General features: G+C 73.8%; 47 protein-coding genes, 1 tRNA gene and 1 CRISPR repeat array (1 of these 49 running past the window's edge). Of the genes, 26 read left to right on the plus strand and 22 right to left on the minus strand.

Going from position 1 to position 56,828, the window contains the following annotated elements:
• The first annotated feature begins 488 nt into the window (after positions 1-488).
• From ACK8OX_RS18250 to ACK8OX_RS18300, 11 genes are read left to right on the plus strand one after another with little or no spacing between them, the layout of a single operon-like run.
• Positions 489-1,160 carry a GntR family transcriptional regulator gene (locus ACK8OX_RS18250; RefSeq protein WP_430665662.1) on the plus strand — a complete coding sequence of 224 codons (672 nt, stop codon included), beginning with the start codon at positions 489-491 and terminating at the stop codon, positions 1,158-1,160.
• Positions 1,157-2,308, plus strand: coding sequence for a mandelate racemase/muconate lactonizing enzyme family protein (locus tag ACK8OX_RS18255; protein WP_430665663.1), 1,152 nt, complete (start codon positions 1,157-1,159; stop codon positions 2,306-2,308). The genes ACK8OX_RS18250 and ACK8OX_RS18255 overlap by 4 nt, the downstream gene beginning before the upstream one ends.
• The gene (locus tag ACK8OX_RS18260) at positions 2,305-3,300 is read left to right on the plus strand and encodes an ABC transporter ATP-binding protein (RefSeq protein WP_430665664.1); all 996 of its coding nucleotides are present in this window, start codon (positions 2,305-2,307) and stop codon (positions 3,298-3,300) included. The genes ACK8OX_RS18255 and ACK8OX_RS18260 overlap by 4 nt, the downstream gene beginning before the upstream one ends.
• The gene (locus tag ACK8OX_RS18265) at positions 3,297-4,271 is read left to right on the plus strand and encodes an ABC transporter ATP-binding protein (protein WP_430665665.1); all 975 of its coding nucleotides are present in this window, start codon (positions 3,297-3,299) and stop codon (positions 4,269-4,271) included. Before ACK8OX_RS18260 ends, ACK8OX_RS18265 begins: the two co-directional genes overlap by 4 nt.
• Positions 4,268-5,188 carry an NAD-dependent epimerase/dehydratase family protein gene (locus ACK8OX_RS18270; protein WP_430665666.1) on the plus strand — a complete coding sequence of 307 codons (921 nt, stop codon included), beginning with the start codon at positions 4,268-4,270 and terminating at the stop codon, positions 5,186-5,188. Before ACK8OX_RS18265 ends, ACK8OX_RS18270 begins: the two co-directional genes overlap by 4 nt.
• Positions 5,185-5,652 (plus strand): RidA family protein, encoded by a 468-nt coding sequence (locus ACK8OX_RS18275; RefSeq protein WP_430665667.1) that lies wholly within the window; start codon positions 5,185-5,187, stop codon positions 5,650-5,652. The genes ACK8OX_RS18270 and ACK8OX_RS18275 overlap by 4 nt, the downstream gene beginning before the upstream one ends.
• Positions 5,653-5,654: 2 nt before the next feature.
• Complete coding sequence (locus ACK8OX_RS18280; protein ID WP_430665668.1) at positions 5,655-6,404, plus strand: creatininase family protein; 750 nt, start codon at positions 5,655-5,657, stop codon at positions 6,402-6,404.
• Between the two features lie 25 nt (positions 6,405-6,429).
• Positions 6,430-8,019, plus strand: a complete 1,590-nt coding sequence (locus ACK8OX_RS18285; protein WP_430665669.1) for an ABC transporter substrate-binding protein — start codon at positions 6,430-6,432, stop codon at positions 8,017-8,019.
• Positions 8,016-8,963 carry an ABC transporter permease gene (locus ACK8OX_RS18290; protein ID WP_430665670.1) on the plus strand — a complete coding sequence of 316 codons (948 nt, stop codon included), beginning with the start codon at positions 8,016-8,018 and terminating at the stop codon, positions 8,961-8,963. Before ACK8OX_RS18285 ends, ACK8OX_RS18290 begins: the two co-directional genes overlap by 4 nt.
• Complete coding sequence (locus ACK8OX_RS18295; protein WP_430665671.1) at positions 8,960-9,754, plus strand: ABC transporter permease; 795 nt, start codon at positions 8,960-8,962, stop codon at positions 9,752-9,754. The genes ACK8OX_RS18290 and ACK8OX_RS18295 overlap by 4 nt, the downstream gene beginning before the upstream one ends.
• Before the next feature lie 24 nt (positions 9,755-9,778).
• On the plus strand, positions 9,779-10,600 hold the full coding sequence (locus ACK8OX_RS18300) for an alpha/beta fold hydrolase (RefSeq protein ID WP_430665672.1): 822 nt from the start codon (positions 9,779-9,781) through the stop codon (positions 10,598-10,600).
• A gap of 170 nt (positions 10,601-10,770) precedes the next feature.
• On the opposite strand, the gene ACK8OX_RS18305 is transcribed toward ACK8OX_RS18300, so the two are convergent.
• Positions 10,771-12,741, minus strand: coding sequence for a PhoX family protein (locus ACK8OX_RS18305; RefSeq protein WP_430665673.1), 1,971 nt, complete (start codon positions 12,739-12,741; stop codon positions 10,771-10,773).
• A 187-nt stretch (positions 12,742-12,928) separates the two neighbouring features.
• Here ACK8OX_RS18305 and ACK8OX_RS18310 point away from each other — a divergent pair, with 187 nt between their 5' ends.
• Together ACK8OX_RS18310 and ACK8OX_RS18315 are read left to right on the plus strand one after the other, a co-directional pair.
• Positions 12,929-14,098: a M20 aminoacylase family protein gene (locus tag ACK8OX_RS18310; protein ID WP_430665674.1), complete on the plus strand. Its 1,170-nt coding sequence runs from the start codon at positions 12,929-12,931 to the stop codon at positions 14,096-14,098.
• A complete protein-coding gene (locus tag ACK8OX_RS18315; RefSeq protein ID WP_430665675.1) occupies positions 14,095-15,333 on the plus strand; it encodes a Zn-dependent hydrolase in 1,239 nt (412 codons plus the stop codon). Before ACK8OX_RS18310 ends, ACK8OX_RS18315 begins: the two co-directional genes overlap by 4 nt.
• 89 nt (positions 15,334-15,422) lie before the next feature.
• Positions 15,423-21,126: direct repeats of the CRISPR family, unit length 29 nt; unit sequence CGGCTCATCCCCGCGCATGCGGGGAACAC.
• Positions 21,127-21,197: 71 nt separating this feature from the next.
• Here the strand turns inward: ACK8OX_RS18315 and cas2e are convergent.
• The 8 genes from cas2e to cas3 all read right to left on the minus strand — a co-directional run bounded on the left by cas2e (position 21,198) and on the right by cas3 (position 30,057).
• Complete coding sequence (gene cas2e, locus ACK8OX_RS18320) at positions 21,198-21,542, minus strand: type I-E CRISPR-associated endoribonuclease Cas2e (RefSeq protein WP_430665676.1); 345 nt, start codon at positions 21,540-21,542, stop codon at positions 21,198-21,200.
• Positions 21,523-22,485: a type I-E CRISPR-associated endonuclease Cas1e gene (cas1e, locus tag ACK8OX_RS18325; RefSeq protein ID WP_430665677.1), complete on the minus strand. Its 963-nt coding sequence runs from the start codon at positions 22,483-22,485 to the stop codon at positions 21,523-21,525. The genes cas2e and cas1e overlap by 20 nt, the downstream gene beginning before the upstream one ends.
• A 114-nt stretch (positions 22,486-22,599) precedes the next feature.
• Positions 22,600-23,307, minus strand: a complete 708-nt coding sequence (cas6e, locus tag ACK8OX_RS18330) for a type I-E CRISPR-associated protein Cas6/Cse3/CasE (RefSeq protein WP_430665678.1) — start codon at positions 23,305-23,307, stop codon at positions 22,600-22,602.
• Entirely contained in the window at positions 23,304-24,071 is a 768-nt protein-coding gene (cas5e, locus tag ACK8OX_RS18335) for a type I-E CRISPR-associated protein Cas5/CasD (RefSeq protein WP_430665679.1), read from the minus strand. Before cas5e ends, cas6e begins: the two co-directional genes overlap by 4 nt.
• Positions 24,056-25,123: a type I-E CRISPR-associated protein Cas7/Cse4/CasC gene (gene cas7e, locus ACK8OX_RS18340; RefSeq protein ID WP_430665680.1), complete on the minus strand. Its 1,068-nt coding sequence runs from the start codon at positions 25,121-25,123 to the stop codon at positions 24,056-24,058. Before cas7e ends, cas5e begins: the two co-directional genes overlap by 16 nt.
• A complete protein-coding gene (gene casB, locus ACK8OX_RS18345) occupies positions 25,120-25,680 on the minus strand; it encodes a type I-E CRISPR-associated protein Cse2/CasB (RefSeq protein ID WP_430665681.1) in 561 nt (186 codons plus the stop codon). The genes cas7e and casB overlap by 4 nt, the downstream gene beginning before the upstream one ends.
• Entirely contained in the window at positions 25,677-27,284 is a 1,608-nt protein-coding gene (casA, locus tag ACK8OX_RS18350) for a type I-E CRISPR-associated protein Cse1/CasA (protein WP_430665682.1), read from the minus strand. The genes casB and casA overlap by 4 nt, the downstream gene beginning before the upstream one ends.
• A gap of 82 nt (positions 27,285-27,366) precedes the next feature.
• Entirely contained in the window at positions 27,367-30,057 is a 2,691-nt protein-coding gene (gene cas3 / locus ACK8OX_RS18355) for a CRISPR-associated helicase Cas3' (RefSeq protein ID WP_430665683.1), read from the minus strand.
• 130 nt (positions 30,058-30,187) lie between these two features.
• Between cas3 and ACK8OX_RS18360 the strand changes: the two genes are divergently transcribed.
• Genes ACK8OX_RS18360 through ACK8OX_RS18385 form a run of 6 tightly spaced genes read left to right on the plus strand, consistent with a single transcriptional unit; the run spans position 30,188 to position 36,572 of the window.
• Positions 30,188-30,421, plus strand: coding sequence for a hypothetical protein (locus ACK8OX_RS18360; RefSeq protein WP_430665684.1), 234 nt, complete (start codon positions 30,188-30,190; stop codon positions 30,419-30,421).
• On the plus strand, positions 30,418-33,609 hold the full coding sequence (gene fdnG / locus ACK8OX_RS18365; RefSeq protein WP_430665685.1) for a formate dehydrogenase-N subunit alpha: 3,192 nt from the start codon (positions 30,418-30,420) through the stop codon (positions 33,607-33,609). Before ACK8OX_RS18360 ends, fdnG begins: the two co-directional genes overlap by 4 nt.
• The gene (locus tag ACK8OX_RS18370) at positions 33,609-34,457 is read left to right on the plus strand and encodes a 4Fe-4S dicluster domain-containing protein (protein WP_430665686.1); all 849 of its coding nucleotides are present in this window, start codon (positions 33,609-33,611) and stop codon (positions 34,455-34,457) included. The genes fdnG and ACK8OX_RS18370 overlap by 1 nt, the downstream gene beginning before the upstream one ends.
• Positions 34,454-35,428 carry an NrfD/PsrC family molybdoenzyme membrane anchor subunit gene (nrfD, locus tag ACK8OX_RS18375; RefSeq protein WP_430665687.1) on the plus strand — a complete coding sequence of 325 codons (975 nt, stop codon included), beginning with the start codon at positions 34,454-34,456 and terminating at the stop codon, positions 35,426-35,428. The genes ACK8OX_RS18370 and nrfD (ACK8OX_RS18375) overlap by 4 nt, the downstream gene beginning before the upstream one ends.
• Entirely contained in the window at positions 35,425-35,721 is a 297-nt protein-coding gene (locus ACK8OX_RS18380; protein WP_430665688.1) for a hypothetical protein, read from the plus strand. Before nrfD (ACK8OX_RS18375) ends, ACK8OX_RS18380 begins: the two co-directional genes overlap by 4 nt.
• Positions 35,718-36,572, plus strand: a complete 855-nt coding sequence (locus ACK8OX_RS18385; protein ID WP_430665689.1) for a formate/nitrite transporter family protein — start codon at positions 35,718-35,720, stop codon at positions 36,570-36,572. The genes ACK8OX_RS18380 and ACK8OX_RS18385 overlap by 4 nt, the downstream gene beginning before the upstream one ends.
• A gap of 150 nt (positions 36,573-36,722) precedes the next feature.
• On the opposite strand, the gene ACK8OX_RS18390 is transcribed toward ACK8OX_RS18385, so the two are convergent.
• Together ACK8OX_RS18390 and selB are read right to left on the minus strand one after the other, a co-directional pair.
• Positions 36,723-36,813: transfer RNA gene (locus ACK8OX_RS18390), tRNA-Sec, on the minus strand.
• A gap of 6 nt (positions 36,814-36,819) precedes the next feature.
• Positions 36,820-38,700, minus strand: a complete 1,881-nt coding sequence (gene selB / locus ACK8OX_RS18395; protein ID WP_430665690.1) for a selenocysteine-specific translation elongation factor — start codon at positions 38,698-38,700, stop codon at positions 36,820-36,822.
• A 164-nt stretch (positions 38,701-38,864) separates the two neighbouring features.
• Between selB and ACK8OX_RS18400 the strand changes: the two genes are divergently transcribed.
• Entirely contained in the window at positions 38,865-39,260 is a 396-nt protein-coding gene (locus ACK8OX_RS18400) for a DUF1622 domain-containing protein (RefSeq protein ID WP_430665691.1), read from the plus strand.
• On the opposite strand, the gene ACK8OX_RS18405 is transcribed toward ACK8OX_RS18400, so the two are convergent.
• The 5 genes from ACK8OX_RS18405 to ACK8OX_RS18425 are packed head-to-tail and all read right to left on the minus strand — an operon-like array spanning position 39,190 to position 45,431.
• Positions 39,190-40,257 (minus strand): hypothetical protein, encoded by a 1,068-nt coding sequence (locus tag ACK8OX_RS18405; protein ID WP_430665692.1) that lies wholly within the window; start codon positions 40,255-40,257, stop codon positions 39,190-39,192. The genes ACK8OX_RS18400 and ACK8OX_RS18405 overlap by 71 nt on opposite strands.
• Positions 40,254-40,667, minus strand: a complete 414-nt coding sequence (locus tag ACK8OX_RS18410) for a c-type cytochrome (protein WP_430665693.1) — start codon at positions 40,665-40,667, stop codon at positions 40,254-40,256. The genes ACK8OX_RS18405 and ACK8OX_RS18410 overlap by 4 nt, the downstream gene beginning before the upstream one ends.
• A complete protein-coding gene (locus tag ACK8OX_RS18415) occupies positions 40,664-41,191 on the minus strand; it encodes a DUF3341 domain-containing protein (protein ID WP_430665694.1) in 528 nt (175 codons plus the stop codon). Before ACK8OX_RS18415 ends, ACK8OX_RS18410 begins: the two co-directional genes overlap by 4 nt.
• Before the next feature lie 8 nt (positions 41,192-41,199).
• On the minus strand, positions 41,200-42,636 hold the full coding sequence (gene nrfD / locus ACK8OX_RS18420) for an NrfD/PsrC family molybdoenzyme membrane anchor subunit (RefSeq protein ID WP_430665695.1): 1,437 nt from the start codon (positions 42,634-42,636) through the stop codon (positions 41,200-41,202).
• Entirely contained in the window at positions 42,633-45,431 is a 2,799-nt protein-coding gene (locus ACK8OX_RS18425; protein ID WP_430665696.1) for a 4Fe-4S dicluster domain-containing protein, read from the minus strand. The genes nrfD (ACK8OX_RS18420) and ACK8OX_RS18425 overlap by 4 nt, the downstream gene beginning before the upstream one ends.
• A 68-nt stretch (positions 45,432-45,499) precedes the next feature.
• Here ACK8OX_RS18425 and ACK8OX_RS18430 point away from each other — a divergent pair, with 68 nt between their 5' ends.
• Positions 45,500-45,970 (plus strand): c-type cytochrome, encoded by a 471-nt coding sequence (locus ACK8OX_RS18430; RefSeq protein WP_430665697.1) that lies wholly within the window; start codon positions 45,500-45,502, stop codon positions 45,968-45,970.
• 38 nt (positions 45,971-46,008) lie between these two features.
• Here ACK8OX_RS18430 and ACK8OX_RS18435 read toward each other — a convergent pair whose 3' ends face one another.
• From ACK8OX_RS18435 to ACK8OX_RS18460, 6 genes are all read right to left on the minus strand, one after another.
• Complete coding sequence (locus ACK8OX_RS18435) at positions 46,009-46,386, minus strand: hypothetical protein (protein WP_430665698.1); 378 nt, start codon at positions 46,384-46,386, stop codon at positions 46,009-46,011.
• Entirely contained in the window at positions 46,383-48,935 is a 2,553-nt protein-coding gene (locus ACK8OX_RS18440) for a cbb3-type cytochrome c oxidase subunit I (protein WP_430665699.1), read from the minus strand. Before ACK8OX_RS18440 ends, ACK8OX_RS18435 begins: the two co-directional genes overlap by 4 nt.
• Positions 48,935-49,921 (minus strand): cytochrome c oxidase subunit II, encoded by a 987-nt coding sequence (gene coxB / locus ACK8OX_RS18445; protein WP_430665700.1) that lies wholly within the window; start codon positions 49,919-49,921, stop codon positions 48,935-48,937. The genes ACK8OX_RS18440 and coxB overlap by 1 nt, the downstream gene beginning before the upstream one ends.
• A complete protein-coding gene (locus ACK8OX_RS18450; RefSeq protein ID WP_430665701.1) occupies positions 49,918-50,661 on the minus strand; it encodes a cytochrome c oxidase assembly protein in 744 nt (247 codons plus the stop codon). Before ACK8OX_RS18450 ends, coxB begins: the two co-directional genes overlap by 4 nt.
• Before the next feature lie 57 nt (positions 50,662-50,718).
• Positions 50,719-51,342 carry a cytochrome c3 family protein gene (locus ACK8OX_RS18455; RefSeq protein WP_430665702.1) on the minus strand — a complete coding sequence of 208 codons (624 nt, stop codon included), beginning with the start codon at positions 51,340-51,342 and terminating at the stop codon, positions 50,719-50,721.
• Positions 51,343-51,775: 433 nt separating this feature from the next.
• The gene (locus ACK8OX_RS18460) at positions 51,776-52,801 is read right to left on the minus strand and encodes a LacI family DNA-binding transcriptional regulator (protein ID WP_430665703.1); all 1,026 of its coding nucleotides are present in this window, start codon (positions 52,799-52,801) and stop codon (positions 51,776-51,778) included.
• A 142-nt stretch (positions 52,802-52,943) separates the two neighbouring features.
• Between ACK8OX_RS18460 and ACK8OX_RS18465 the strand changes: the two genes are divergently transcribed.
• The 5 genes from ACK8OX_RS18465 to hisD form a co-directional block, all read left to right on the plus strand.
• Positions 52,944-53,744 carry an ABC transporter permease gene (locus ACK8OX_RS18465; RefSeq protein WP_430665704.1) on the plus strand — a complete coding sequence of 267 codons (801 nt, stop codon included), beginning with the start codon at positions 52,944-52,946 and terminating at the stop codon, positions 53,742-53,744.
• Between the two features lie 13 nt (positions 53,745-53,757).
• Positions 53,758-54,576, plus strand: coding sequence for an ABC transporter permease (locus ACK8OX_RS18470; RefSeq protein ID WP_430665705.1), 819 nt, complete (start codon positions 53,758-53,760; stop codon positions 54,574-54,576).
• Positions 54,573-55,406 (plus strand): ABC transporter ATP-binding protein, encoded by an 834-nt coding sequence (locus ACK8OX_RS18475; RefSeq protein WP_430665706.1) that lies wholly within the window; start codon positions 54,573-54,575, stop codon positions 55,404-55,406. Before ACK8OX_RS18470 ends, ACK8OX_RS18475 begins: the two co-directional genes overlap by 4 nt.
• Positions 55,407-55,429: 23 nt before the next feature.
• Positions 55,430-56,479: an ABC transporter substrate-binding protein gene (locus ACK8OX_RS18480; RefSeq protein WP_430665707.1), complete on the plus strand. Its 1,050-nt coding sequence runs from the start codon at positions 55,430-55,432 to the stop codon at positions 56,477-56,479.
• 231 nt (positions 56,480-56,710) lie between these two features.
• Positions 56,711-56,828, plus strand: the start of a protein-coding gene (gene hisD / locus ACK8OX_RS18485; RefSeq protein WP_430665708.1) for a histidinol dehydrogenase. It continues 1,196 nt past the right edge of the window; 118 of the gene's 1,314 nt are visible here — the first part of the coding sequence; its start codon is at positions 56,711-56,713; its stop codon lies beyond the right edge, outside the window.

A 56,828-nucleotide genomic window follows, 5' to 3' on the forward strand; every position in this document is an offset into this window, starting at 1 on the left:
GACCCGGAGCCCCGAGCCGGATTACCGACAACGGGCACCACCTCGGAAGGTGATCGGATCGACCCGCCGTTTCTGCGGGACGCGGCAGATAGTGGCTTTCACCACCCAGCGCAACCCCGCCTTCCGGCAGAACCAGACTGACCAACCGGCCCGTCGTGGTGGGCGCTTTCTATGCCCCTCGGCGGCGGCCGTCAACACGCCGATGACATGCGCATGACATGGCTGCATCCCGCCCATCGCCCTTGACGCACCGGAATGCCAGGAAGGCCGGAATCCGTCGGCCGTCCCCATCTCCGCCCATCCCTTCCGCTTATGACGCAGGCAAGGCGGCCGGAACGAGGGGCCTCCGAGGGCAGCATCGCGACCCGGCGGGAAGGTTCCCTCAGTCACGCCGTGACCCACTCCGCAAAGATGCTCGCCTCGGTTCCACGCAGCGTGCCCCACGTCCACCTTGCCGCACCGTCTACCACTCGGTAGAATCGCGCACGATGCAGGATGCACGACCCGCCTCGCGCCCTGGCCTCGCCAGGATCGGACTGGCCGAACAGGTTCGCGCCCGCCTCCTGGAGCGGATCATGGACCGGGACCTCGCGCCCGGGGCCCGGCTCAACATCGATGCCCTGGCGCGCCAGCTGGGCGTCAGCTCCTCACCTCTGCGGGAGGCGCTGGCTGCTCTCGCGGCACGCGGCCTGGTGCGGAACGAGGCGTTCCTCGGCTTCTCGGTCGCCCCCCTGCCCGATGCCGGCTTCCTGCGGGATCTCTTCGCCACGCGCCTGCGGGTCGAGCCCTGGCTGGCCGCGCAGGCGGCGACGCGCATCGGGGCGGACCACCTCGACCGTCTGCGACAGGCAATGGCGGCGATGGCGCCGGAGGTGCGGAGCGGTCCCTGGCAGCGCCACCACGCCCACGCGGCCGCGGATGAGAGCTTCCACGACACCATCGCCGAGGCCGCCGGCAATGCGCCCGCGCGCCAGGCCCTCGCGGCGCTGAACGCGCAGATCCACGTCTCGCGCCTCTACCTCGCCGTGCAGACCGGCGCCGAGGCGACAGCCGCCGAGCATGAGCGCCTGCTGCGGGCGCTGGAAGCCGGCGACCCCGCCGCCGCCGAAGCCGCCATGACCGCCCATCTCGAAGGATCGCGGGAGCGCCTGCTGCCATGACCATGCAGACCGACACCACCGCGCGCATCGCCCGCATCCGCCTGCATCCGGTGGTCCACACGATGCCGGACAGCCACGCCTACGGCATGGCGCGCGGGCTGACGGCCGCGCGCGGCGCCACCATCGTCGAGATCGAGACCACCACCGGCATCACCGGCTGGGGCGAGGCCTGGGGCCCACCCGCCTTCCCCGCCGCCTATCTCGAGATGGTGGAGACGCGCTGGCGCGGCGCGCGGCTGACCGACCATGCGGCGCTGTTCCACGGGCTGATCGCGCAGAACTACCATTTCGGCGTCCAGAACGGCCTGATGGCGCTGCTCTCGGGCATCGACATCGCGGTCCATGATGCGCTCGGCAAGGAACTCGGCCTGCCGGTCCATGCCCTGCTCGGCGGCCGCGCGCGGGAGGAGGTGGCATGCTACGCCTCGGGCGGCTACTTCACGGCCGATCCCGCGCGCGGGCTCGAAAGCCAGCTGCCGCGCTTCGCGGACTTCCCCGCATGCAAGATCAAGATCGGCCGCGGCGCCGCGGACGATGCGGCGCGCGTGCGGATGGTGCGGGACGCGCATGGCCCCGGGATGCGCATCTTCGTCGACGCCAACGGCAACTACACGCTCGACCAGGTCCTGGCCTCGATGCGCGCGATCGAGGCGCTGGAGGTCGGCTGGTTCGAGGAACCCCTCGCCCCGGCCGAGGAGGAGGGCTACCGCCTGCTGCATGCCCGGGCGACGATCCCCGTCGCGACCGGGGAGGCGCTCTACACCGCCTTCGCCTTCGACCGGCTGCTCGCGCCGCGGGCGATGGATGTGGCGCAGCCGGACCTCGCCCTGGTGGGCGGGCTGAGCCAGGGGCGGCTGATCTCGCAGCTCTGCACGCTGCGCCATGCGCGCCTGTCGCCGCATGTCTGGGGCAGCGGGCTCGGGTTGGCGGCGGCCGTGCACCTGGTGGCCGCGCATCCCCCCTACCCCGCCACGGTGAACGAGGCCGACCCGCCCTGGGTCGAGTACGACGTCGCCGACAACCCGCTGCGCGAGGACATCCTGGTCGCGCCGCTCCGCCCGGTTCGGGGCGTCATCCCGGTGCCGACCACGCCCGGCCTCGGCGTGGAGCCCGACCGCGCGGCGCTTGCGCGCTTCCGACCGCGGTGAGCGGCACCGCGCCCCTGCTGCGGGCCGAGGGCCTGTCGGTCGCCTTCCCCGGCGGGAAGGACTGGCTGCGGGCCGCGGAGGACGTGTCCTTCGCCCTCGCCCCCGGCGAGACCCTGGCCCTGGTCGGGGAGAGCGGCAGCGGCAAGTCCGCCACCGCCATGGCCGTGGCACGGCTGCACGGGCCCGAGGTGCGCGTGACCGGGCGGCTTGCCTGGACGACGCGGGAGGGGGCCGAGGTGGACCTGGCAACCCTGCGGGGAGAGCCGCTGCGCCGGCTGCGCGGGCGCGACATCGCGGTGGTGTTCCAGGACCCGGGCAGCGCGCTCGACCCGGTCTTCCCGGTGGGCGACCAGATCGCCGAGACGCTGCGCCACCTGAACGGCGCCACGCGCCGCGCCGCCGCGGAGGGCGCTGTCGCGCTGCTGGAGCGCGTCGGCATCCCCGATCCGGCGCGCCGCGCCGGCGAATACCCGCACCAGCTCTCGGGCGGGATGCGCCAGCGCGCGGTGATCGCCCTGGCGCTGGCCGGCCAGCCGCGCCTGCTGATCGCCGACGAGCCGACGACGGCGCTCGACGTCACCATCCAGGCGCAGATCGTGGAGCTGCTGCAGGACCTGCAGGCGCGGGACGGCATGGCGATGATCTTCGTCAGCCACGACCTTGGCCTGGTGGCGGGCCTCGCCCACCGCATCGCCGTGCTCTATGCGGGCCAGGTGGTGGAACAGGGGCCGGCTGCCGCGGTGCTGTCCGCCCCACGGCATCCCTACACCCGCGCCCTGCTCGACTGCGTGCCGGAGCTGGAGAATGAGGGCGCCCCGCCGCCCCGCGGCATCCCCGGCCGGATGCCGAGCCCGCTTCGGCCCGTCCCGCATTGCCGCTTCGCCGATCGCTGCGCGCTGGCCGCGCCGGCCTGCCGGGAAGCGCCGGTGCCGATGCTGGAGGTCGCGCCGGACCGCGCCAGCCGCTGCCTGCGCTGGGCGGAGGTCGCATGACCGCGCTGGTCGAGGCGCAGGACCTGCGCATGGAATTCGGCGGGCCCACCCTGTTCGCCCCGCGCCGCGCCGCCGTGCGCGCGGTGGCGGGGGTGGATCTCGCCATCGCGCGGGGCGAGGCGCTGGGCCTGGTGGGGGAGAGCGGGAGCGGCAAGTCCACCGTCGGGCGGATGCTGCTGCGCCTGCTGCGGCCGACCGCCGGACGCGTCGCCTTCGACGGGCGCGACATCACCGCGCTCGACCGCGCGGCGCTGCGGCCGCTGCGGCGGCGGATGCAGATGGTGTTCCAGGACCCCTTCGGCAGCCTGAACCCGCGGCTCGCGATCGGCGCCGCGGTGGCGGAGGGCATCGTCCTGCACGGCATCGCACCGCGCGCCGAGGCGCGGGAGCGTGCGGCGGCGCTGCTGGCGCGCGTCGGGCTTCCGCCGGAAGCCATGGCGCGCCCGCCCCGCGCCCTGTCGGGCGGGCAGCGGCAGCGCGTGGCCATCGCGCGGGCGCTGGCGGTGGAGCCGGAGTTCCTGGTGGCGGACGAGCCGGTCTCGGCGCTCGACGTGTCGGTGGGGGCGGAGATCCTGGCCCTGCTGCGCGAATTGCGGGCGGAGCGGCAGCTGGCGATGCTGTTCGTCTCGCACGACCTCGGCGCGGTGCGGGCGCTCTGTGACCGGGTCGCGGTGCTCTATCTCGGGCGGGTGATGGAGGAGGGGCCGGCATCCGCCCTGTTCCGCGACCCGCGGCATCCCTACACCCGCGCGCTCCTCTCGGCCTCCCCGGCGCGGCCCGGGCGGGCGCGGGGCCCGCGCATCGTGCTGCGGGGGGAGATCCCGAGCCCCGCGGCGCCGCCGAGCGGCTGCGTCTTCCGCACCCGCTGCCCCGCCGCCCTGCCCGCCTGCGCCGAGGTGGTGCCGGCGCTGCGCGAGGTGGCGCCCGGGCGGCGCGCCGCCTGCATCCGCGACGAGGTGGTGATGCCATGACGGGGCGTCTTCTGGTGGTGGGCGGGGGCGGCTTCGTCGGCAGCCGCGTGCTGCGGGCGGCGGCGGCGCGCGGCATCGCCTGCGCCAGCTTCGGCCCGGCGGGGCGCGACCTCGCGGCCGGGCTCGGCATCGCGCGCTTCGAGGGCGGCGCGGAGGATCGCGGCGCGCTCGACGCGGCGCTCTCGGCCTTCCGCCCCGATGCGGTGGTCTGGGCCGCCGGGCACAACCCGGGTGGCGACGGCCTGGCGCAGACCGCGCAGCTGGACCTGGCGCGCGCGGTCGCGGTGAATGCGGGGGCCTTCGCCGCGCTGCTCGGCGCCTGTGCCGCGGCGGGGGTGGCGCGGGTGGTGCAGTGCGGGTCGACCGTCGTCTACGGACCCGCCTCGCTCTACGCCGCCCCGCGCGTGGGGGAGGATGCGCCCCCCGCGCCGCGGACCGCCTACGGCCTCACCAAGCTGATGGCCGAACAGGCCGCGGCCTGGGCCGAGGTCGCGCTCGGGCTCGACGTGGTGACGCTGCGCCTGCCGCTCGTCTTCGGGCCGGGGCGCTGGTACGCGGGCGCGGCCGGGGCCTATGCGCGGATGCTGCGCGCGGCCGCCAGCGGCGCGGCCCTGCGCGAGGAGGTGCCGGACGCCGCCTTCGACGTGGTGCATGGCGACGACGCGGCGGAGGCGATCCTGCTGCTCGCGGCGCTGCGCGGCCCGCCGCGGGTGCTGAACATGGCCGGCCTGACCACCAGCCTGCCCGCCATCGCCGCGGCGCTGTCGCCCCGGATCGAGGCGGTGCCGCGACCGGCGCCGGCCGCCTTCCCGCTGGTGGACGAGGCGCGGCTGCGCGCGCTCGGCTGGGCGCCGGGCCGGGGGCTGGCGAGGATTCTCGACGACACGCTTGCGGAAGCGAGGGGGACACCATCATGAGCCACGAAGCCAGGCTCGCCGAACTCGGCATCACGCTGCCGCCCTACCCGCCGCCGGCCTTCGACTACGTCCCGGCGGTGGTGCATGGCGGGCTGGTCTGGATCAGCGGCCAGCTGCCCCGCGCGGCGGACGGGTCGCTGCCGGTGCTCGGGCAGCTCGGCGCGGGCGTCGGGGTCGAGGATGGCCGCCGCGCGGCGGAACTCTGCGCGCTGCAGGCTCTCGCGGTGCTGCGGGGCGCACTGGGCTCGCTCGACGCCGTGGCGCGGGCGGTGAAGGTCACGGGATTCGTCGCCTCCGCCACCGGCTTCGTCGAACAGCCGAAGGTCATCGACGCGGCGTCCGGCCTGCTCGGGCGCGTCTTCGGCGAGGCGGGGCGCCATGCGCGCAGCGCCGTCGGCGTCGCGATGCTGCCGCGCAACGTGCCGGTCGAGATCGAATTCGTCTTCGCGCTGAAGGACGCCTGACCATGGCCTGGCTCGAACTGGCCGAGATGACGACGCTGGAATTCGCCGCCGCGAAGCCGCGCCTGGCCCTGCTGCCGGTCGGCGCCACGGAACAGCACGGCCCCAACCTCAACATGGCGACCGACACCGTGATCGCCCACCGCGTCGCGCAGCGCATCGCGGAGGCGATGGGGCCGGTCGCGGTGGTTCTGCCGCCGCTGCCCTTCGGACTGTCGCAGCACCACATGGGCTTTGCCGGCACCGTCACCTTCTCCGAACGCACCTTCCTCGACGCCTGCGCGGACGTGGCGCGCAGCATGAAGGCGCATGGCGTGACGCACCTGCTGCTGGTGAACGGCCACAACGGCAACACCCAGGCGCTGGGCGTCGCGGCGTCGCGCATCCTCTACGAGGTTGGGATGCAGGCGGCGGTGGCCTTCTACTTCCAGCAGGCCGCGGACCGGGTGAAGGCGCATGGCAGGACCCCGCGCTTCGGCCATGCCTGCGAGGTCGAGACCTCTGTCGCGCTGGCGGTCGCGCCCGAACTGGTGCGGCGCGACGCGCTGGCGCCGGGCGAGATGGTCGCGCTCGACCTGCCCCTCGGCACCAACGAACAGCCCTTCTTCCTGCAGGTGCCGATCCCCTTCGACCGGCAGACGCGCAACGGCGTCTTCGGCGATGCGCGCCTGGCCAACGCGGAAGCCGGGGAGGACATCATCGGCACCGCGGTGGCGCGCACCGTCACCTTCCTGCACGCCTTCCTGGCCCGCTGACAACGACGACGAGGGAGAACGAACCATGTGGACACCCACCATCGGCCGCCGCGCCGCGCTGCTCGGCACCGCCGGGCTGTTCGCGGCCCCCGGCCTGTCCCGCGCGCAAGGAGCGGCCGCCGACTTCTACGGCCCCGCGGACCCGCAGGCGCGGCGCGGCGGCACGCTGACCGTCGCCATCGCGAACGAACCGCCGAACCTCGACCCCTTCCACCAGGCGGGGGACGCGCGGACCGCGGTGACGGTGCTGATGTACCAGGGCCTGATGTACGAGCACCCGTCGGGCGAGGCGCGGCCGCTGCTGGCGGAAGCGATGGAGATCTCGCCCGACGGGCTGACCTACACCTTCCGCCTGCGGCGCAACGTGGTGTTCCACACCGGCCAGCCGATGACCTCGGCCGACGTCAAGTACAGCTACGACTACATCCGCGACGCATCGAACGGCAGCCCGGGCGCCGCCGATTTCGGCACCATCGCCGAGATCGCGACGCCCGACGACCACACGGTGGTGATCCGCCTGTCGCGGCCCAACGCGTCGCTGCCGATGACGCTGACCAACCGCTTCGGCTGCGTCGTCCCGCGCAACACCTTCGCCCAGCCCGAGGCCCGGACGCGCCTGTCGCAGCAGTCGGTCGGCACCGGCCCCTTCCGCCTGGCCGAGTTCCGCCCGCAGAGCCACATCCGCATGGCGCGCTTCCCGCAGTACTGGGAACAGGGCCAGCCCTATCTCGACAACATCCTGTTCAGCGTGCAGCCGAACGCGGCCAGCCTGCTGGTCGCGCTGCGCAACCGCCGCGCCGACGTCGCGCTGCTGCCGCGCCCGCAGGATGCCGAACAGCTGCGCGACGTGCCGGGCCTCAACATCGGCACCGCGCCGTCGCTGCGGCAATGCTCGCTCGACCTCGACGGCAACCACGCGCAGCTGCGCGACGTGCGCGTGCGCAGGGCGATCGCCCTCTCCCTCGACAAGGAGGCGATCATGCAGGCCGCGATCGGCGGCCACGGCACCGTGCTCGGCACCACCGTCGCGGCGATGCAGGACAGCTGGGGCGCGCCCTTCGACCAGCTGGCGACGCAGCGCCCCGACCTCGACCGCGCCCGCGCCCTGCTGGCCGAGGCGGGCCATGCCGGCGGCTTCAACCTCGACCTCGTCAGCATCATCGGCTTCGAGTGGATGGATCCGGCCGCGGTGACCATCGCGCAGCAGCTCCAGCGCGTCAGCATCCGGCTGAACATCCAGCGCGTGGAGCTGGGCGTGTGGCTCAACGCCTTCCGCACGCGCAACATGCGCTTCACCTTCAACGACTGGGGCACCCAGCCCGACCCGCACATCCTCTACTACCGGCACTTCCGCAGCCCGCCGCAGGGCGCGGACTTCCGGAACTGGGCCAATGCCGATGCCGACCGGCTGCTGGACCAGGGGATGGAGACGGCAGACCCGGCGGCGCGCCGCCGCATCTACGTGGACCTCCAGAAGCTGATGAGCGAGACGGTGCCGTCCGTCCTGCTCTTCTCGCCGAACCTGGTGACGGTGACGCAGGCGCGGGTGCGCAACTACGCGCAGCACCCGACCGGCTGGTGGTTCGGCCTGGCCCGGGCCTGGATCGCGGCGTGATCGCGGCGCTCGCCCAGCGGGCCGGCGCGGCGGCGGTGACGGCGGTGCTCTCCACCGCCGCCGTCTTCCTGCTGATCCGCGCCGTGCCCGGCGACGCCGTGGGCGAGATGCTGGGCCAGAGCGCCGGCGACCCGGCGGCCGAGGCCGCGCTGCGCGCCTTCTTCGGCCTCGACCGCCCGTTGTGGCTGCAATATCTCGGCTGGGCGGGCGACGTGCTGCGGGGCGACCTCGGCACCTCCTGGCGGCAGGGCCTGCCGGTGGCGGGCATCGTGGGGGAGGCCTTCCTCGTCACCCTCCAGATCGGGCTGGTGACGCTGGCCATCGCGCTCGTCGTCGGCGTGCCGCTCGGCATCCTCGCGGGGGTCAGGCAGGGCAGCGTCGCGGACCTGCTGGTGGAGGCCTTCTCGCTGGTGGCGCTGTCGGCCCCGGTGTTCTGGACCGGCATGGTGCTGCTGATCGCGGCCGGCGGCTGGCTCGGCTGGTCGCCGCCGCTGATCTATGCGGGCCCGGGCGAGAGCCTGCCCGACAACCTGGAAAGCATCGCCCTGCCGGTGGCGGCGCTCGCGCTGCTGCAGGCGGCCGCCTACGCGCAGTTCGCGCGGCAGCAGACCGCGCTGGTGATGCGGCAGGACTTCCTGCGCGCCGCCATCGCCCGCGGGCTGCCGGCGCGCGTGGTCTACGGGCGCCACCTGCTGCGCAACGTCGCCATCCCGCTGGTCACCTTCGCGGGCGTGATCCTGGTGCAGATCCTGGGCGGGGTGGTGGTGGTGGAGACGCTGTTCGCCATCCCCGGCCTCGGCCGGACGCTGCTGGCGGCGATCCAGGCGCGGGACTACCCGGTGCTGCAGGGCGCGTTGCTGGCGGCCGTGCTGGTTGCGCTGCTGGTCAACATGCTGGTCGACCTGCTCTATGCGGCGATCGACCCGCGGGTGCGCGGGGCATGATGCGGCGCGCGCGCCTCGAACAGGCCGCGGGCCTGGTGCTAACCGCGCTGCTGCTGCTGGTGGCGGTGGCGCCCGGCCTGTTCGCCGGTGCGGCGGACCAGGTGGACGTGGCGCGGCGCCTGGCCCCGCCTTCCGCCGCCAACTGGTTCGGCACGGACGAGACGGGGCGCGACGTCTATGCGCGCGTGATCCACGGCGCGGGCACCACGCTCGGCATCGTCGGCGCGGCGGTGCTGCTGGCGGCCGCGATCGGCGGCGTCACCGGGGCGATGGCGGGCTTCTTCGGCCGGCTGGGCGACATGGCGCTCTCCCGCGGGGCGGATGCGCTGCTGGCCTTCCCGCCGATCATCCTGGGCGTGGTCGTTGCCGCGACTTTGGGGCCGGGCGCGGCCAACCTGGTCCTCGCGCTCGGCATCATCTACGCGCCGGTGTTCTTCCGCATCGCCCGCGCCGCCGCGCTGGGCGAGGCGGCGCGGCCCTATGTGGAGGCGGCGCGCGCGCTGGGCCACGGCGAATGGGCGGTGCTGCTGCGGCATGTCGCGCCGAACGTGGCGCCGACCGTGCTGCTGCAATGCGTCATCCTGTTCCCGCTGGCGCTGCAGATCCAGGCGGCGCTGGGCTTCCTCGGCCTCGGCGTGCCGCCGCCGACGCCGGACTGGGGGGCGAGTCTGCAGGAAAGCCGCAACTACCTGACGGTCGCGCCCTGGCTGGCGATCTTCCCCGGGCTTGCGCTGCTGGTCGCATCCCTCGCCGCGCTGCTGCTCGGCCGCGGGCTCCAGGGCCGGGGCTAGCGCGCAATGGAAGGAGACGGTGTCATGCCCGGCGAGACCGATGCCCTGCCCGGGATCCGGCACGCGCGCCTGCCGGGCGTGACGCTCGCCTACCGCGACAGCGGCGGCGGCGGCACGCCGCTCGTCCTGCTGCACGCGAATACCGGCACCAGCGCAAGCTGGGCGGCGCAGTTCGGCCCCTTCGCCGCGGCGGGCTACCGCGTCATCGCCTTCGACCGGCGCGGCTGGGGCGAGAGCGTGGCGGACCCCTTGGGCGGCCCGCAGCCCGGCAGCATCGCCGAGGACCTGGCCGCGCTGGCCGACCACCTCCGCCTGCCGCCCTTCCACCTCCTCGGCATCGCCGGCGGCGGCTTCGCGGCGCTGGACTACGCGCCCTGGCGCCCGGAGACGCTGCGCAGCCTGGTCGTGGCGGCCAGCAGCGGCGCATTCTCGGACCCGGAGATGGAGCAGCTTGTCCGCAACATCTCCGTCCCCGGCTTCACCAGCCTGCCCGAGATCCTGCGCGAGATCGGCCCTTCCTTCCGCGCCCTGCATCCCGGGCGTGTCGCGGCCTGGGCGCGGGCGCAGGAAGGCGCGCGGCAGCACGGGGCGGCGGCGCAGCCGCTGCGTACGCCGAACACCCTGGCCAAGATCGCCGCCATCCGCACGCCGATGCTCGCCATCACCGCCAGCGCGGACCTCCTCGCCCCGCCCGCGCTGATGGCGGCCTGGCTGCGGCACGTCCCGCATGCCGAGATCGTCCCGATCGTCGATGCGGGCCACTCCGTCGCGATGGAACAGCCGGAACGCTTCAACGCGGCGGTGCTGGACTTCCTGCGGCGGATCGAGGCGCCCGCGGCGCCTTAGACCGGCCGGCGTTGAAGGTGATCCGATGGCGGCGGGCGAAGCCCGCCGAGCCGCCGGATGGCGGCCGCCGCATCTGCGGCGAAGCCAAGGGCCGCGGATGCGGCCCGCCCGGTGTCTGAGGGGCGTGAATGTGTCAGCATTCACGCCGGTCAGTATTAGACCGGCGCTGCTCAGCTGCCGATCTCGCCGCCGTCCTTCTTCACGATGGCGATCACCGAAGGCCGCGGCGGCACGCCCTCGGCGAAGTCCGGCCAGCGGGTGGACGGGCGCTCGAAGGTCGAGCCGGCGTCGTCGCCGGGATGCTGGACCGCGAGGAACAGCGTGCGGCCATCGGGCGTGAAGCAGGGGCCGCAGACCTCGGCGCCGGTCGGTGCCCGGTAGAACAGCCGCGTCAGCGCGCGGCCATGGCCGGCGGTGTCGGCGGCATAGAGGCCGTCCGCCACACCGGCCGCCGCCGGCGCGCCGTCGGTGGCGATCCAGATGCGGCCCTTGGCGTCGAAGGCGCAGTTGTCGGGGCAGGACAGCCAGCCCTGGTCGCTGGTGGCGCGATGGTAGCGCGCGCCGGCGTCCACGCCCGGCTTGCCGGCCATCAGGAACACCTCCCACCGGCCCTCGGGCGCCGCGTGGTCCACCGCGGGCGTGCCGGCGCCGGGGGGGATGATCTCGATGACATGGCCGTGGATGTTGGCGGCGCGCGGATTGACGCGGCTGACCTGCTGCGCGGTGCGGCGTTCGTTGTTGGTCAGCATCACGTAGACGCGGCCATTGGCGGGGTTGGCCTCCACATCCTCCGGGCGGTCCATCGGCGTCGCCTGCAGCAGGTCGGCGGCGCGGCGGGTGTCGACCAGCACCTCCGCCTGGCTGCGGAAGCCGTTCGCCTCGGTCAGCGGGCCCGTCCCGTGCACCAGCGGCAGCCACTCCACGCGGCCGTCGTCGTGGAAGCGCGCGACGAACAGCGTGCCGTCGTCCAGCAGGTCGCGGTTGGCGGCCCGGTCATGCGGGTTCCAGGGGCGCGCGGTGACGAACTTGTAGACGTAGTCGAAGCGTTCGTCGTCGCCGGAATAGAACACCACGCGGCCGTCATGGCTGACGGCATGGGTCGCGCCCTCGTGCTTGAAGCGGCCGAGCGCGGTGCGCTTCACCGGCACCGAGGCGGGATCGTAGGGATCGAATTCGACCACCCAGCCGAAGCGGTTCGGCTCGTTCGGTTCCTTGTCGAGGTCGAAGCGGCCGTCGAAGCGGGCCCATCCATAGGTCGCCTCGGGCAGGATGCCGTAGCGGCGATAGCTTGCGGCCTGCGCGCCGCTGCGCGCGGCCTCGCCGCCGAAATACTGGTTGAAGTTCTCCTCGGCGCTGAGGACGGTGCCCCAGGGCGTGTTGCCGCCGGCGCAGTTGTTCAGCGTGCCGCGCACGCGCGTGCCGGTGGGGTCGGCGCCGGTCCTCAGCAACTCGTGCCCGGCGGCGGGGCCGGAGACGCGCATCTCCGTCTCCGCCGTGATGCGCCGCGCATGGCGGCTGCCCGGCACGACGGACCAGCGGTTGCCCTCCTTGCGGATCTCGATCACCGACAGCCCGTGCGCCAGCCACTCGATGCGGGACTGCTCCGCCGTCGCGCGCAGGCGGCCGCCGCGGCCCGCGCCGATGCCGGGGAACATCAGCTGCGTGTCGGTGTATTCGTGGTTCACCACGAGCAGCCCGTGGTCGGACGCGCCGGAACCCTGCGGCAGCGGGCGGAAATCGAGGAAGTCGTTGTTGTAGCCGAACTGGCCCGCCTGCGCGTCCGGCGCCTGCGCCCCGGGGTTCCAGGCTGGCGCCCCGGGCAGCACCGGGTCGCCCCAGCGGATCAGGGTCTGGACCTCGTAGCCCTCCGCCACCGCGTCGCGCTGCGCCATGCCGTGCGACAACTCCCGGAAGCCGAGGCTGGACGGCCCGCCCTCCGCCGGGACGGCAACCTGCGCAAGCGCCGGCCCGACCTCGGCGAGGAGCCGGTCGGCCAGCGCCGCGGCCCCGACGCCGAGCAGCGCGGCCCGGCGCGACATGCGGCTTCCGACCACCTCGCCGATGGGCATGCGGGGGGCGGGGTTGCTGCCGATGTCCTCGATCTCGGGGGGGTGGTCGCCGGGGGGCGGGCTTCCGGGCATCGTTGCCATCCTTGATGTCGCCGCGACGCATAGCGGGGAGAGGCGAAACGCCGATGACACTTCGGTGTCAGGGCGATGATCCCGGGCCGCGCCGCCGGCCCCGCCGCACTGGGGGCCGTGATGGCCGGCCCGAACTGGGGTATCGAGGAGGCCCCTTCCCTCCGCCACGGCGACCGAAAGGACAGAGATGACGCCCGACGACGCCTTCCGGGCCGAGCTGCGCGCCTGGCGCCGCGACTTCCACGCCCATCCCGAATTCGGCTTCGAGGAACACCGCACGGCCCGCCTGGTGGCGGAACGCCTGCGCGCCTTCGGCATCGCGGATGTCGCCGAGGGCGTCGGCGGGACCGGCGTGGTGGCCACCCTGCGGCGGGGCAGCGGCAACCGCTCCGTCGCGCTGCGGGCGGACATGGACGCGCTCCGCATCCCGGAGGCGTCGGACCTTCCCCACCGGTCGCGGACCCATGGCGTGATGCATGCCTGCGGCCATGACGGGCACACCACCATGCTGCTCGGCGCGGCCCGCATCCTGGCCGCCGGGGGCGGCTTCGACGGCACCGTCCGCTTCGTCTTCCAGCCCGCCGAGGAATGGGGCAGGGGCGCGCTGGCCATGCTGGAAGACGGGTTGCTGGACCGCTTCCCCTTCGATGAGATCTACGGGCTGCACAACCAGCCCGGCCTGCCGGTCGGCGCCTTCCGCACGCGGGCCGGCGCCGTGATGTCGGCCGAGGACAATTTCGAGGTCGTGCTGCGCGGCCTCGGCGGGCATGCCTCGCGCCCTCAGCAGGGGCGCGAGGCGCTGGTGGCCGCCTGTGCGCTCGTGCTGAACCTGCAGACGGTCGTCTCCCGCCGCGTGGCGCCGACCGACACGGCCGTCGTCTCGGTGACCGAGCTGCTGACCGACGGCACGCGCAACGCCCTGCCCGGCACGGCGCGGGTCCTGGGCGATGCCCGCAGCTTCCGCCCCGAGGTGAGCGCCACCATCGAGGCGGAGCTGCGCCGCATCGCCGCCGGCACCGCGGCCGCCTACGAACTGGCCTGCGACGTCACCTACACGCGCGAATTCGTGCCCACCATCAACGACCCGGCCGCGGCCGCGGCGGCGCTGGCCGCGGCGCGGACGGTGGTGGGCGAGGCGAACGTCGCCGAGGCGGCGGAGCCGAACACGGGCTCGGAGGACTTCGCGCGGTTCCTGCAGCACGCGCCGGGCTGCTTCGCCTTCATCGGCAATGGCGAGGCGTCGAAGCCGCTGCACAACCCCGGATACGACTTCAACGACGACGCGCTGCCCCACGGCATCGACTGGTTCGTCCAGATCGTGCGCGACCGCCTGCCCCTTCGCGAGAGCCAGCCATGACCGACCCCCGCATCGACGCCGGACGCCTGCTCGGCCGTCTGAAGGCCCTCGGCGACATCGGGCGCGACGGCGACGGCCGGCTGACCCGCCTCGCCGCCTCGGATGCCGACGGCGCGGGGCGGGACGCCGTGGCCGGCTGGATGCGGGAAGCGGGGCTGGAGGTGCTGGTGGACCGCATCGGCAACCTGTTCGGCCTGTGGCAGGCGGGTGCTGAGGACGCGGCGCCGCTGATGCTCGGCTCCCACATCGACACGGTGATCGATGCGGGCATCCACGACGGCTGCTACGGCGTGCTGGGCGGGCTTGAGGTGGTGCAGGCGCTGCGCGAGGCGGGCGCGAGGCCGGCGCGGCCGATCGCGGTGGCGGCCTTCACCAACGAGGAGGGCGTGCGCTACGCGCCCGACATGATGGGCTCGCTGGTGTATGCCGGCGGGCTCGGCGTGGAGGAGGCGCTCGCCACCCGCGGCACCGACGGCACCGTGCTCGGCGAGGAGCTTGCCCGCATCGGCCATGCCGGTCCGCACGAACCCGGCTTCCTGCGCCCCCATGCCTACCTGGAACTCCACATCGAGCAGGGCCCGGTGCTGGAGCGCGAGGGCGCGCGGATCGGCGCGGTGGAGAACCTCCAGGGCATCTCCTGGCAGCGCGTGACGATCGGGGGGGAAGCCAACCATGCGGGCACCACGCCGATGTCCATGCGCCGCGATGCCGGCCATGCGGCCGCGCGGGTGGTGACCTTCCTGCGCGACCGCGTCTCCCGCGGGAATTCGCCGACGGTGGCGACGGTGGGCTGCATGTCCTTCGAGCCGAACGCGATCAACGTCATCCCCTCCCGCGCGGTCTTCACCGTGGACCTGCGCGACCCGGACGAGGTGCGGCTGCGGGCGGAGGAGGTGGCGCTGGTGCGCCACCTGGACGAACTGGCGGAGATGGAAGGCGTGACGATCTCCGTCGAGCGCCTGGCGCGCTTCGAGCCGGTGACCTTCGATGCGGGCATCGTGCGGCTGATCGAGGACGCCGCCCGCCGCCGCGGGCTGCGCTGCCGGCGGATGACCTCGGGCGCCGGGCACGACGCGCAGATGATGGCCCGCCTCTGCCCCGCCGCGATGATCTTCGTCCCCAGCGCCGGCGGCATCAGCCACAACCCGCGCGAACACACCGAGCCAGCCGACCTGGTGGCGGGCGCGGAGGTGCTGCTGGAGGTGGTCCGGACGCTCACGCAGGGACCCGGCTGATCCCGCGGCGGCCCACGGGCGCAGGCCCTGCTCGTGCGGGGCGGCAGCGGGGAACACACGCGCGACCTGATGGCCGCGTGGCGCATGTTCGGCTCATCCCCGCGCATGCGGGGAACACGGCCGACGCCATGGTGATCCGCGCCATGCGGCCGGCTCATCCCCGCGCATGCGGGGAACACACGTGGGTGGAGGTCGCGGCCGGCGCGCCGCGCGGCTCATCCCCGCGCATGCGAGGAACACCACGAGATGCAGGCGACCCGCGCCCTGCAGATCGGCTCATCCCCGCGCATGCGGGGAACACGGCGCGGGAGTGTGGGCGGGGCGGGTGTCGTCCGGCTCATCCCCGCGCATGCGGGGAACACGCCCGGCCCGGCCGGCAGCGCGGCCAGCAGGGCGGCTCATCCCCGCGCATGCGGGGAACACATGGCGCGCGCGCGCTCGGCCGTCATGCCGTCCGGCTCATCCCCGCGCATGCGGGGAACACCAGGAAGGCGCCAAGATCGGCACCGCCCTGAACGGCTCATCCCCGCGCATGCGGGGAACACCTGTCGGCCGCCGCCGCGAACCACGCCGTCACCGGCTCATCCCCGCGCATGCGGGGAACACGCTCGGCATTGGCAGGTGAATGCTGAATATGACGGCTCATCCCCGCGCATGCGGGGAACACGACACCGCGGCGTAGGTCTCCATCAGCGTCGTCGGCTCATCCCCGCGCATGCGGGGAACACGGGCGATGCCGTGGCGCGCGTCCAGTTCGACCCGGCTCATCCCCGCGCATGCGGGGAACACAGCAGCAGCATCACGTCGAATCGGTGGCCGACCGGCTCATCCCCGCGCATGCGGGGAACACGAACGACGAGGTCGGGCTGATGCAGGACCGCCCGGCTCATCCCCGCGCATGCGGGGAACACGCGCGCAGCCAGGCCAGCCGATCGGCGCCGGCCGGCTCATCCCCGCGCATGCGGGGAACACGCCGCGCGCGGCGATGCCGATATGCGGGACGCCGGCTCATCCCCGCGCATGCGGGGAACACCGTTCCGGGCGCAGGGCGCGTGGGTGCGTTGTCGGCTCATCCCCGCGCATGCGGGGAACACGAGGCCTGACGCGGCGCGCGCAGCGGCGAGGGCGGCTCATCCCCGCGCATGCGGGGAACACTTCGACCTCGGCGCCGATCGCCGCGGCGAACGCGGCTCATCCCCGCGCATGCGGGGAACACGGGCGCCGCGCGGTCTGCGTAGCACATTGCTACGGCTCATCCCCGCGCATGCGGGGAACACATGGCGTATTCCTCCGGGCCGAGCCGCTCCATCGGCTCATCCCCGCGCATGCGGGGAACACAGGTTGCGGCAGGCCTGCCGCCAGTAGGTTTCCGGCTCATCCCCGCGCATGCGGGGAACACTCGACGGTCAGCCACCGTTCGCGCGGCGGCGCCGGCTCATCCCCGCGCATGCGGGGAACACGCGCAGGTCGCGCTCGACACCATCCGCGACGCCGGCTCATCCCCGCGCATGCGGGGAACACTCGAGATCCGCGAGGCCGTAGCCGATCGCGGCCGGCTCATCCCCGCGCATGCGGGGAACACTCCGGCAGCCACCACATGCCGAGCCCGTAGGCCGGCTCATCCCCGCGCATGCGGGGAACACGCCGCCGGCGGCGTAGACCGCCTCCTTGAGGACGGCTCATCCCCGCGCATGCGGGGAACACCTCCGCAAGCGCCGCCTGCAGCTGCACCGCTGCGGCTCATCCCCGCGCATGCGGGGAACACATCATCGGCGGCAACGTGGCCGCGCTCGGCGTCGGCTCATCCCCGCGCATGCGGGGAACACGTATCTGTATTCCTTGGTCGTGCCGTCCGCCAGCGGCTCATCCCCGCGCATGCGGGGAACACGCCCGCCCCATCACGGCGAGCAATTCGCGCGCCGGCTCATCCCCGCGCATGCGGGGAACACTGCGGCTGGTTGCACCACTGATCTCAGCCGGGCGGCTCATCCCCGCGCATGCGGGGAACACAACGCGGCCTGCCCGGCCTGAACGTGCATGGCCGGCTCATCCCCGCGCATGCGGGGAACACGGCGTGTTCGCGGCCGGTGGGCTGACCACCACCGGCTCATCCCCGCGCATGCGGGGAACACCTCGACGCCGGGTGGCGCGGGCCACTGTTCCACGGCTCATCCCCGCGCATGCGGGGAACACGACGGCACGGTCGCCGAACGGCGGTGGTATCTCGGCTCATCCCCGCGCATGCGGGGAACACGGCGCCGCGAGGTGGCGGCGCAGGCCCTCGATCGGCTCATCCCCGCGCATGCGGGGAACACCCCCACGCCAGCACTTCACCGAGCGGCACGACCGGCTCATCCCCGCGCATGCGGGGAACACACGCTGTTGCCGATCAGCCGCGTCACCGTGGCCGGCTCATCCCCGCGCATGCGGGGAACACTGATGAAGCCGCGGAGAAGAAGGCTACGGCGCCGGCTCATCCCCGCGCATGCGGGGAACACGGGCGAGGCGTAGACCAGCACGTCGGGCGGGTCGGCTCATCCCCGCGCATGCGGGGAACACCCATGCCGGGACGACGGCCTCCGCGGTGACGCCGGCTCATCCCCGCGCATGCGGGGAACACGCTCACCGCAAGGCGCGTCTGGATCAGGGCTTCGGCTCATCCCCGCGCATGCGGGGAACACTTCCCGGCCGCCGGGGACACATGGGTCTATGACGGCTCATCCCCGCGCATGCGGGGAACACTGATGACCAGCTTGACCGGGCACCCGAACTGGCGGCTCATCCCCGCGCATGCGGGGAACACACGGCCGAGCGCGCACGCGCCATCGCGCGCGTCGGCTCATCCCCGCGCATGCGGGGAACACTTGCCCATATAGTCGTTAGCCTTGGCATGCGCCGGCTCATCCCCGCGCATGCGGGGAACACCAGTGGGCGAGCGTCAGTGGCCCCGTCTCCGCCGGCTCATCCCCGCGCATGCGGGGAACACTGGCGGTGAGCTTGTCGGCACGGATGGAAAGCCGGCTCATCCCCGCGCATGCGGGGAACACGACCCCGCGGGGTCGGAACTGATCGGCGGCGCCGGCTCATCCCCGCGCATGCGGGGAACACACCACTACGAATGACCGCGTGAGCATTAGTTACGGCTCATCCCCGCGCATGCGGGGAACACACGCGGCGGACTTCTGATCCGCCGCGCGTCCACGGCTCATCCCCGCGCATGCGGGGAACACCAGTGGAGCCCGCTCCCCATGTCCACCAACCTCGGCTCATCCCCGCGCATGCGGGGAACACAACCCCGGCGTCGGCAGCAGGACGGTCGTGGCCGGCTCATCCCCGCGCATGCGGGGAACACCGCTGGTGATGTTGTCGGGGCTGCCCTCCGCGCGGCTCATCCCCGCGCATGCGGGGAACACCGCCGCAGCCGCGTTCGTGTTGCCGGCCTGCACGGCTCATCCCCGCGCATGCGGGGAACACTCATCGCCGCGCCCGGCTTCCCAGGACACCGGCGGCTCATCCCCGCGCATGCGGGGAACACCTGACGACGGGGGCGGGCGGGCGTTCATGCTGCGGCTCATCCCCGCGCATGCGGGGAACACGCCATTGTCGGCGGCCTGCGCCCCACGATCACCGGCTCATCCCCGCGCATGCGGGGAACACTCATGGATGCGGATGATCTGGCCAGAGAAGTCCGGCTCATCCCCGCGCATGCGGGGAACACATCCTGCTGGCGAACCTGCTGGATGAGCAGGGCGGCTCATCCCCGCGCATGCGGGGAACACCGGGATCGTGTCGCGGTCGAATGAGACGCGCGCGGCTCATCCCCGCGCATGCGGGGAACACGAACTCGGCACGCATGCCGAATTCCTAGGCGTCGGCTCATCCCCGCGCATGCGGGGAACACGGCTGTTGCTCTCCCCCACCCACAGCCGTCGGTGGCTCATCCCCGCGCATGCGGGGAACACGCGTCATAGCCGAAGCGCAGCGCCTCCCTCTCCGGCTCATCCCCGCGCATGCGGGGAACACTGCAATCTCGAATGGGTCACCCCACGCCAGCACGGCTCATCCCCGCGCATGCGGGGAACACTTGGTGATCTGCATCTCGCCCATCCGCGTCACCGGCTCATCCCCGCGCATGCGGGGAACACACATCGGCGGGGCGGGCGAGGCGCGCGGCTTCCGGCTCATCCCCGCGCATGCGGGGAACACCGGTCCCGCAGCGCGGCGCGCAGCGCGTCGGTCGGCTCATCCCCGCGCATGCGGGGAACACACGCACAGGCGCGGGTTCGGCGCCGTGGCGGTCGGCTCATCCCCGCGCATGCGGGGAACACGTCATGTCCTCGGCCGAGATGCTGTCGCGCTTCGGCTCATCCCCGCGCATGCGGGGAACACGCCGCCTCGTCCGCTTCGGGGAAGTCCATGTTCGGCTCATCCCCGCGCATGCGGGGAACACCCTCCGTCCACCGGATGCACCGCGATGCCCGGCGGCTCATCCCCGCGCATGCGGGGAACACGCTCGCCCACATCTCCACCGGAAGCCACGCCACCGGCTCATCCCCGCGCATGCGGGGAACACGCAGCCATCTCGTCGAGCGTCAGGCCAGCTGACGGCTCATCCCCGCGCATGCGGGGAACACCCACACGCGCCCGCGCCGCGCCTCGCTGTCCGCGGCTCATCCCCGCGCATGCGGGGAACACCCCATGCCGGTTGAGCACGGAACCACCGATGACGGCTCATCCCCGCGCATGCGGGGAACACGGTTCCACCATCACCTCCCCGCCTGCCGATGCCGGCTCATCCCCGCGCATGCGGGGAACACATCCAACTCCGCATCGCTCAGCCGCGCCAGGTCGGCTCATCCCCGCGCATGCGGGGAACACATCGCCGCGATGCTGTCCATCGACGGCGTGGCCGGCTCATCCCCGCGCATGCGGGGAACACCGATGAAGCCGCGGAGAAGAAGGCTACCGCGCCGGCTCATCCCCGCGCATGCGGGGAACACGTCGGCCGGCGCGCGGGCAGCGCGGCCGCCGCCGGCTCATCCCCGCGCATGCGGGGAACACGCCGAGGCCGAGGCGGCGGCGCGCGCCGAGGGCGGCTCATCCCCGCGCATGCGGGGAACACCGGGTGAGGAAATCGAGGCCGCTGGTCCAGTCCGGCTCATCCCCGCGCATGCGGGGAACACCTCGCGGTTGAACGACGATCCGTCCTGCGACGCGGCTCATCCCCGCGCATGCGGGGAACACACCTCCGCAACCGTGCGCTGGAAGGCGACGCGCGGCTCATCCCCGCGCATGCGGGGAACACGCCGGCGCCCGCGCGCAGATCGGATTCACCGGCGGCTCATCCCCGCGCATGCGGGGAACACGCGTGCCGCGCGAATTCAAGCTCCACATTCGTCGGCTCATCCCCGCGCATGCGGGGAACACCCGAGCGCGGCGTCGTAGATGCCGACCACCGCCGGCTCATCCCCGCGCATGCGGGGAACACCCGGTCACCCCGGAAACCGCCCGCCTGATGCGCGGCTCATCCCCGCGCATGCGGGGAACACAAGTCGGGCCGGTCAAGCCGGCGCGGCAACGCCGGCTCATCCCCGCGCATGCGGGGAACACTGCGCGCGGTCCCTTGACCGCTTTGCGGTATTCGGCTCATCCCCGCGCATGCGGGGAACACGGGTAGAGCGCCGCCTCGGCCTCCGCCGCTCGCGGCTCATCCCCGCGCATGCGGGGAACACTCCTCCGTGGACAGGCCCATTTCCTGGAACAGCGGCTCATCCCCGCGCATGCGGGGAACACTCTTCCTGCAACACACTGATCTACCTGACTGATTCGATTGTCAACGAACCCACCGGCCGGAACGCCCGTTCTCAGCCTTCCCCGCGTCCCATGCGGCGGCCCGGCTGGGAAGCTGGGCCAGGGGTGTTCGGCAGGGCGGCTTCGGCGGCGAAGCGCACCAGGCGGAAACCATCGAGGTCGGCTGGCACGCGCCGGTTCATCCCGCAGGTGTCGAAGTGGAAGCCGGCCTCGGTCGGGGCGGCCCAGGCGATCACCGCGTTGCCGTCCTCGATATGGGCGCAGACCTGCCCCCAGATCATCTCCCGCACGCGCCGCCCATAGGCGCCCACATAGACACCGGCCCGCACCTCCAGCAGCCACACCGCCAGCCGGCCGCGCAGGCGCGGCGGCGCGCCTTCAACCACGATGACCAGCATCGCCCATCCCGTCAGGCCCCTCGAAGGCCACCGGCATCGCCTCGGCCGGTGCGGCGGGCAGGGGCAGGCCACCCGCGGACAGCACCTCCTCCACCAGCGGCACCAGGCGGGAGAGGAGGTCGGCGCGGCGGAAGGCGTCGCGGCATCGGCGCCGCGTCTCGGCCACCGGATCGAGGACGGGCCGGCCATCCAGCGGGCGCCCGGCCTGTGCGGCGGCGGCAACCCGGAAAGCCTCGGGCACCACCGTCTCGAACTTCACGATGTCGGCGATGTCGTAGACGAAGCTCTGCGGCTTGCCGGTGTGCAGGAAGCCGATCGCCGGCGCATAGCCGGCGGCCAGCACCGCGGCCTCGGTCAGCCCGTACAGCGCCGCCGTCGCGGCCGACAGGCACCGATTCGCCAGGTCGGCGGCATCCCACTCGCCCGGATCGTAGACGCGCCCGTCCCACTTCGCCCCGTGCCGCCGGGCGAGCAGGCGGTACGTCTCGCGCACGCGCGCGCCCTCGATCCCGCGCAGCTGGTCCACTGAACGGCGGCTCGGCGCCTCCTCCCCGAAGCGGAGCTCGTACATCTTCCGCACGACGCGCAGCCGCGCCTCGTCATCGAGCGCGAGCCGCGCCTGGAGCAGCAGCCGGTCGGCCCGCGCGCCGCCGGGCTGGCCCGCGGCATAGAGCCGCACCCCTGCCTCCCCCACCCAGATCAGCAGCGTCCCCGCACGCGCGGCGAGCGCGACCGCGGCATGGCTGACGCGGGTGCCCGGCTCCAGCATCAGGCAGACCAGGCCGCCGATCGGGATGTGCGTGCGGACCCCGCCCTCGTCCACCATGACGAAGGCGCCATCCAGCACGTCGAGCCGCCCCCTCTCGACGAACAGGATCGAGGCGCGTTCCCGGATGGGAATGGGCTGGGGCGGCGGCAGGCCGGGCAGCGGCCGCGCGCTCACAGCGCGCCCCTCACCCGCGCGCCCACAGCGCACCCCTCATCCGCGCGCCCACAGCGCACCCCTCATCCGCGCGCCCACAGCGCACCCCTCATCCGCGCGCCCACAGCGCGCCCCTCATCCGCGCGCCCACAGCGCGCGACGGATCAGCATCAGCCCGCAGCCGAAGGCGCGTGCCCGTCCGAAGCCGGCAGCCAGAGCCGCGAGGAACGCGGCCGGGTCCCTCACGCGCAGCAGCCCCTCGAACTCGAGCACGCCGTACCGGATGGACCGGCCGCCCTCTCGCGCCAGGTCGAGCGTTTCGTAGCCATCGACGCCCGCCTCTCCCAGCACCTCGAAGCCATGCGCGGCGCCCTGCCGGTCCAGCCAGCCGCGCCCGGCCTCGACCACCGCCGCCGGCCGGGCCTCTGCCCGCGCGGCACTTGGCGGCAGCCGGTGCAGCGCGTCCATAACCACGTCGTGCCGCACTCCCCGTGCACCGGGCGCCGCGCCCGGCGGCTTGCGCGCCACCACCGGATTGGCGCGCAGCCGGAAGCCGAGCTGGTCGCCGGCCGACAGCACCGGCTCGAAGGGCCTGCTCTCGATCTCGAACAGGTCGTCGAGCGGGTTCGGCGGCCGCCGGGAGAGCGCGAGGAAGCTCCCCGCCCCTTCCTCCCGCCACAGGAAGTCCCGCCGCCGCCCGGCGCCGTCGGTGAACAGCGACCAGACCAGCCGGTGGGACGCCACCGCGCGGTCCCCGGCATCGGCCGGAACCAGCAGCCGTGCCAGCGCCGCCACCGGCGCATCGCCCCGCAGCCGCGCGCGGGAGAGGATCAGGCCGGTCACGGCGCCGCCACGCGCAGCACGCGTTCCTCCCGCAGGTCGAACTGCCAGCGCCGGCGCGACCGCGGCTGGTCGCGCCGGCGTTCGGTCCGCAGGCTCTCGTGCGGCGTGACGATGCGCTCCGCCTCCGCCTCGTCCAGCGTCACCGTCAGGGACCTGCCCCCCGCGCCGGCCAGCGCATCCCGCAGGGTGCGCCGCGGGCCGAGCGCGAGCCGCGCTTCCGGCCCCCCGGCATGGCGGGCGAGGAGTGCCGCCACCGCATCCGGCGCCTCGTCGATGGTGGGCGCCAGCGGCAGGCCGAGCGGGCAGGACTTGCGGCCGAGACAGGGCACGAAGGCGGGCCGGCGCATCGCCGCGGCCAACTCCTCCAGCGTCCAGCGCGGCGCCTCCCCGCGCGGCCAGAGCGCGGCCAGGTGCCAGGCACCGCTGCGGTAGTCCCGGCGGGACAGCACGGTGTTCCGCTCCGGCGCCGCCAGTTCCGCCGCGCGGGTGGCGTAGCGCCGGCCGCGCGCGGCGGAGGGCACCTGCGCGGTGTGGTAGTCGGCCAGCAGCAGCCCGGGCGCCTGGCACAGCAGCGCCAGCGCGTAGTCCCCCGCCAGCGATTCCTGTCCCGCATCGTCCTCCCTCTCGACGCCGAGGCAGGCGCCGAGGAGGCCGAGCACGGCCGAACGCGCCGGCCGGTCCCAGCCCGACCGGCGCTCGCCCACCGCGATGCCGCCGAAGCTGGCCAGCGGGGCGACGAGGGCGAAGGTCAGGAAGCGGGGCATGGGCAGGCCCGGCAGAATTCGGCGATCTCGGCGAGGCTGCCGCCCACGCCCGGCTGCATCACCTTCTCGCAGCGCCAGCCCTGGCCATAGGCGGCGTCGAGATCGGCGCGGAAGCGCGTCAGCGCCGCGATGGAGGCGGCCATCAGGTCCTCGCCCGTCACCGGGCGGGCGAAGGCGCCGGCCAGCGTGCGCGGCTGCGCATCGCCCCATTCGGCCAGCACGTAGCCGGCCCGGCCATGGGCGGCGAAGCTGTTCTGCTTGCCGCGCGGCGCGACCGTCGCCGCGGCTTCCGCCAGCGCGCCCAGCGCGATGCCGGCCAGCGCCTCGGCCCCCGCGTCGCCGCCGAGGTTTCGCAGGAGCAGCGCGCGGTCGACGCAGAGATACAGGTAGAAGACGCCCGAACCGAAGGCGGCTTCCCCCACGAAGCCGGCGCCGGCATCCTCGGCAGAGGTCTTCAGGTCATCGACCGCGGTGTAGTAGTCGTCCTCCACCGTCACCCGATGGGTGGTGATGGCATGCGCGACCTGCGCCGCGGCTTCGCGGTTGTAGTCGGGGTCGGCGGCAAGCATGCGGCCGAACAGCGCGATGTCGGCGGCGGTGTCGGCGCTGCGCAGCAGGCTGGCGGCCTTGGGATCGATCTTCTCGCCCGCCGCGGCGCGGTCCGCCAACGCCAGCGCGGCCGTGCGCTCCTCGGGGGAGATGAAGGCCAGCTGCTCGATGCGGGTCGGGTGGTTGTCCTTCGCGTCCTTCACCTTGCCGAAGATGCCGGCGATCTCGCGCGCGACCTCCGTGGCCTTCGCCTCCTCCATCCCTTGGGCGAGGAGGTGGTCGCGCAGCATCTCGCCGAGGCGCATGGTGCGCTGGCCCATGTGCCCGTCCAGCGCCTGCGCGAAGACCGCCGAGCTGCGCCAGGCGCGCTTCAGCGCCTGGGAGGACAGGCGCAGCCGCGTGGCGCCGCCCACCACCGCGGTCTTCGGCCGCCCGGTGTCGTCGCGGTTCAGGTTGGCGGGCGGGAAGAAGGTGAGCAGGTGGAGTTGCAGGAAGCGGCTCATGCGGCGTGTCCCTTGGGCGCGTCGGTGTTGGGCGAAGAATCGGCGTTGGGGGCGGGGTCGGCGTTCCAGTAGGCGAAGGTCCAGCGCCGCTTCACCTCTGCGGCGCGGTGGGGGTTGGTCCAGTCCAGCAGCGCGCGGGCGAGGTCCGTCGCATTGACCTTCCCATCCGCGAGCGCGAGCAGGCGGCGGAAGGCCGGCAGGCCTTCCTCGGCCGTCGTCGCCTCCAGCAGGCGGCGGAAGCGCAGCGGCTTGAGGATCGCCGTCTCCGGCTTGTCGGGCTGGTCCGGGCCAAGTTGGCGCGCCACCGGCGGCCCGCCCGCATCGGCGCGCAGATGCGCCAGCACCGCGGCGGCAAGCGCGACGGCGACCAGGTCCGCCGGATCATCGGCGCCGCAGCGGCGGTAGAGGTCGATCGTCGCGGGCTCGATCATCGCCTCCTCGACGGTGGCGCAGCGGCGCAGCCGGGCGAGCGCCGCGCGGTCCCCCTTGCGGCCCGCGGCGGGATCGGGCGTCAGCGCGGCCCACCAGGCGAGCGCCCCGCCAGGATTGCGGATCATGCGGCCTTCCCCTTCGTCTTCTTCGCCTTGGGCTGCGCTCTGGCGAAGCCGAGCATGTCGAACAGCGCCTCGCCATCCTTGCCGAAGCCGGTGAGGGCGAAGATCAGGTTGCGCCGCGCGCGGCCGATGCGCGGCGCGGCGCCGCCATTCTCCGCCGTCAGCGGCGCGGCTTCGTCGAACAGCCGCAGCGCGACCTCGCGCAGCCGGGCGAGCCAGCGCCGTTCGGCATCGTCGGGCCGCTCCGTCAGCAGCGCGAAGAACCCCTCCTCCGTCCCCTCCCACAGCCTCTCGCGGACCGAGGAAAGGAGTTCGGCATCGAGCTTCACCGTGGCGCCGGGGCTGAACAGGGCGGCGCGCACCGCGCCGCGCAGCAGGCCCGCGACATGGTTGGCCGAGCGGACAAGCCGGCTCGCGAGCGCGTCGAGCCGGTCCCGTTCGTCTGCCGACGGCGCGGCGGGCAGCGGCATCTCGCTCTCGACGAAGGCGCGGGCCTTCATGCTCTTCATGTCGTAGCCGGCTGCGAGCAGGCGTGCCTGCTTCGCATCGACACTCGCGCCACGTACTCCTCGCCACGTCGAGACGGCCGAGGCCGGCAGTTGCACTCCCTCGGGTGTGGCTACGACCAGGCCTATCCAATCCCGGTAACCGATCCCGCCCGGTTGACCATGCAGCGGGAAGTAGTCGCGGCTTGACTTGTCCTGGCGATGAGGTGTCAGGGGATGCATCTTGCCCCAACCGACGTATTTCACCCCGTTGGGCCTCTGCCGCCAGCTGCCGACGAGCACCGTGTCCTCGACACCAGTCAGTGGGCAGTGGTGCGGGCCGGCAGCATGAACGAAGTTGAGCCTGATGCGCCTCGGCATGCTCCAGAATGTCTGAAGCACATGGGAGTTTTCCGGCGTGGTGATTCGCGGTCCGCTCTCACCGATGGCTGGCGAGAGCCACGGGAGCACGCTGGGCAGCATTTCGGTCGGAGGAGGTCCATCGGCGTTGATCTGAACGTTGGCCCATACGGTCTGCCAGATCGTCGGCCGCGCCCCAGGCAGGACGAAAGTGGAAAGGGGACCACCCCCGCGGAGGCCCGTGAAATGCCCCCTTCCACCTTCCGGTGCCCAGCATTGCAAGGTGAACAGCGCCATGGCCGCAGCATGGCGCCCCAGGGCGTCCACGCGCGTGTGGCGCGTGAACATGCTGGCACTGCCAGCGGCGTCGATCAGAAGATCCTGGATAGGTTTGTCGTCCGAAACCAGGTCGCCGGACTCCTGCATGAAGCGCGGCCCCTCGCCATCCAGATTGAAGGCATGCGCGAGGGGCGCGAAGGCGGCATCCAGCGCGGAAGGATCGGGCGGCGCGTCCCAGCGGTCGAGCCAGGCATCGAGCCCTTCGGGCGGCGCGGCGGTGGCGAGCAGGCCGATCAGGAATTCGAGGCTGGCGATGCGGAAATCGGCGCGCGGCCAGTCGAGGTCTATGACGGGGTCCGCGACCTCGGCGATCTGCGCGGGGCGGATAAGGTCGCGCCGACCGCTGCGGCGGCGGACGGGAAGCCATGCATCCGTGAGAAGGTTCAGCGGTGGAGGCAGGCTCGAATCGCCGGTGTCCGTCATGCACGAAACAGAGAACGCCCGTTACGAATGGTCAACTACTTCGCCGGAAGTTCCTGCGTGGGTACGAGCTGCGCAGCGCGCCTCAGTCGAAGCGAAGCCCCGTGCCGGCATGATAGGCCGCAACCTGCGCGGTTCCGGACCCGTCGGTGACGTGGATGCGGAAACCCTCCTGCGCCCCAACCATCACCGCCAGCAGCAGCCGGTCCGACTCGCGCTCCCACCTCCCCCACCCTGCCTTCGCCGCCTCCGCCGCCGCTTCCAGACCTGCCGGGACGGCGCAGCCCGCCACACGCTGCCGCGCGACGCTCACCTCGGACAGCGCCCAGGCGCGATGCGGGTCGGGGTCTTCGGCATAGGGCACCACCGCACCGTCCCGCACCACCGCGAGCCGCAGCGTCACGGTCGGGCGGTCCTCCAGCCGCGTGGGCGTGCGGTCCTCCGGTTCCCAGAAGCCCGCGCTGCGGTCATAGGCGGGGGCGAAGGCCAGCACGTTCTGCCGCGCCACGGAGGTCGCCGCCGCATCCTTCCCCGCGGCCCGCCCCGCCGCCTTCGCCAGGGCCGCGGGCAGCGCATCGGGGGCGGCATCGTCGGAAGCCTCCTCGACCAGCGGGCGCATGTCGTCCGGCGTCGCGATGGCGCCGCGGCGGAACAGCGCGCGCGCCCCGCGCCACAGCAGCGCGGGGTCGCGGTAGACGGCTTCCGTGCCGGGCTGCGTGGCGCCGATCCAGTCGGCGGGGGGGTCTTCCACCGGCTCGGGCGAGACCACCAGCATCTCCGGCCCGGGCACCGGGCGCGGATCGCGGGCGTGCCGCCACAGCCGCCCCGCACGCTGGATCAGCAGGTCGACGGGCGCGAGATCCGTCACCAGCAGGTCGAAATCCAGGTCCAGGCTCTGCTCGATCACCTGCGTCGCCACCAGCACGCGCCGCCGCGCCTCGCCCCCGCTGCCACGACCGAAGCGACGCAGCACTTCCTCCTCGATCTCCAGCCGGTCGCGCAGGGCGAAGCGCGCATGGAACAGGATCGGGGCGAGGCCGCGCGCGCGCAGCGCCTCGGCCGCCGCGACCGCGTCGTCCACCGTGTTGCGCACCCAGGCCACCGCGGCGCCCGCCTGCGCCGCGGCCTCGATCCGCGCGACCGCCGCCGCCACATCGTCGACCCGCGTCACCACGACGCGCCGCGGCAGGCCCCTGCGCGGCGGGCAGGGCGTCTCGGCGACACCCCCGGCCGAGGCCAGCGTGACGAGCGGATAGGCATCGCATGCGACACCGGCGGGGGCCAGCGCCAATCCCCTGCGGAAGGCGTCCACCAGCCTGCCCCGGATCGCGCGCGGCAACGTCGCCGAGAGCAGCACGGCGGAGCCGCCGAGCGCGGCGTGGAATTCCAGCAGGGCCAGCATCTCGCGCTGCATGTAGGGATCGAAGGCGTGCACCTCGTCGATCACCAGCACCTTGCCGGCGAGTCCCTGCAGCCGCAGCGCCGCATGCCGCACCGGCAGCACCGCCAGCAGCGCCTGGTCCAGCGTGCCGACGCCGACCTGCGCCAGCAGCGTGCGGCGGCGGTCCTCCGCCAGCCAGGCGGCGCAATGCGCCTCCGCCGGCTCGTCCGCCGGGTCGGTCGCGCGCGGCGCTGCCGTGCCCGCCGCGGGCGATGGCGGTGCCTCCGGCCCGGCGGGAATGGCCGCGCGGAAACGGGGGTCGAGCGCCGCCCGCGCATGCGCCAGCGCCAGCGAGGGATGCGCCTCGGCCGCGAACAGCCCGCGATAGGCGCCGGCAAGCCGGCCGAACATCGCATTGGCGGTCGCCATGGTCGGCAGGGCGAGGAACACGCCCCCTGCCCGCCCCTCCGCGATCAGGCGATGCGCGAGCGTCATCGCCGCTTCCGTCTTGCCGCTGCCCGTCAGGTCCTCCACGACGGCGAGCACGGGGCCGGCGGGCAGTTGCACGCGCTCCGCCCAGGACTGCAGCGGGGAAGGTTCCTCGATGGCCGGGAACAGCCCGCGAAGGCCGCGGAACGGTGCGGGCCGCGGCGGGGACAGGCCCGCGGCCGCCAGGGCGGCGGCAGCGCGCGGCAGGGCATGGTCCCAGAAATAGGCGCCCGGCTCCGCCACCGCATCCGGCGGCACATAGGGGAACCAGTCCTGGCGGGACCCGATCCAGTCGGCCAATGTCACCAACCCGGCCAGCCGCCAGGCCAGCGCATGGACCTCGCGTTCGACGGGGCGAGGAAGCGGCGATGGCGCGAAGATGCCTGCCATGGACTCCACGAACCCGGCCGCGGCATCGAGGCAGGCGGCGCACAGCACATCGGGCCGCGGCGGCTGTTCGGGTGGCGGGGCCGGCGGGCGGCCATGATGTCCGGCCAGCGCACGCAGCAACGGCGCACGGTGCCCGCCGATCCAGGCGCGCCTCTCGCCGATCCGCGGCGGCAAGATGCGGTCGAGGGCGGAAGCCAGCGGGCCGGCGAGCATGCTGAAGCCCATCGCATCATGCTTCGGCCCCGCGGGCACGCCTTCGCGCGGCATCGCCCCGAGCACCGCGCCGGGCCAGCGTTCGGGAACCATGCCCTGGAACGGCCTGGAGAACTTGCCAATGTCGTGCAGCGCGACGAGGAAGCCGAGCGTGCCGCCCCCCATTCCGAACCCCTGCGGCCGCGGCAGCAGCACGGCAACCGCCGCGACGTCCAGCGCGTGCGCCACCAGCGGGTGCCACGGGACATCCCCGCCCACCTGCGCACGCGCCTTGCCCCAGAACTGCGCGGTCCCATCCAGCATCCGCAGGCCCCCCAACGCGGAGGTGCCATGGATGGCCGGCGCGGTCCATGCGCGTCACGGCACGGAAGCAGCGCAGAACCCGCGTGGTGCCCGGACGTTGCAGCCGCCAGGTAACGGGAGAGGGAGCGGCATGCAGAGCATCACCGGGACCATCCTGCTGGTGCAGGAGAGCCGCTTCCGGCTGCTGACCGGGCAGGGTCGGGCGGAGACCTTCCTGCTCTCCCACGCCGCTCCGATCGAGCCGCAGGACCTGACGCCGCTGGCGGGGCGCCGGGTGCGCGTGCGCTGCGAGCGCGCGCCGGGGCTGCTCGCCTTCGTCGCGCGGGACCTGCAATTGCTGGATGAGGAAGCCATCACGGCATGACGCAGCGCAGCCGGCGGCCCCGCCGCACCTTCGCCGACCGCGCGGCGCATTTCCTGCGCGACTGGTCCGTGCCGCGCCAGCTTGCGGGCCAGCCCGAGACGACCAAGGCGGCCGAGAGCGAGGCATCGCGCGGCCTGCGCCCGCGGCTGGAACAGGCGGACAAGGTCGGCACCTCGATCTGCCCCTATTGCGCCGTGGGTTGCGCGCAGCTCGTCCATGCGAAGGGCGGCAGGCCGATCGCGGTGGAGGGCGACCCGCGCAGCCCGATCAACCAGGGCACGCTGTGCCCAAAGGGCGCCGCGACCTTCGGGCTGATGACCAGCCCGCAGCGCCTGGACCGCTGCCTGCACCGCGCACCGGGCGCGACCGAATGGCGCGAGGTGGAGCTGGACTGGGCGATGGAGCGCATCGCGCAGCTCACGAAGCGCACGCGCGACGAGAGCTTCGTGACGCACCTGCCGGACGGCACCCGCGTCAACCACACCCTCGCCATCGCCTCGCTGGGCGGCGCGACGCTCGACAACGAGGAGAACTACCTCATCAAGAAGCTGTTCTCCGCCGGGCTCGGGGCGGTGTTCATAGAGAACCAGGCACGCGTCTGACACAACAATTCGGTGCCCAGTCTGGGTGCCACCTTCGGCCGGGGCGCGGCGACCATGCCGCAATGGGACCTCGCGAAGTCGGACGTCATCCTCGTGATGGGGTCCAACATCGCCGAGAACCACCCGATCGCCTTCCGCTTCGCGCTGCAGGCCAAGGCGCGCGGGGCGACGATCATCCATGCCGATCCGCGCTTCACCCGCACCTCGGCGCTGGCCGACATCTATGCGCCGCTGCGCGCCGGGTCCGACATCGCCTTCCTCGGCGGGCTGATCCGGCACGTGCTGGAAAACGACCTGTGGTTCCGCGACTTCGCGCTGGCCTACACCAATCTCTCGACCATCGTCGGGCCAGACTACAAGGGGCCGGAGGAGCTGGACGGCTACTTCTCCGGCTGGAACGAGGAGGGGCGCCGCTACTCGCCGGAGAGCTGGCAGTATGATGGCGTCGTCGTGCCCTCCTCCCTCGCGGAAGGCTATGTGGAGATCGAGGGCTTCGCCGAGGCGACGAAGCGCCTGCACGAGGGCCCGACGCCGAAGGACCCCAGCCTGCTCCACCCGCGCTGCGTCTACCAGGTCATGCGCCGCCACTTCGCGCGCTACACGCCCGGGATGGTGGAGCGCGTCACCGGCTGCCCGCGCGAGGTCTTCCTGAAGGTGGCCGACGCGCTGGTGCGCAATTCGGGCCGGGAGAGGACGGGCGCGATCTGCTACGCGGTGGGCTGGAACCACCACACAAAGGGCGCGCAGGTGATCCGCGCGGGCGCGATCCTGCAGGCGCTGCTCGGCAATGTGGGCCGCCCCGGCGGCGGGCTTCTGGCGCTGCGCGGGCACACCTCGATCCAGGGCAGCACGGACATCTCGACGCTCTACGACCTGCTGCCGGGCTACCTGCCGCAGCCGCACGCCTTCCGCCCGCACGACACGCTGGCGCGCTACCTGGAGGTCGAGACGAACCCCACCGGCTGGTGGCACAACTTCCCGAAATACTACGTCTCCCTCCTGCGGGCCTTCTATGGCGACGCTGCCACGCCCGCGAACGGCATGGGCCACGACCTGATGCCGCGCATCACCGGCAACCACTCGCAGCTTCCCCTGACGGTCGCGATGGACACCGGCGTCATCAAGGGCCTGTTCGTGATGGGCCAGAACCCGGTGGTCGGCGGCAGCAACTCGAAGCTCGTGCAGCGCGGGCTCGCGAAGCTCGAATGGATGGTGGTGCGCGACGTGGCGGAGACCGACACGGCATGCTTCTGGCGCGACGGCCACCTGGTGCGGGACGACGGGATGCGGCCGGAGGAGATCGGGACCGAGGTCTTCCTGATGCCGGCCTCGCTCTCCGGCGAGAAGGCCGGCTCCTTCACCAACACGCATCGCCTCGTGCAGTGGCACGACAAGGTGGTGGAGGCGCCGGGGGACAGCCGTTCGGAGCTGTGGTTCACCTATCACCTCGGCCGCCGCCTGAAGGAGCTTCACGCCGGCAGCGAGCGGGCGGAGGACGCGGCCATCCGCGCGCTGCTGTGGGACTATCCGGTGGATGCGAAGGGCGAGCCGGATGCCGAGGCGGTGCTGCGCGAGATCAACGGCTACACCTGGCCTGGCCGGGAGCAGGTCTCCTCCTTCACCGACCTGAAGGATGACGGCTCCACCGCCTGCGGGTGCTGGATCTACGGCGGGGTCTTCCCGGAGCCCGGACGCAACCTGGCGCGCAGCCGCGAGCCGGATGGGCCGGATGGGCCGGGCACGCATCTCGGCTGGGGCTACGCCTGGCCGGACAACCGCCGCACGCTGAACAACCGCGCCTCCGCCGATCCCGCGGGCCGGCCCTGGTCGGAGCGCAAGCGGCTCGTCTGGTGGGACGAGGCGGAGGGAGCCTGGAGGGGCCCGGACAAGGTGGATTTCCCCCCGACCAAGCGGCCCGACTACGAGCCGGACTGGTCGAGGAAGCCCGCCGGCATGGATGCGCTCTCGGGCACGCAGCCCTTCATCATGATCCCGGACGGCGTCGCGGGGTTGTTCGTGCCCTCCGGCCTCAAGGACGGGCCGCTGCCCGAGCACTACGAGCCCACGGAGACGCCGGTGCGCAACGCCTTCCACCCCGGGGTGGAGGGCAATCCCGCCGCGCCGCGCTGGGTCTACGACCGCAACCCGATCGCGCAGCCCGGCGACCCGCGCTTCCCGCATGTGCTGACCACCTTCCGGCTGACGGAACACCATTCCGGCGGCACGCCCACGCGCATCGTGCCCACCACGGCCGAGCTGCAGCCGGAGGGCTTCTGCGAGATCCCGACCGAGCTGGCGCGGAGCCTGGGCATCCGCAGCACGGACTGGGTCGTGGTCTCGACCCCGCGCGGCGAGATCGAGACGCGCGCGCTGGTCACCGACCGGCTGCGGCCCTTCACGCTGGATGGCGGGCAGGTCGTGCACCAGCTCGGCCTGCCCTGGCACTATGGCTGGTCCGGCTACGCCAGGGGCGATGTCGCCAACGTGCTGACCGCCGTGGTCGGCGACCCGAACACCGGCATGCACGAGAACAAGGCGCTGGCCTGCGCGCTGCGCCCCGGCCGCCTGGCAGGGAGGAGTGGCTGATGGACGGCACGGCGCCCGGGCGGCAGGAGGCGGAGATCACCGCGGGGGTGCGGATCGAGCCCGGCCGCAGCTACGGCTTCTTCACCGACACCACGCTCTGCATCGGCTGCAAGGCCTGCGAGGTGGCCTGCAAGGAATGGAACGGGCTGCCGGCCGACAACGTCGCGCTGACCGGCCATTCCTACGACAACACCGGCCGGCTCGGCGCCCACACCTGGCGGCATGTGACCTTCCTGGAGCGGGACGCGCGCGCGACGGAGATGCCGCCCTACCAGTCGGGCTGGCTGATGATGTCCGATGTCTGCAAGCACTGCGACCCGGCGCCCTGCCTGGAGGCCTGCCCCACGGGGGCCCTGTTCCGCACGGAGTTCGACACCGTGGTGGTGCAGCAGGACATCTGCAACGGCTGCGGCTACTGCGTGCCGGCCTGCCCCTTCGGCGTGGTGGAACTGGCGAAGGAGGACGGCAAGGCGCACAAGTGCACGCTCTGCTACGACCGGCTGAAGGGCGGGCTGGAACCCGCATGCGCCAAGGCCTGCCCCACCGACAGCATCCAGTTCGGCGTGGTGGAGGACCTGGTCGGGCGTGCGGAAGGCCGCGTCGCGAAGCTGAAGGAACAGGGCCAGGCGAACGCCTATCTCTACGGCACGCCGGGCGGGCCCGGCGCGACGGGCGGGCTCAGGCGCCTCAACGCCTTCTTCCTGCTGACCGACCGGCCGGAGCGCTACAACCTGCCGCCCGCCCCGTCCCGCCCCGCGCGCAACGCGCGGCCTGCCTTCCTGGCGGGCCTCGCCACGATGGCGGGGCTGGCCGTGGCGGCAGCGATCATCGGGGTGGGGCGGCGATGAGCGCCCCGGTGGAGAAGCCCGCCCTGCCGCCGGGCGTGCAGCCCGAATGGCGGGGCGAGACCTATCACGGCCGCCCGGTGACGAAGGCCAGCGGCTTCGACTGGAAGGTGTCCTTCTACATCGTCACGCTCGGCGTCGCGGGCGCCAGCCAGGTGATCGCCGCCATCGCCCGCGCACGCCCCGAAGGCGCGGGCCTGGCGCGGCGCGCGCGTCTCCTCGCGCTCGGCGGCAGCATCGTCGGGCCGCTGGTGCTGATCCGGCACCTCAAGACGCCACGGCGTTGGTACAACATGCTGCGGATCGCCCGCCCCACCTCGCCCATGTCGCTCGGCTCCTGGCTTCTCGCGGGCTTCGGGGCGCTGAGCGGCCTTGCTGCGCTGGGCGAGATGCTCGGCCGGCGGCTTCCCTTCGCGCGTCGTGTCGCGGATGCCGCACAGGGGCCGGCCGCGGTCGCGGGCGCGGGGATGTCCGTCTACACCGCCGGCCTGCTTGCCTCCACCTCCACGCCGCTCTGGGCCGCGGCGCCGGCACCGCTCGCCGCGCAGTTCGGCGCCGCCTCCATGGCGGGCGCGGCCTCCGCGCTCGCCCTCGCGCAGCGCGCGGCCGGGGAGGAGGCGAGCGCGCGGCGACTGGAGACGCTCGCGATGCTGGCCGGTGTGGCCGAGATGCTGGCGGCGCGCGAGACGGAGCGGCGCTGGGAGGCCAAGGGGCTGGACCGGCCGATCCGCACCGGCGAGGCGGGGGCGCTGAACGGGCTCGGCGGCAAGGCGCTGGGCATCCTGCTGCCGCTCGCGGCGCATGGCGCGGGCCGCGCGATCGGCGGGCGCGCCGGGACATTGCTACCCGAACTCGCCTCCTTCGCCATGCTGCTCGGCGGCGCGGCCATGCGCCATTCGGTGCTGCTGGCCGGCAATGAGAGCGCCTGCCGCCCGGAGCACGCCTTCCGCGTGACGCAGGAGGCGCGGCGATGACGGAGGTGTCCGGGGCGCGCCGGGCGGCGCTTGCGGCGCTGGACCGGTTGCTGGCCGACGCCCCGCCCTGCACGGCGCAGGAAGGGATGGACGCCGTGCGCTGTTCCGTCGCCTGGCGCGACGCGCTGGTGGCGCGGCGCCGGGCGCAGGGCGCCTCGCCCGCGCTGGATCGCGACCTGGCCCTGTCCAACGGCGTGCTCGGCCTCACCTGGTCGGGCGTGGTGCCCGTCAGTGGCTTCCGGCGCGAAAGGCTGGTCAAGGCGCGCGAGGCCCTGCTGGAAGCGGGCGGATGAGCGGCGCTGCAAGCCCGGCGCCGGATGCGCGCCCGCCGGGGAAGATCGCGGAGACCGCCAGCGCGAAGGGGGCGAGGAAGGCGGCGCTGGAGTGGCCCGTCCTTTCCGTCCTCGCGGTGCTGGCAGGCGCCTATATCGGCTTCGGCGGCCTGTTCTTCCTGCTCGCCCAGGCCGGGGCCGAGGCGATGCCCTACGGCGCTGCGCAGGTGCTGGGCGGGGTGGTCTTCTCGCTCGGCCTCATCCTCGTGCTGGTGGGCGGGGCGGAACTGTTCACGGGCAACACGCTGCTGGTCGTCGCCTGGGCGGAAGGGCGCGCGGGCTTCGCGCCGGTGCTCTGGGCGCTCGGCCTCGCCTGGGTGATGAACTTCCTGGGCGCCGTCGCGCTCGCGGCGCTCGCCTTCGTGGCGGATGTGCACATGCTGGGCGACGGCGCGCTGGGCGCGGCGGCGCTGCGGGTGGCCGAGCGGAAGTCGGAACTCGGCTTCGCCACCGCGCTCGCCAGCGGCGTCGCGGCGAACATCCTCGTCTGCCTGGCGGTCTGGCTTGCCTTCGGGGCACGCAGCGCGGCGGACAAGGTGCTGGTCATCGTGCCCCCCATCGCCGCCTTCGTCGCGCTGGGCCTGGAGCATTCGGTCGCGAACATGTCGCTGATCCCCTTCGGCTGGATGGTGCGCGACGGGGCCGGAGCCGGGTTCTGGGTGCAGACGGGCCTCGATCCGGCCGCCCATGCCGCGATCGGCCTCGGCGGGCTGTTCGGCAACCTGCTGCCGGTGACGATCGGCAACGTGATCGGCGGCTTCCTCGTCGGCGGTGCCTACTGGCTCGCCTATCTCAGGCCGAAAGGCGACTGACCCGCATCAAGCAAAGGGCGACCTGCGGCCCGCGCAGCGGGCCGAGCGCCCGAACGGGCGCCGCCGCCAGTGTGGCGAGCCAAGCGGCCGGAGGCCGCGCCCGGCGCTTGAGGTCACACAACAAGCCTCCGCCGTTGTCGAAGGCAACGGCGGAGGCGGATGGGAATCGAACCCACCATCCGGGGTGAGCGGATCAGCGGTTTTGAAGACCGTGGGGGCCACCAGGCCGCCTGTCGCCTCCGTGGCATCAACCTCGTTGCGCGGGCGTGGTTCCCCCGGCCAGGTGCCGGCGGTCGCCCTTGCGGCGCGTGAAGCGCTCGGCATCCAGCCGTTCCAGCAGCGGGATCGCGTAGCGGCGCGAGATGCCGAGCAGCCGTCCGCATTCCCCGGCGGCGAAGCCGTCCGGCCGCGCGGCGAAATGCACGCGGATGGCGCGGCGCGCCAGGTCGAGCGCGTCGCGGTGGAAGACGACCTCGCGCTTCTGCACCGCATCGGGCGCGCGCACCAGCACCCCGGCGCGCAGCAGGTGGTGCAGCGCCGCGGCGCGCCGCCGGCAGCGCCCGACCACAGCCTCCGCATCCGGCGGGGCGAGCAGCCCGGCACGGAAGGCGCCTTCCACTTCCGCCAGCACCGCGCGGTCCGCATCCGACAGCAGCGCAGCCGCGTCGAGGCCGCGCCGGCGCAGCCGGCCGCCCTCCAGCAGCAGGGCGCGGGCGGCGACCAGCCGCGCCGCCAGCCCCTCCAGCGGCGCGCCCGGCGGCAGGGCGTGGCGCAGCGCGCCGAGATCCGGGCCGGCGCCGGTCGGGTCGCTCCGCTGCGCCGCCTCAACCGCCTCCAGCAGGGCGCCTTCCGCCGCCGCGGCCGCATCCCGGTGCAGGACGAGGCCGCCGGCGAGCCGCACGCCCTCCTCCAGCGCCACCGCCGATCCCGCGAGCCGCGCCAGCACAGCGGCCGGCAGCCCAACCATCCCGGCGTCACGCAGCCGCAGCGCCGCCGCGCCCGGCGCATCGGCGCCCGCCATGGCGGAGAGCAGCGGCGCATCCCGCATGCGACGCCGCGGCGGGTCCGGGTCCAGCACGACGCCGCCGCCCACGGTGCGCGCGGGCGATGGCAGGCGCAGCACGAAAGGCTCGCGCACCGGCGTCGCGACCGGCGCATCGAGCCGCAGCTGCGCCACCGCCGTCTCGCCCGGGGCGACCGCGTCGCGGTCGAGCAGGTGCAGCCGCGCGCCGACCTCCGCCGTGCCCAGCAGCAGGCGCAGCGCCTCGCCGCGCTGCAGCGGCCGCGGGACCGAGGCCAGCAGCGCCACCCGCACGTCGAGCCGCGTCGCGGCCGCGAGCAGCCCCGGCGTGGCGAGCGCATCGCCCGCCGCGACCGCCCCCCGCTCCGTCCCGCGCAGCGCCACCGCGACGCGGCGGCCGGCGCCCGCCGCCTCCACCGCCCGGCCGTGGATCTGCAGGCCGCGGATGCGGGCGGGGCGGCGCCCGGGCAGGATCTCCACCTCCTCCCCGATGCGGAGCACGCCGCGGCGCAGCGCGCCGGTCACCACCGTGCCCGCGCCGGGATGGCTGAAGGCACGGTCGAGCGGCATCCAGGCGCCCTCGCTTGCCGGCCCGGACGGCCCGGCCAGGCCGCCGAGCAGCCCGGCCAGCTCGGCCAGCCCCTGCCCCGTCAGGGCCGAGGTCACCACCACCGGCCAGTCCCCGAGGCCGAGCCGGCGGGCCAACGCGCGCGCCTCCTCCGCCGCGCGGGCCGCGCTCTCCGGTGCCGCGCGGTCGGACCGCGTCACCGCGACGACGCCACGGCGGATGCCGAGGATCGCCGCGATCTCCGCATGCTCCACCGTCTGGGCGCGCACGCCCTCCGCCGCATCCACCGCCAGCAGCGCGCCGCCCATCGCCGTCGCGCCCGCCACCATCGCGCGCACGAATCGCTCATGCCCCGGCACGTCCACGAGGTCGAGCTCCGCGCCGCAGGGCGCGAGGAGGCGCGCGAAGCCGAGCACGATGGAGATGCCGCGCGCGCGCTCCTCCGGCAGCCGGTCCGTCTCGGTGCCGGTCAGCGCGCGCACCAGCGCGGTCTTGCCGTGGTCCACATGGCCCAGCACGCCGACCAGCGCATGCCTCATGCGGCGACGGCTTCGCGCGGCGCGTCGAGGCGGCGCAGCGCGGGCGATGCGGGCGGATCGGCGGCGTCCATGCGCAGGGCTTGAGTCGACGGCGGCGCATGGGTTCCCGCAACCCGCCCGCGCGCGGCGAGTTGACGCGGCGCAACCAGGGCGGAAGGCCGCGCATGGCGGAGCACAAGGGCCTCGTCGGGACCGCGGCCGAGTGGATCGCGCAGGGGCTGGAGGCGGCGGGGCTGGCGGTGCTGGTGCTGGGCGCACTCGCGACGACGCTGATGTTCCTCCGCCGCGGCGTCGCGCAGCGGTCCTGGGGCGGCGCCTATGAGGGCTACCGCGCCGATCTGGGCCGCGCGATCCTGCTCGGGCTGGAACTGCTGGTGGCGGCGGACATCGCCGGCACGGTGGCGGCGCCGCTGGACCTGCGGAACATCGCGGCGCTCGCCGTCGTCGTGCTGATCCGCACCTTCCTCAGCTTCTCGCTCGAGGTGGAGATCAACGGGCGCTGGCCCTGGCAGGGCGGGGGACGTGATCCGGGACCGGCGCGGCGCGATCCACCGGGGTGATCCGCATCCCGGCCCTCCAGGCCATGAGCCAGGCGAGGCCAAGCGCCGCAAGCACGGCCGCGTCCAGCCAGGGCGGCGGCCTCGCCACCGGCGCATCCGGCCGCACCACCCACCAGAGATGCGCCAGATGGCTCGCCAGCAGCAGCACGCAGACCGCGCCCATGCGCCAGGGCCGGTGGCGCGGCGGGGCCGCGAGGACCAGGGCCAGCAGCAGCGCCGGCACCGCGACGCCGAGCTTGAGCCACCCCCAGCCGCCCTCCATGCGGCGGAGATACCAGCCTGCCTCCCCCGGCAGGTCCGCCATCCAGACCACGATGAACTGCGTGAACCACAGCCAGATCGCAGCGAGGCCGAGCGCGAGGAGAGCGCGCTCCAGCGCCTCGCCGGCGCCGGTCTCGCCATCCGGCATGTCCCCGCGCAGCAGCGCGACCAGGGCCGCGCCGGCCAGTGCCGCCGTCATGCCCTCCACCCAGGCCGCGATCCCCTGCAGGCTGCCCCACCAGGTGGGATCGCGCGAAAGCGACAGGTCCTGTGCCGCCAGCGTCACGCTGGGCACCAGCAGGGCGAGGACGAGGGCCGCGACCCGCTTGTCCACCGCACCGGGCCGCGTGGCCAGCCAGGCGAGCCCCGACCACAGCGCCAGGACCAGCACCATGCGCAGGCGGAACGGCCAGGGGGAAAGCCAGGCGTCGCGCGGCGCCGGCATTGGCGGCGGCGCCGGCCCCGCCCAGGGGTAGAGCACCTCGACCCCCGCCAGCACCGGCAAGGCCATCAGCGCGACCAGCGGCAGCGTGCGCGCCGCGGCCGTGAGCGGGGCGCGCACCGGGTCCAGCCAGTCCTCCCGCAGCAGATGGCCGATGGACAGCGCGCCCAGCGCGCCGACCGACAGCCCGGCGAGGAGGAGGAAGGCGGTCAGCCAGGCCTCCAGCAGCGCCGGCGGGCCGAAGGCGGCGGCGGCCAGGGCGGCGATGCCCGTGCCCAGCGCGGCGGCCCTCATGGCAGGCCCTGCTCGACGAAGCGGGCGATGGCCCAGCGGTCGCGCGGTGCGATGCGGTCCTCGAAGGGATGGGCGCCGGCCAAGTTGGTGGCGATGGCGGCCATGCTGCGCGAGGCCTCGGCGCGCGCGATGGGCGGCGGGCGGGGGAAGCCGCGCGCCACCACCGCCCCGTCGCCGGCGCCGCGCGCGCCATGGCAGGGGGTGCAGGAGATGGCGTAGCGTTCCGCCCCCCGCGCCAGCAGCGCCGCATCCACCGCGGGGCCGGGCGGGGCCAGCGCGGCGCGGCGCGCGCCCTCCCCCCGTGCGACGCTGCCTGCGGGCGGCGGTGCCGGCGGAGGCGGCGGCGTGCTGGCAGGCCAGCCGTCGCATGCAGCCAGCAGCAGCAGCAGAACGGGGGCGCCGCGCCTCATGCCGCCGGCACCTCCGCCACGCGCAGCGGGCCGAGGCCCTGGAGGAAGCGCGTCGCGGCCTCCGCGCCGAAGCGCGGGTCCTCGGCCAGGATCAGCAGGAAGAAGCGGTTCTCGCTGGCCCGGCCGAAGCCGGGCGCGGCGAAGACCGGATGCGACAGCCGCGGCAGCCCGTTCAGCGCCAGCATGCCGAGCAGCGAGGCCGCCGCCGCCCAGAGGATGGCGACGATGACCGTCGCCGGCAGGAAGGCCGGCCAGGCGTGCAGCGGCCGCCCGCCGACATTGATCGGGTAGGCATGCACCGTCAGCCACCACTGCGCGGCATAGGCGGCCGCCGCACCCAGCAGCCCCGCGCCGATGGCGATCCAGGCCACGCGGCTGCCGCGCGCGCCCAGCAGCGCGGCGGCCTCGGCCAGAGGATAGGGCGAGAAGGCGTCCATGCGCCGCCATCCGGCGGCCCGTGCCGCGCGGAGCGCCGCGACCAGCGCCTCGTCGCTGGCGAATTCCGCCATCACGCCATGGATCATGCGCCCGCTCATGGCACCTCGGCCCCGCTTTCCTCGTGCCGCGTCTCGAAGACGGAGACCACCGGCAGGAAGCGCGCGAAGAGCAGCAGGAGGAAGGCAAAGAGCCCGGCGGTGCCGAGCAGCAGCGTCCATTCCGGGCCGCTCGGCGCATAGGCCGGGCCGATGCGCGGCAGGTGGTCGTGCAGCAGCCCGCCGGCGACGAGGGAGAAGCGGTCGAGCCACACGCCCGCCGCGGCGCCGAGACCGATGCCCACCAGCACCGGCGCCAGCCGGCGCAGCCGCGCGATCCAGAGGAGTTGCGGCAGCAGGACCGTCAGCGCCACGGCACCCCACCAGAGCGCCCCGTAGGGGCCGAGGATGCGGGCGGCGACCGCCTGGCGCGTCGCATCCTCCTCCAGCAAGGCGGCGGCCAGCATGTCGCCGTGGAGCCAGAGGCAGGCCAGCGCGGATGCCGCCATCAGCCGCGCCAGCAGGTCCACGTCGCCGTCGTCGATCATCCGCCCCAGCCCCAGCGTCCGCCGCAGCACGACGGCGAGCGCCAGCACCACGCCGAGCCCGGCGGGCAGGCCCGTGAGCACGACATGCAGCGGCGTCCGGCCCTGGTGCCATCCCGGCACCAGCGTGGTCGCGAATTCCAGCGCGACGATCGTCTGCGCCGAGACCAGCATCGGCAGCACCAGCGCCGCCACCAGCCGGTAGGCCGCCTGGTGCCGCGCCCAGTGCGCGACGGAGCCGCGCCAGCCGAGCGCGAGGACGCCGTAGATGCGCGCCGCCAGCATCCGCCCGCGCGCGGCCGCGCGGTCGCGCATGGTGGCAAGGTCGGGGATCAGCCCGGTGTACCAGAACAGCCCGGTCACCACGACATGCGACATGATGCCCCAGAAGTCCCACACCAGCGTGGAGCGGAACTGCGGCCAGACCTCGTGCGTCGCGGGATAGGGCAGCACCCAGTGGAACAGCCAGGGCCGGCCGAGATGCAGGATGGGATAGAGCCCGGCGGCGACCACGGCGGCCAGCGCCGCGGCCTCCGCGAAGCGGTTCACCGCGGTCCGCAGCCCATGGCGGCGCAGCACCAGGATCGCGGCGAACAGGCTCGCGGCATTGGCGATGCCGATCCACCAGACGTAGTTGATCAGGTCGAAGCCCCAGACGAAGGGGATGTTGGTGCCCCAGAGCCCCGTGCCCGCCAGCAGCAGCGCCGCCACCGCCTGGCCGAGCATCGCCACGCCGAGCCCGGCGCCGGCCAGCGCGAAGGCGAAGCCCCAGCCGAATTCGCGCTGCAGCGGGACGGCGACGGCCGGATTGGGCTCCGGTGCCTGCTGCGGCGGCGGATCGCGCGGCGCGGGCGGGGCCTCGGGCACGCGGGGGCCCAGCTTCGCGGCGGCGAAGGCAAGGGCGAAGCCGGCTGCCGCCGCGGCGGCGATGCGCAGCGGCGGCAGCCTCACGCCCCGTCCTCCGCCCGCCGCACGCGCGCCAGGTAGGTGGTGCGCGGCCGCGTGCCGAGTTCGCCGAGCAGGGCGTAGTTCCGGCCGTCGCGCTTGGCGCGGGCCACCGCGCTGTCGGGATCGTTGATGTCGCCGAAGGTGATCGCGCGCGTCGGGCAGGCGCGCTGGCAGGCGGTCTCGACCTCGCCGTCGCGGATCGGGCGTCCCTCCAGGTCCGCCTGGACGCGCGCGGCGGCAATGCGGTGCTGGCAGTAGGTGCATTTCTCGATCACGCCGCGCGGGCGGGGCGGGACCTCGGCATCCGGCACCGGGGTCGCGCCCGGCCGGCGCGCATAGTCGAACCAGTTGAAGCGCCGGACCTTGTACGGGCAGTTGTTGGAGCAGGTGCGCGTGCCGATGCAGCGCGGGTAGACCATCAGGTTCAGCCCCTCATGGTCGTGCACCGTGGCGTTGACGGGGCAGACCACCTCGCAGGGCGCCTTCTCGCAGTGCATGCAGGGCACCGGCTGGAAGCTGCCGCGGCCGTCGGGCGCGGCGTGGAGGTCCACGCGCAGCCAGTGCATCTCCCGCCCGCGCGCCATCTCCGCGCGCCCGACGACCGGCGTGTTGTTCTCCGCCTGGCAGGCGATGGAGCAGGCGTTGCAGCCGATGCAGGAATCGAGGTCCACCGCCATGCCCCAGGCGCGGCCGGGATAGTCCCAGGCGGGGTAGAGCGAGGGGAGCGGCGGCAGCGGCGGAATCGCCTCGCCGGGCGCGACGACCCGTGCGGGCGGCGGGTCGCGCGCATCGTCCGGGTGGCGCCAGCCGGCACGCACCATCGCCACGCCCGTCCCGCCCAGCGGCGCCAGTTCCAGCCCCGGCGCGGCCCAGGGCGCATCGGCGGGGCGCAGGCGGTAGGCGTCGAAGCCGATGCCGGCTTCCACGTCGCCCGCCACGCGCCGCCCGCCGCCGAGCGGCAGCGTCACCACGCCCGCCGCCTGGCCGGGCAGCACGATCACCGGCGCACGCAGCGAACGGCCCCGCAGCGACAGCGCCACCTCCGTCCCGTCCCGCAGCCCGAGGCGCGCGGCATCGGCGGGCGAGACGAGCGCGGCATTGCCCCAGGCCTGCTTGGTGACCGGCCGCGGCAGTTCCTGCAGCCAGGCATTGGGCGCGAAGCGCCCGTCCCAGAGATGCGGGTCGGGCACGAACTGCGCCACCAGCCCAGTGGGCAGCCCAGTGGGCAGCCCCGGGGGCAGCCCCGGGGGCGCTTCGGCCGCCGGGCCGGGATCGAAGCCGGCGCGCAGGCGCGGCGCGCGCGGCGCGGGCGCGCTGCCGCGGACCACGCCCGCTTCCAGCGCGGCGGCCCAGGCCGCGTCGTCCAGCGCCGGCCAGGTCGCGCGCACGGCTCCCTCCGCGCCATCGGGCAGCCCGGCGAGGGTGGCGAGGATCTCCTCGGCCGAGCGCGCGGCCTCGACATGGGGGGTGCAGGCCGGCTGGCGGATGGCGGCGGTGCCGTCCGGCGCGCGTGCATCGCCCCAGGACTCCAGCGGGTGCCGAAGGGGCAGGTGCCAGGTGCAGGCCAGCGCCGTCTCGTCCAGGTAGGGCCCGGCATGGACCGAGACCGGCACGCGCCCGAGCAGCGAGGCGAAGGGGATGTCCGCCGGTGCGTCGAAGGCCGGATTCGCATCGAGGATCAGCAGCTGCTGCACCAGGCCCGCCGCCATGTCCTCGGCAAGGGCACGCAGGGAGGCGCCGAGATCCTCGGGCCGCGCCATCGCCGGCGGCATGTACCGGACGGTGACGCCCGGCGCGCCCAGCGCCGCGTTGATGGCGTGCGCCAGGGCCTGCACGGCGGCCGGCTGCTCGCGGCCCGCCGTCACCAGCGCCGCCGGGCCGGCGCGGCGCAGCGCGGCGGCGACCGGGGCGGCCTCCGGGTGCGGGGCGGCCGCGGCGATGCCGAGCTCCGCCGCGACGCCCCGCGCCAGCGCCTCGATCCCCGCCGGCGCCAGGGCGAGGCGGCGGTCCGCCACCGCCCCGCTCAGGCCCGGCGTGGATTCCGCCACGAGCAGCACCGGCGGCCGCCCGGCGGCGCGTCCTTCCGCCCTCGCCCGCGCCCAGCCGCGCGCCTGGGCCAGTTGCGCCGGCCCGGGGTCGAGCAGCCCGCCGCCGAGGCAGAGGATGCAGGCGGCACGCGCGGGGTCGGGCAGCACGGACACCGGCTCCCCGAAGGCGAGCATCGCGCCGGCCAGCGCCGCGTCCTCCGCCAGCGGGGACCACTGGTGCCAGCGCGCGCCCGGATTCGCCGCCTCCACCGCGGCCAGGAGCCGCGCCGTGGTGGGGGAGGTCACCGGGCCGGTCAGGATGCGCAGCCCCTCCCCGCGCAACGCCCCGACCACGGCCTCGGGCGAGGTCGCGGCGGGGCCGCGCAGGGTGCGGCCGCCGCGCCGGACCTCGCGCGACCGCGCGGGGTCGTGCAGCGACAGCACCGCCGCTTCCAGGAAGGGGTCGGTGGCGCCGAGGCTGCCGGGGTGGTCCGGGTTGCCCTCGATCTTCACCGGATGGCCCGCGCGGGTGCGGACCAGCACGCCGCGCCCGACGCCGTCCAGGTCCAGCACCGTGGCATAGGTCGCGTCCTCGGTGGCGACGCCGCGCGGGCGGGAATGCAGCGGCGCGCCCCACTCCTCCGGCTTGCAGCCCGCGGCGGCCAGGGCGAGGGAAGCGCCGGCCGCGCGCAGCACCTCCCGCCGGAGCGGCTGCCCGCCGGGCGAGGTGTCGAGGTCCGCGAAGCGCGGCGTCCGTGGCTCCGGGGTCAACGGCGCCTCCCTCCGGCGGGGCGCCGCAACCGGCGTCGCGGCGGGCACGTTGCCGTGCCGGTCCCGCGATGGAGGGCAAGCTGCGCCGGTTCCGCCTCCTTCCCCTCCTGCTGCTCGCAGCCTGCGAGGAGGCGCCGCCGCCGCCGCATCTGCGTGTCGCCGGCGGCGACCCCGAGCGCGGGCGCGTGGTGATCCGCGAGCATGGCTGCGGGTCCTGCCACCGGATCCCGGGCGTCGTCGGCGCGGTGTCCTGGGTCGGGCCGCCGCTGACCGAATGGGCGCGGCGCGGCTATGTCGCCGGGCGACTGCCCAACGCGCCCGAGAACCTGGTGGCCTGGCTGCGCGACCCGCAGGCGATCTCGCCCGGCTCCGCCATGCCCGATCTCGGCCTGACGGCGGCGGAGGCGCGGGACGCGGCCGCCTATCTCTACACGCTCGGCGCCGCGCGGGCGCAGCCGGTGCCGGCAGGCCTGCCGCTCGGCCCCGACGAGGCAGGCATCCGCCCGCAGCCGCGGCTGCTGAACCGTCAGGGCGACTGAGTCACCGATCCGGCGGTTCCGCCGCCGCGGACCAGGCGCTATCCGCATGGCGGCACCACCAGCGCCGGGATGCCCTGGAATGACACCGCCAGCGCGGCCAGCGCGGCGGTGGCGAAGGCGAACCAGCGCGTGAAGCGCGGCTCCGCCTCCCCGCCCTCGTCGAGCGGAGGGTCGAGCCGGGCGAGCGCGGCGCGCATCACCCAGGCCAGCGCCGCGAGCGCGACGAGCGTGAGCACCGTGACGGCCACCGGCACGAAAGGCAGGCCGAGCAGCCTGGTGCCCGCCAGCCCCCGCGCGCAGGCCACCGCGTTCGTGGCGTAGACCAGGCCGAAATGCGCGGCCCAGACCGCGAGCCCGAGCACGCTCGCCAGGATCCCGAGGACCGGCCGCCCGGCCCTGCCCGCCATGCCGCTCATGCCAGCAGCCTCGGGAACAGGTGCAGCAGGGCGAGGCCGGCGATGCCCTGGCCGGCGGTGTAGAGGGCGAAGAGCATCGCATTGTCCATGGTGAGCCGCCGTTCCCGGCCAAGCAGGCCGGCGAAGGACCGCGCCAGCGTGTAGAGGAGCATCAGCGCCACGACCGCCACATGCATCGCCTGCCAGGCGAAGATGGCGAAGGAGGCGGCGCCATACGCATGTTCCCCGGGGCGGATGCCGGCGGACCAGAGCGCCCAGCCATCCGCAGCCGCGCCAACGGCGAAGGCGCCCGCCGAGGCGAGCAGGGCGCCACGCAGTGGCCAGCGCCAGCCGCGGCCGAGCAGCCGCGCCGCCGCCCAGGCGAGGAACCCGCCGCCGGCGTAGAGGCCGGATGCCACCAGCCCGAAGCCGCCCGCGGGAATGCCCATGCCGGGCGGCGGCCACATGGCGTCGCCATTGACCAGCCAGAGGAACAGCCAGCTTCCCAGCAGGCAGGCGAAGGCGGTGCCCATCACCAGCATGAGCGTGACCATCGCCCACCAGGAATGGCTCACCGGCCCCGTCGCGAAGGTGGGCAGGCGGATGCCGTCGCCGATGTCCACGGCCCGCGGCTGGAGCGGCCCGAAATCCGTGCCGTGCCACAGCCACCAGAGCACGCCGCCGAGGCCGAGCAGGAAGCACAGGGCGGCCTCGATCAGGAACTCCCCGGTCAGCGCGAAGAAGAAGCCGCAGGTGCCGACCGCCGCGACCACATGGCCCCAGCCCGGCCGGGGCAGCACCGCGACATATTGCGGCACCGCCTCGGCCGGGGAGGTCACCAGCGCCTCGCGCCGGCCGGTGGCGGACATGGGCAGGTAGTGCGCGCCCTCATCCACCTGCCGCGCCAGGCCCGGGTCGGCCCAGAGCGGGTAGCGGTCCCGGATGCGAGGGATGGAGCGCGGGCCGTAGTTGTCGTTGTTCAGCCATTCGGTGGTGCCCGCGCCCCAGTAGTTGCGGGGCTGGCCCTCCGGCGCGCTCGGCCGGAAATGCAGCACGACGTCCACCAGCAGCACCAGCGCGCCGAGCGCGAAGACCGCCGCGCCGATCGAGGAGAGCAGGTTCCAGAGCTCGAGCCCCATGCCGGCGGGATAGGTGTAGATGCGCCGCGGCATCCCCATCAGCCCGCTGACATGCATCGGGAAGAAGGTCAGGTTGGTGCCGAGGAAGAGCAGCCAGAAGGCGAGCCTGCCCAGCCGGTCCGACAGCGCGGCGCCGACCGCCGGCGCCCAGTAGTACAGCGCGCCGAGCAGCGGGAAGACCATGCCGCCGATCAGCACGTAGTGCAGGTGCGCCACGATGAAGTAGGTGTCGTGCGCCTGCCAGTCGAACGGCGTGACGGAGACCATCACGCCCGTCAGCCCGCCGAGGACGAAGATGAACAGGAAGCCGAGCATGAACAGCGTCGGCACCTCCCACTTCACCCGCCCGCCGCTCGCGAAGGTGGCGATCCAGGCGAAGACCTGCAGGCCGGAGGGGACGGAGACGGCGAAGCCCGCCGCGGCGAAGAAGGAAAGCGAAAGCGCCGGGATGCCCGTGGCGTACATGTGGTGCACCCAGAGCCCGAAGGAGATGATGGCGGTGCCCACCAGCGCCATCACCACAAGCCCGTGCGCCTGCAGCCGCGCACCCGCCATGGTCGGCACGATCATGGACACCATGGCCGCCGCCGGCAGGAAGATGACATAGACTTCCGGATGGCCGAAGAACCAGAACAGGTGCTGCCACAGCAGCGGGTCGCCGCCCCGCTCGGGCAGGAAGAAGGGCCAGCCGAAGGCGCGTTCCAGTTCCAGCAGCGTGGACGCGATGATGACGGCGGGGAAGGCGAAGACCACCATGCCCGCGAAGACCAGCATGCCCCAGGCGTAGACCGGCATCCGCCCCAGCGTCATGCCTGGCGCGCGGCAGCGCAGGATGCCGACGATCAGCTCGATCGCGCCGGCGATGGCCGAGATCTCGATGAAGCCGATGCCCAGCAGGTACATGTCGGTGTTGATGCCGGGCGAGTAATGCTTGCTGGTCAGCGGCGGATACATGAACCACCCGCCGTCGGGCGCCGCGCCGAAGAATATGGAGCCGTAGAAGAACAGCCCGCCCATCAGGTAGATCAGGTAGGCATAGGCGCCGAGGCGCGGGAAGGGCAGCTCCCGCGTCCCCAGCATGGCGGGCAGCAGCGTGATCGCCACCGCCTCCACCGCCGGCACGGCGAACAGGAACATCATCACCGTGCCATGGGTGGTGAAGACCTGGTTGTAGATCGCGGGGTCGACGATCTGCATGCCGGGGAAGGCGAGCTGCGCGCGGATGATCAGCCCGAGCACGCCCGCGAGCAGGAAGAACAGCAGCGCCGTGCCGACGAAGAGCGGGCCGATCAGGTTGTTGTTGTATTCGGTCAGGATCCCGATGCCGCGCGGCATGCGCCACGCGGCGCGCAGCCGCTCCAGCTCCTCCGGCGGACGCGGGACGGGATTGGGCGTGCGCGCCGCCGCGGCATCGGGCGCGGCGCCATCCATCACCGCAACCCCTCGAGCCAGGTGGCGAGCGCCAGCAGCTCCCCGCCGTCGAGCGCGCGGCCATAGGCGGGCATCGAATTGCCGCGCTTGATGTCCTGCGCGCCCGCGATCCAGCCGGCCAGCGTGCCGCGGTGGTTGTCCAGCACGCCGGCCGCGAGCGACAGGCGCGAGCCGATGCGCGACAGGTCGGGGCCCAGCCGCGCCTGCCATTCCGTGCCGCGCACCGCATGGCAGGCGCCGCAGCCGGCCTCGCCGAAGACGCGCATGCCCCGCGCCGCCACCTCGCCCTCGGGCGGCGGCACCGGCTCGCGCTGGCGCGCGACCCAGGCCTCGAACTCCTCCGGCTCCTGCACCACCGCCCAGAAGGCCATCAGGCTGTGCTGAAGGCCGCAGAACTCCGTGCATTGGCCGCGCAGCACGCCGGTGCGCTCCGCCGTGAACCGCTGCCGGTTCACCCGGCCCGGGATCATGTCCATCTTCCCATGCAGGTTCGGGATCCAGAGCGAATGGATCACGTCCGCCGAGGAGAGGTGCAGCTCCACCTCCCGCCCGCGCGGGAGGCGGATCTCGTTGGCGGTCACCGCGCCCTCGCCGAGGTCCGGGTAGCGCACCTCCCACCAGTATTGCCGCCCGATCACCTCGATCCGCAGCGGCGCGTCGCCCCGCGGGGTCACGAGCGCGCGGGAGGTGCCGAGGGAGTAGAGGAGCAGCGCCGCCAGCGTGACGGCCGGGAAGACGATGCCGCCCCCGATGACGAAGCGGCGGGAGCCCAGGAGGCCCCGCATCCATCCCGGCGCGACCAGGGCCGCGGCCAGCAGCGCCATCACCAGGCCGAAGATGGCGGTGCCGCCGACGAACAGGACCCAGGTGAGATGCGCGATGCGCTCCGCCTCGCTGCCATAGGGATCAAGCGGCGTCTGCACGCCGGAGCAGCCGGCCAGCAGCAGGGGGGGAACCAGCGGCAGGGGGGGGAGGAGACGCCTCAAGGACGGAGCGCCCCCACCTCGCCGCGCAGTGCCCGGGCCAGGGCGGGCAGCGCGACGAGGGCGAAGGCGAGCCCGCCGGGCACCCACATCAGCAGCCCGCCGAGTTGCTGATCCTCCAGCGCCGTCAGCCCCCAGGGCAGGGAGGAGAGGGCATGCGGCGCAAACAGCGGCCGGGGCGCGAAGGTGAGCAGCGCCCCGAGCGCGCCCATCTGCGCCGCGGTCGCGATCCCTGCCATCAGCACCGCCTCGGGCCGCGCCGCGGCCCCGAGCAGCAGGCCGCGCCAGAGCCAGGTGGCGGCGGCCACCAGGCTGGCCTGCATCGACCAGTAGGCAAGCTCGGAACGGAAGGTCAGCGCGTAGGGGGCAGGCAGGTGCCAGGCCCAGAGCGTCGCTGCGAAGATGCCGGCCGCGATCGCCAGCCGGCCGACGCCGAAACCCCGCCGGAGCGGCAGCGCCACCGCCAGCAGCGGCGCCGCGATCGCCAGGATCACCACATGCTGCGCGACGCGCGCGGAGAAGAGCGCGACCGAGAGGTTGCACAGGGGAGAGAGCAGCAGCCCCGCCAGCACCCCCCAGCCGAGGAGGAGGGAGCGCCGGTCGCCCCCGCGCCCGGCCGCGCGCCAGCCCAGCAGCAGGCCTGCCAGCAGCGCCCCCCCGAGCCAGGGGTCGAGGTTCCAGGCCACATCCCCGGGCAGGGGCGGGACGCCGCAATATGGCGTGTCAGCGACGGACCGCGGCATCCGTTCCCCTCCTGCACCGGCGGGGGAACGCGGCAGCGCCGTGAAGGTGCCCGCCCCTCATCGATGGCATGTCGAGCAGCGCGTGAGCGGCGGGATCTCCACGCCGAAATGCTCCACCCGCTGCGCCGCCACCGCCCGGGCCGAGGCTCCCGGTCCCATCGCATCGGCCACCGCGCCCGGAAGGGCGACGATGCCGGCCTCCGGCGGCAGCCGCGCCCGCGGGTCGCGGTGGCAGTCCAGGCACCAGCCCATGGACATGGGATGGACCTTCACCGTGCGCGGCATGGCCTGCACCTCCCCGTGGCAGGTCCCGCAACCCAGGCCGGCGGCGACATGCGCACCGTGGTGGAAGCGCACATGCTCCGGCAGGCGGTGGACGGAACTCCAGACGACGGGCGCCCCGAGGGCGAGCGCGCTTTCCAGGGGCGCGAACTGGGCGGTGACGTTCCAGACCGCCCGATGACAGCCGAGGCAGGTCTCCGCCGTCGGCATCCCCGCCGCGGCGGCGCGCTCGACCCCCGCATGGCAGTAGCGGCAGTCGAGGCCGAGTTGCCCGACATGGACCTGGTGGCTGTACGGGATGGGTTGCGGCGCCGCCTCCCCCACCCCCCAGGCGCGGTCGGAGCGGACGAAGGCGAAGGCCGCCGCGGCGGTCGCCAAAGCCCCGAGGGCGCCAAGCACGGCTGCCATCCTGAGCCGGCGGTCAGCCCGGGGAGAGAAGAGTTGCGGCATGGCCTCGGGCTTGGCGATATCGGCCGGCAACGCTCCGGGTGGCACCGGGGTTCTCGCCGCCCCTCCTCGTGCGCGAGGACATCCGCCCCGCGGTGGGTGACGCTCCGCTCATGGCGGCAGCCGCCTGGCGGGGCGTCGGATCGAGCCGGGGACGCGGGAGGGAAACAGCGGGCGCTGTCGTCACCTTTCGCACCCTGCCCGTCCGGCGGTTGCTGGAGCCGCGCATCGAACGGGCCATGGACGTGCGTGCAAACCGGGTTGCCGGCCGCGCCTGTGCCGGAACCGGAAGATGGCCCCGGGCGCCCGAGGGAATGGTTCGGCTACATGGCCTCCGCGTAGGCGAGCGGGCCCATGCCGCCCGGCACCCCGGGCTTCCGGCCGATCATGCGGCACTCCCCGTCGCTGCCTGGGGCACGCCCGAGGATCGCCGCACGACGAGTTCGATGGGGAGCTCCGTGCGGCGCGGCCCGTCCGCGCCGTCCAGGCGCTCGAGGATCCGCTCCGCCGCCGCCGCGCCGATCCGCGCCGTCGGGATGTGCACGGTGGTCAGCGCCGGCGACAGGTGCGCCGCCATCTCGAGGTTGTCGATCCCGACGACCGAGAGTTCGCCCGGAACCGAGATCCCGCGCGCCTGTGCCTCCACGAGGCACCCGACGGCGAGCTGGTCTATGCCGCAGACGATCGCCGTCGGCGGTTCGCCGAGGGCGAGCAGGGCCGAGCAGCCGGCACGCCCCCCGGCAAGGGTGAAGTCCTGCTCGCTGACCCGCCACTCCGGAAGGTCGAGGCCCTGGGCGGCCAGCGCCTCCCGCACGCCGTCGAGGCGCGCGCGCTGGCGGTCGTTGAATCGGGTCGCGCCACAGACCACCCCGAGCCGCGTGTGGCCGAGCCCGAGCAGGTGTTCGGCGGCCAGGCGCCCGGCGGCTCGGCTGTCCACGGTCACGCCGTCGAAGCGCGGGTCGCCGCACCAGGTCAGCACCACCGGCACGCCGGCGCCCTCCAGCAGCGTCCAGGCCTCCGCCGGGCGCTGCGCCCCGACGAGGATGAGGCCGTCCACGCCGCGCGCGAGCAGGCCGCGGATCACGGAGGTCTCCGTCTCCGGGTGGTAATCCGAGGATGCGACGAGGAGGTGGCGCCCGGCTTCGGCAAGCCGTGCCTGCATGGCCTGGAGGCAGCGGGAGAAGATGGCGTTGTCGAGGGTGGGCACCACGGCGGCAACGCCGGCATCGCCAGCGGCCCGTGCGCCCGCGCCGGGCCAGGCGCCGCCGAGTTCGGCGACGGCAGCCCGGACGCGGCTGCGCGTCCCCGGGCTGACGATGCCGGGCTGCGAAAGCGTGCGGGAGGCGGTGGCGAGCGACACGCCGGCAGCCGCGGCGATGTCGGCAAGCCGGGGACGGTTGCGGCGGGACATGCGGCCATCCTCCCACTGACTGAAAAATCTTTCAAGACCGTAAACGTGTCTTACTCGCACTTCTCCTTTGACACGCCCCTTGCTCCGTGAAAGCATTCTGAAAATATTTCTCGCGAGGGATCGTCCTTTGCAGAGCCGAGCAATGTCAACCCGCGGCTTCGGTCCGCTGCGTCCGCCGCGCAGCGTCCTCGTCGGCCTGGCGACGGTTGCCGGCGCCCTCGCCCTCTGGTGGCTCGCGACCAGCGGCCTGCGCCTCCTGAACCCGCTCCGCCTGCCGGCCCCGCACGAGGTATGGGCCGCGCTGGCGCAGATCAGCACCGGACAGGGCTATGGCGGCGCGACGCTCTGGCAGCACGCGGTGCAGAGCCTCTGGCTGGTCGCGAAGGGCTTTGCCGTCGCCGTCCTCACCGGCGTGCCGCTCGGCCTGCTGATGGGTTGGAGCCGCCGGGCCGAGGCGCTGATCAACCCGATCTTCCTGCTGCTGCGCCCGATCCCGGCGCTGGCCTGGATCCCGCTTGCGATCGTTTGGTTCGGGCTCGGCGACGCGGGCAAGGTCTTCGTCATCTGGCTGACCGCCTTCGTTCCATCCGTCATCAATGCCTTCACCGGGGTGCGCGGCGTGGATCCGGTGCTGATCGCCGCCGCCCGCACACAGGGGGCGTCGACGCCGCAGGTGCTCCGCCACGTGGTGATCCCGGGCGCCATGCCGCTGATCTTCACGGGGCTGCGCCTGTCGCTCCAGGCAAGCTGGACGACGCTGGTCGCCGCTGAACTGGTGGGCGCCTTCTTCGGCCTCGGCCGCGTGCTGAACGTAGCGGGCCAGGACATCTTCCCGGGCATGATCCTGGTCGGCATGGCCGCCGTCGCGGCCTGCGGCGCCGCGACGACCTGGCTGCTCGGGCGCGTCGAGCGTCGCGTGCTGAACTGGCGCCCGGCGGTCTGAGGGAGAAGCGGCGATGGCCAAGCGGCGCGACCGCAACTTCCTGGGCCCGATGGGCACCTCGCTCGGCCTGGGCGAGTTCTGGGCGCTGACGATCGTCGGCTTCGCCCTGTTCTTCGCAGCCTGGTCGGGCGTGGCAGCCTCGGGCTGGCTGCCGTCGAACCTGCTCCCCTCGCCGGCCACGGTATGGGAGACGCTGGTTCGGCTCTGGCACCAGCCCTTCGCGGGGCACGTCTATGCCGAACACCTGACAGCCTCGATCGGGCGCTTCCTCATGGGCTGGGCGATCGCGGTCGGCATCGGCATCCCGCTCGGGCTGCTGATGGGCTGGTACCGGCTGCTCGATGAGATCGTGACGCCGCTCTTCGATGCGATCCGCTTCGTCGCGCCGCTCGCCTGGGTGCCGCTGGCCGCGCTCTGGTTCGGCACCGGGATAGGCGGGCCGCTGCTCATCATCTTCGTCGGCGCCTTCGCCCCTTGTGTGATCAGCGCCTACCGCGGCGCCCGGCTGGTCGAGCCGCGCTTCGTCGAGGCGGCACAGACGCTGGGCGCCTCCTCGCGCCAGGTGATGGCGCATGTGCTGATCCCGGGCGCGCTGCCCTCCATCATCGCCGGGCTGCGCGTCTCGGCTGGTCTCGGCTGGCAGTCGCTCGTTGGGTCCGAGCTGATCGTGGTCGGCGCGGGCCTCGGCTACCTCATGGTGCAGGGTCAGGGCAACCTCGCCACCTCCGTCGTCATCGCGGGGATGATCGGCATCGGGGTGGTCGGCTTCGCCATCGACGTGGCGCTGCGCGCGGTCGAATCGGCGTTCAAGCGCAGGTGGGGACAGTCATGAGCGAGATCGTCTTCGAGGGCGTCACCCGGCGCTTCCCGCTCCCGAAGGGCGGCGAATTCCTGGCCATCGACCGCATCGACCTGCGGATCGAGGAGAAGGAGTTCGTCGCGATCGTCGGTCCCTCGGGCTGCGGCAAGACGACGCTGATGCGCATGGCCGCCGGTCTCGACTTCCCGACCGACGGCCGCGTGCTGGTGGGCGGCAGGGAGGTCGAGGGACCGGGCCCGGAGCGCGCCGTGGTCTTCCAGCAATTCGCGCTGCTGCCCTGGAAGACGGTGCGCGAGAACATGGGCTTCGGCCTGATGTGCAGGGGAACGCCGAAGGCCGAAGCAGAAGCCGCCATCGCACGCTACATCGAGCTCATGGGCCTTTCCGGCCACGAGGACAGCTTCCCCCACCAGCTCTCGGGCGGCATGCAGCAGCGCGTCGCCATCGCGCGCGCCTATGTCATGAATCCCGCCGCCCTGCTGATGGACGAGCCGTTCGGCGCGCTGGACGCGCAGACGCGCATCGTGATGCAGGAGGAGCTGGTGCGGCTCGCGCGGCGGAACCCGCGGACCGTCATCTTCATCACCCATGCGGTGGACGAGGCGATCTACCTCGCCGACCGCGTCGTGGTCATGGGCCGCAAGCCCGGCCGCATCATCGAGACGATCGACATCAGGCCGCTCCGCGCCAGGGGCGCGTGGGAGGAGATGCCGATCGAGGAGGTGATGGACACGCCCGCCTTCACGCACATGCGCAGCCGCATCTGGAAGCTGCTCAAGGCCCGCGAGCAGGAGAAGCCGGCGCAGCCCGCCCCGGCGCCGGTCCGCGCACTGGCCGAGTGACGGACAAGAGAGGAGAGACAGGCATGTACCGCAGGACCCTTCTCGCAGCGGCGGGCACCATCCTCGCCGCGCCCGCGCTGGTGCGGGCACAGGGGTTGACCCGGCTGAACATCTCGATGCAGCCGGCTCTCTACTCGATGTTCCCGCTGCACCTGGCCACCGAGCAGGGCTGGTGGCGCCAGATGGGCATCGAGCCGAACTTCTCCTCCTTCCCGGCCGGCCCGCCGCAGATCGCTGCCGCGGCCGCCGGAACCTGGGACGTGGGCGTCACCGGCTCGGCGCCGGGCGTGCTGGGCGCGGCGCGCTTCAACATCCGCACCATCGCGATCTCGAACGACGAGAGCGCCACCAACACGCTGATGGTGCGCCGCGCCGAGGTCGAGGCGCTGCGCGCCAATCCGGCCAGCCTGCGCGGCCAGCGCATCCTGATCACGGTCAACACCACCGTGGACTACGTGCTGCAGAACTGCCTGCAGCGCTGGGGGCTCGGCCGCGCCGACGTGCAGGTGGTGAACCTGAACCAGGCGCAGATCCTCTCGGCCTTCTCGACCGGAGAGGGACGCGTGGCGGGCCTCTGGGCTCCGAACATCTACACGGCGGAGGAGCGCATGAACGCCGTGCCCTTCTGCTCGGGCAGCGATGCGGGCGCAATCGTGCCATCGAACGTCATCGCGCGCGATGAATTCCTGCGCACGAACCCGGACATGGTGGCGCGGTACCTCGCCGTCTTCCTTCGCGGCATCGCCTGGACCAAGGCGAACCGCGACGCCGCGGTGCAGTCCATGAACCGCTTCTATCAGGCGGGCGGCGTCACGGTGAGCGAGGGAGCGCTGCGCGCCGAGATCGAGCGGCGGCCGACCTTCACCCTCGAGGAGCAGATGCGCCTGATGGACCGCGCCTCCGGCCCGTCGCAGGCGGATCGCTGGTACGAGGGCCTGTCCACCTTCCTCGCCCAGGTCGGCACGGTGCAGAACCCCCCGCCGCCCTCGGCCTACCTGACCGACGACGTGCTGAAGCGCATCGCCGCCGACCCGCGGCTGCGCGCCTTCGCGCTGAACCAGCCGGCTGCGTGAGAGCGACGGGCGGGACGCCCCGGCGGCGCCTTCGCCGGCCTGGTGGTCTTCGGCCCCGGCCGGGTGGCCGGTCCTGGCACGCCGGCAGCGCCCGAGGCGCCGCCTGCCGGGCTGCTCCACCCCATCGTCAACGGCACCGCCGCGGTGCGGGACGGCCGCGCCACCGGCGCGCGGGCCGTCCGCGCGTTGCGGCGGGATGAGCGGGGCCGAGGCCCCGGAAGGAAAGCGGTCATGGCCATCGAATACCTCAAGCGCGCAGCGCGCACTGCCGAGGACACCACCGCCGAGGCCCGCCCGGTGGTCGAGGCGATGCTCGCCGCCATCGCCGCCGGCGGCGAGGCCGCGGTGC

The sequence above is a fragment of the Falsiroseomonas sp. CW058 genome (assembly GCF_050563535.1).
GTDB lineage: Bacteria > Pseudomonadota > Alphaproteobacteria > Acetobacterales > Acetobacteraceae > Falsiroseomonas.

Bases quoted from the DNA above. Each gene is read 5' to 3' on its own strand.
- ACK8OX_RS18450 (WP_430665701.1), bottom strand. From the start codon at position 50,661: ATGCCGCGGTCCGTCGCTGACACGCCATATTGCGGCGTCCCGCCCCTG.
- cas3 (WP_430665683.1), bottom strand. From the start codon at position 30,057: ATGCTGGATGGGACCGCGCAGTTCTGGGGCAAGGCGCGTGCGCAGGTG.
- ACK8OX_RS18275 (WP_430665667.1), top strand. From the start codon at position 5,185: ATGAGCCACGAAGCCAGGCTCGCCGAACTCGGCATCACGCTGCCGCCC.
- cas7e (WP_430665680.1), bottom strand. From the start codon at position 25,123: ATGAGCCGCTTCCTGCAACTCCACCTGCTCACCTTCTTCCCGCCCGCC.
- ACK8OX_RS18430 (WP_430665697.1), top strand. From the start codon at position 45,500: ATGGAGGGCAAGCTGCGCCGGTTCCGCCTCCTTCCCCTCCTGCTGCTC.
- cas2e (WP_430665676.1), bottom strand. From the start codon at position 21,542: ATGCTGGTCATCGTGGTTGAAGGCGCGCCGCCGCGCCTGCGCGGCCGG.
- ACK8OX_RS18370 (WP_430665686.1), top strand. From the start codon at position 33,609: ATGGACGGCACGGCGCCCGGGCGGCAGGAGGCGGAGATCACCGCGGGG.
- ACK8OX_RS18435 (WP_430665698.1), bottom strand. From the start codon at position 46,386: ATGAGCGGCATGGCGGGCAGGGCCGGGCGGCCGGTCCTCGGGATCCTG.
- casB (WP_430665681.1), bottom strand. From the start codon at position 25,680: ATGATCCGCAATCCTGGCGGGGCGCTCGCCTGGTGGGCCGCGCTGACG.
- ACK8OX_RS18465 (WP_430665704.1), top strand. From the start codon at position 52,944: ATGTCAACCCGCGGCTTCGGTCCGCTGCGTCCGCCGCGCAGCGTCCTC.
- ACK8OX_RS18480 (WP_430665707.1), top strand. From the start codon at position 55,430: ATGTACCGCAGGACCCTTCTCGCAGCGGCGGGCACCATCCTCGCCGCG.
- ACK8OX_RS18250 (WP_430665662.1), top strand. From the start codon at position 489: ATGCAGGATGCACGACCCGCCTCGCGCCCTGGCCTCGCCAGGATCGGA.
- ACK8OX_RS18295 (WP_430665671.1), top strand. From the start codon at position 8,960: ATGATGCGGCGCGCGCGCCTCGAACAGGCCGCGGGCCTGGTGCTAACC.
- ACK8OX_RS18305 (WP_430665673.1), bottom strand. From the start codon at position 12,741: ATGCCCGGAAGCCCGCCCCCCGGCGACCACCCCCCCGAGATCGAGGAC.
- ACK8OX_RS18410 (WP_430665693.1), bottom strand. From the start codon at position 40,667: ATGAGGCGCGGCGCCCCCGTTCTGCTGCTGCTGCTGGCTGCATGCGAC.
- ACK8OX_RS18405 (WP_430665692.1), bottom strand. From the start codon at position 40,257: ATGAGGGCCGCCGCGCTGGGCACGGGCATCGCCGCCCTGGCCGCCGCC.
- cas5e (WP_430665679.1), bottom strand. From the start codon at position 24,071: ATGCCCCGCTTCCTGACCTTCGCCCTCGTCGCCCCGCTGGCCAGCTTC.
- ACK8OX_RS18470 (WP_430665705.1), top strand. From the start codon at position 53,758: ATGGCCAAGCGGCGCGACCGCAACTTCCTGGGCCCGATGGGCACCTCG.
- casA (WP_430665682.1), bottom strand. From the start codon at position 27,284: ATGACGGACACCGGCGATTCGAGCCTGCCTCCACCGCTGAACCTTCTC.
- ACK8OX_RS18270 (WP_430665666.1), top strand. From the start codon at position 4,268: ATGACGGGGCGTCTTCTGGTGGTGGGCGGGGGCGGCTTCGTCGGCAGC.
- ACK8OX_RS18315 (WP_430665675.1), top strand. From the start codon at position 14,095: ATGACCGACCCCCGCATCGACGCCGGACGCCTGCTCGGCCGTCTGAAG.
- ACK8OX_RS18440 (WP_430665699.1), bottom strand. From the start codon at position 48,935: ATGGATGGCGCCGCGCCCGATGCCGCGGCGGCGCGCACGCCCAATCCC.
- ACK8OX_RS18280 (WP_430665668.1), top strand. From the start codon at position 5,655: ATGGCCTGGCTCGAACTGGCCGAGATGACGACGCTGGAATTCGCCGCC.
- selB (WP_430665690.1), bottom strand. From the start codon at position 38,700: ATGAGGCATGCGCTGGTCGGCGTGCTGGGCCATGTGGACCACGGCAAG.
- ACK8OX_RS18255 (WP_430665663.1), top strand. From the start codon at position 1,157: ATGACCATGCAGACCGACACCACCGCGCGCATCGCCCGCATCCGCCTG.
- ACK8OX_RS18400 (WP_430665691.1), top strand. From the start codon at position 38,865: ATGGCGGAGCACAAGGGCCTCGTCGGGACCGCGGCCGAGTGGATCGCG.
- ACK8OX_RS18310 (WP_430665674.1), top strand. From the start codon at position 12,929: ATGACGCCCGACGACGCCTTCCGGGCCGAGCTGCGCGCCTGGCGCCGC.
- ACK8OX_RS18475 (WP_430665706.1), top strand. From the start codon at position 54,573: ATGAGCGAGATCGTCTTCGAGGGCGTCACCCGGCGCTTCCCGCTCCCG.
- nrfD (WP_430665687.1), top strand. From the start codon at position 34,454: ATGAGCGCCCCGGTGGAGAAGCCCGCCCTGCCGCCGGGCGTGCAGCCC.
- ACK8OX_RS18265 (WP_430665665.1), top strand. From the start codon at position 3,297: ATGACCGCGCTGGTCGAGGCGCAGGACCTGCGCATGGAATTCGGCGGG.
- ACK8OX_RS18285 (WP_430665669.1), top strand. From the start codon at position 6,430: ATGTGGACACCCACCATCGGCCGCCGCGCCGCGCTGCTCGGCACCGCC.
- ACK8OX_RS18360 (WP_430665684.1), top strand. From the start codon at position 30,188: ATGCAGAGCATCACCGGGACCATCCTGCTGGTGCAGGAGAGCCGCTTC.
- ACK8OX_RS18380 (WP_430665688.1), top strand. From the start codon at position 35,425: ATGACGGAGGTGTCCGGGGCGCGCCGGGCGGCGCTTGCGGCGCTGGAC.
- ACK8OX_RS18385 (WP_430665689.1), top strand. From the start codon at position 35,718: ATGAGCGGCGCTGCAAGCCCGGCGCCGGATGCGCGCCCGCCGGGGAAG.
- ACK8OX_RS18300 (WP_430665672.1), top strand. From the start codon at position 9,779: ATGCCCGGCGAGACCGATGCCCTGCCCGGGATCCGGCACGCGCGCCTG.
- ACK8OX_RS18460 (WP_430665703.1), bottom strand. From the start codon at position 52,801: ATGTCCCGCCGCAACCGTCCCCGGCTTGCCGACATCGCCGCGGCTGCC.
- ACK8OX_RS18415 (WP_430665694.1), bottom strand. From the start codon at position 41,191: ATGATCCATGGCGTGATGGCGGAATTCGCCAGCGACGAGGCGCTGGTC.